The 41,245-nt window shown below is 62.4% G+C and carries 44 protein-coding genes, 1 tRNA gene and 1 pseudogene; 15 read left to right on the plus strand and 31 right to left on the minus strand.

The window, feature by feature from the left end; all coding sequences use genetic code 11:
- Positions 1-100: 100 nt before the first annotated feature.
- Together AC0L3E_RS32345 and AC0L3E_RS32350 are read right to left on the minus strand one after the other, a co-directional pair.
- Positions 101-1,207, minus strand: a complete 1,107-nt coding sequence (locus tag AC0L3E_RS32345; RefSeq protein WP_473606605.1) for an aldo/keto reductase — start codon at positions 1,205-1,207, stop codon at positions 101-103.
- Between the two features lie 27 nt (positions 1,208-1,234).
- On the minus strand, positions 1,235-1,771 hold the full coding sequence (locus AC0L3E_RS32350; RefSeq protein ID WP_127270206.1) for a nuclear transport factor 2 family protein: 537 nt from the start codon (positions 1,769-1,771) through the stop codon (positions 1,235-1,237).
- Between the two features lie 115 nt (positions 1,772-1,886).
- On the opposite strand from AC0L3E_RS32350, the gene AC0L3E_RS32355 reads away from it, so the two are divergent.
- On the plus strand, positions 1,887-2,813 hold the full coding sequence (locus AC0L3E_RS32355) for a LysR family transcriptional regulator (protein WP_473606606.1): 927 nt from the start codon (positions 1,887-1,889) through the stop codon (positions 2,811-2,813).
- 21 nt (positions 2,814-2,834) lie between these two features.
- On the opposite strand, the gene tsf is transcribed toward AC0L3E_RS32355, so the two are convergent.
- The 5 genes from tsf to AC0L3E_RS32380 all read right to left on the minus strand — a co-directional run bounded on the left by tsf (position 2,835) and on the right by AC0L3E_RS32380 (position 7,435).
- The gene (gene tsf, locus AC0L3E_RS32360; protein WP_127321483.1) at positions 2,835-3,755 is read right to left on the minus strand and encodes a translation elongation factor Ts; all 921 of its coding nucleotides are present in this window, start codon (positions 3,753-3,755) and stop codon (positions 2,835-2,837) included.
- Positions 3,756-3,864: 109 nt separating this feature from the next.
- The gene (gene rpsB / locus AC0L3E_RS32365; protein ID WP_023812937.1) at positions 3,865-4,653 is read right to left on the minus strand and encodes a 30S ribosomal protein S2; all 789 of its coding nucleotides are present in this window, start codon (positions 4,651-4,653) and stop codon (positions 3,865-3,867) included.
- A gap of 203 nt (positions 4,654-4,856) precedes the next feature.
- The gene (locus AC0L3E_RS32370; protein ID WP_127395824.1) at positions 4,857-5,135 is read right to left on the minus strand and encodes a DUF4031 domain-containing protein; all 279 of its coding nucleotides are present in this window, start codon (positions 5,133-5,135) and stop codon (positions 4,857-4,859) included.
- Positions 5,136-5,194: 59 nt separating this feature from the next.
- The gene (locus AC0L3E_RS32375; RefSeq protein ID WP_473606607.1) at positions 5,195-6,493 is read right to left on the minus strand and encodes a lysophospholipid acyltransferase family protein; all 1,299 of its coding nucleotides are present in this window, start codon (positions 6,491-6,493) and stop codon (positions 5,195-5,197) included.
- Between the two features lie 114 nt (positions 6,494-6,607).
- Entirely contained in the window at positions 6,608-7,435 is an 828-nt protein-coding gene (locus tag AC0L3E_RS32380) for a cell envelope integrity EipB family protein (RefSeq protein ID WP_127269019.1), read from the minus strand.
- Positions 7,436-7,573: 138 nt separating this feature from the next.
- Between AC0L3E_RS32380 and AC0L3E_RS32385 the strand changes: the two genes are divergently transcribed.
- The 5 genes from AC0L3E_RS32385 (at position 7,574) to AC0L3E_RS32405 (ending at position 11,901) form a co-directional block, all read left to right on the plus strand.
- Complete coding sequence (locus tag AC0L3E_RS32385; protein WP_127269018.1) at positions 7,574-8,038, plus strand: RidA family protein; 465 nt, start codon at positions 7,574-7,576, stop codon at positions 8,036-8,038.
- 14 nt (positions 8,039-8,052) lie between these two features.
- Positions 8,053-8,781, plus strand: coding sequence for a glycerophosphodiester phosphodiesterase (locus tag AC0L3E_RS32390; protein WP_023812942.1), 729 nt, complete (start codon positions 8,053-8,055; stop codon positions 8,779-8,781).
- Positions 8,782-8,831: 50 nt separating this feature from the next.
- A complete protein-coding gene (locus tag AC0L3E_RS32395) occupies positions 8,832-10,046 on the plus strand; it encodes a GNAT family N-acetyltransferase (RefSeq protein ID WP_473606609.1) in 1,215 nt (404 codons plus the stop codon).
- Positions 10,047-10,145: 99 nt separating this feature from the next.
- Positions 10,146-10,577 (plus strand): HIT family protein, encoded by a 432-nt coding sequence (locus AC0L3E_RS32400; RefSeq protein WP_127271001.1) that lies wholly within the window; start codon positions 10,146-10,148, stop codon positions 10,575-10,577.
- Positions 10,578-10,758: 181 nt separating this feature from the next.
- Entirely contained in the window at positions 10,759-11,901 is a 1,143-nt protein-coding gene (locus tag AC0L3E_RS32405) for a phosphatase PAP2 family protein (protein ID WP_473606610.1), read from the plus strand.
- 42 nt (positions 11,902-11,943) lie between these two features.
- Here the strand turns inward: AC0L3E_RS32405 and AC0L3E_RS32410 are convergent, their stop codons facing one another.
- The 4 genes from AC0L3E_RS32410 to AC0L3E_RS32425 form a co-directional block, all read right to left on the minus strand.
- A complete protein-coding gene (locus AC0L3E_RS32410) occupies positions 11,944-12,582 on the minus strand; it encodes a chloramphenicol phosphotransferase CPT family protein (protein WP_127270999.1) in 639 nt (212 codons plus the stop codon).
- A 61-nt stretch (positions 12,583-12,643) separates the two neighbouring features.
- Positions 12,644-15,112 carry an ATP-dependent Clp protease ATP-binding subunit ClpA gene (clpA, locus tag AC0L3E_RS32415; protein ID WP_127258970.1) on the minus strand — a complete coding sequence of 823 codons (2,469 nt, stop codon included), beginning with the start codon at positions 15,110-15,112 and terminating at the stop codon, positions 12,644-12,646.
- Positions 15,113-15,118: 6 nt separating this feature from the next.
- Entirely contained in the window at positions 15,119-15,448 is a 330-nt protein-coding gene (gene clpS / locus AC0L3E_RS32420; RefSeq protein WP_023812950.1) for an ATP-dependent Clp protease adapter ClpS, read from the minus strand.
- Positions 15,449-15,745: 297 nt separating this feature from the next.
- Positions 15,746-16,075, minus strand: a complete 330-nt coding sequence (locus AC0L3E_RS32425; protein WP_013531776.1) for a phasin family protein — start codon at positions 16,073-16,075, stop codon at positions 15,746-15,748.
- A gap of 285 nt (positions 16,076-16,360) precedes the next feature.
- Here AC0L3E_RS32425 and AC0L3E_RS32430 point away from each other — a divergent pair, with 285 nt between their 5' ends.
- Positions 16,361-17,770: an SPOR domain-containing protein gene (locus tag AC0L3E_RS32430; RefSeq protein ID WP_473606611.1), complete on the plus strand. Its 1,410-nt coding sequence runs from the start codon at positions 16,361-16,363 to the stop codon at positions 17,768-17,770.
- A gap of 46 nt (positions 17,771-17,816) precedes the next feature.
- Here AC0L3E_RS32430 and AC0L3E_RS32435 read toward each other — a convergent pair whose 3' ends face one another.
- The 4 genes from AC0L3E_RS32435 to AC0L3E_RS32450 all read right to left on the minus strand — a co-directional run bounded on the left by AC0L3E_RS32435 (position 17,817) and on the right by AC0L3E_RS32450 (position 21,248).
- Positions 17,817-18,515 carry a DnaJ domain-containing protein gene (locus AC0L3E_RS32435; RefSeq protein WP_473606612.1) on the minus strand — a complete coding sequence of 233 codons (699 nt, stop codon included), beginning with the start codon at positions 18,513-18,515 and terminating at the stop codon, positions 17,817-17,819.
- Entirely contained in the window at positions 18,515-19,246 is a 732-nt protein-coding gene (locus AC0L3E_RS32440; RefSeq protein WP_164749086.1) for a vWA domain-containing protein, read from the minus strand. The genes AC0L3E_RS32435 and AC0L3E_RS32440 overlap by 1 nt, the downstream gene beginning before the upstream one ends.
- A gap of 84 nt (positions 19,247-19,330) precedes the next feature.
- Positions 19,331-19,768, minus strand: a complete 438-nt coding sequence (locus AC0L3E_RS32445) for a DUF1489 family protein (RefSeq protein ID WP_473606613.1) — start codon at positions 19,766-19,768, stop codon at positions 19,331-19,333.
- A 76-nt stretch (positions 19,769-19,844) separates the two neighbouring features.
- Entirely contained in the window at positions 19,845-21,248 is a 1,404-nt protein-coding gene (locus AC0L3E_RS32450; RefSeq protein ID WP_473606614.1) for an L-serine ammonia-lyase, read from the minus strand.
- 178 nt (positions 21,249-21,426) lie between these two features.
- Here AC0L3E_RS32450 and AC0L3E_RS32455 point away from each other — a divergent pair, with 178 nt between their 5' ends.
- On the plus strand, positions 21,427-22,140 hold the full coding sequence (locus tag AC0L3E_RS32455; protein ID WP_027161543.1) for a DUF599 domain-containing protein: 714 nt from the start codon (positions 21,427-21,429) through the stop codon (positions 22,138-22,140).
- Here AC0L3E_RS32455 and AC0L3E_RS32460 read toward each other — a convergent pair.
- The 6 genes from AC0L3E_RS32460 to AC0L3E_RS32485 all read right to left on the minus strand — a co-directional run bounded on the left by AC0L3E_RS32460 (position 22,119) and on the right by AC0L3E_RS32485 (position 26,619).
- Entirely contained in the window at positions 22,119-22,910 is a 792-nt protein-coding gene (locus AC0L3E_RS32460; protein ID WP_023812955.1) for a YdcF family protein, read from the minus strand. The genes AC0L3E_RS32455 and AC0L3E_RS32460 overlap by 22 nt on opposite strands.
- 125 nt (positions 22,911-23,035) lie before the next feature.
- Positions 23,036-24,601 (minus strand): amidase, encoded by a 1,566-nt coding sequence (locus tag AC0L3E_RS32465; RefSeq protein ID WP_127321155.1) that lies wholly within the window; start codon positions 24,599-24,601, stop codon positions 23,036-23,038.
- Positions 24,601-25,056 (minus strand): GNAT family N-acetyltransferase, encoded by a 456-nt coding sequence (locus AC0L3E_RS32470; RefSeq protein WP_127271852.1) that lies wholly within the window; start codon positions 25,054-25,056, stop codon positions 24,601-24,603. The genes AC0L3E_RS32465 and AC0L3E_RS32470 overlap by 1 nt, the downstream gene beginning before the upstream one ends.
- An 8-nt stretch (positions 25,057-25,064) precedes the next feature.
- Positions 25,065-25,352, minus strand: a complete 288-nt coding sequence (gene gatC, locus AC0L3E_RS32475) for an Asp-tRNA(Asn)/Glu-tRNA(Gln) amidotransferase subunit GatC (protein ID WP_127272494.1) — start codon at positions 25,350-25,352, stop codon at positions 25,065-25,067.
- A 118-nt stretch (positions 25,353-25,470) separates the two neighbouring features.
- Complete coding sequence (locus tag AC0L3E_RS32480) at positions 25,471-25,887, minus strand: hypothetical protein (RefSeq protein WP_127321156.1); 417 nt, start codon at positions 25,885-25,887, stop codon at positions 25,471-25,473.
- A gap of 24 nt (positions 25,888-25,911) precedes the next feature.
- Complete coding sequence (locus AC0L3E_RS32485) at positions 25,912-26,619, minus strand: metal-dependent hydrolase (protein WP_127396976.1); 708 nt, start codon at positions 26,617-26,619, stop codon at positions 25,912-25,914.
- Between the two features lie 123 nt (positions 26,620-26,742).
- Between AC0L3E_RS32485 and ruvX the strand changes: the two genes are divergently transcribed.
- Positions 26,743-27,249 carry a Holliday junction resolvase RuvX gene (ruvX, locus tag AC0L3E_RS32490; RefSeq protein WP_127321158.1) on the plus strand — a complete coding sequence of 169 codons (507 nt, stop codon included), beginning with the start codon at positions 26,743-26,745 and terminating at the stop codon, positions 27,247-27,249.
- On the opposite strand, the gene AC0L3E_RS32495 is transcribed toward ruvX, so the two are convergent.
- The 3 genes from AC0L3E_RS32495 to AC0L3E_RS32505 all read right to left on the minus strand — a co-directional run bounded on the left by AC0L3E_RS32495 (position 27,167) and on the right by AC0L3E_RS32505 (position 29,900).
- Positions 27,167-27,508, minus strand: coding sequence for a DUF6105 family protein (locus AC0L3E_RS32495; RefSeq protein ID WP_127272493.1), 342 nt, complete (start codon positions 27,506-27,508; stop codon positions 27,167-27,169). The genes ruvX and AC0L3E_RS32495 overlap by 83 nt on opposite strands.
- Positions 27,508-28,077: a hypothetical protein gene (locus AC0L3E_RS32500; RefSeq protein WP_127269521.1), complete on the minus strand. Its 570-nt coding sequence runs from the start codon at positions 28,075-28,077 to the stop codon at positions 27,508-27,510. The genes AC0L3E_RS32495 and AC0L3E_RS32500 overlap by 1 nt, the downstream gene beginning before the upstream one ends.
- A gap of 194 nt (positions 28,078-28,271) precedes the next feature.
- A complete protein-coding gene (locus AC0L3E_RS32505; RefSeq protein ID WP_127327335.1) occupies positions 28,272-29,900 on the minus strand; it encodes a DNA alkylation response protein in 1,629 nt (542 codons plus the stop codon).
- Between the two features lie 193 nt (positions 29,901-30,093).
- Here AC0L3E_RS32505 and AC0L3E_RS32510 point away from each other — a divergent pair, with 193 nt between their 5' ends.
- The 5 genes from AC0L3E_RS32510 to AC0L3E_RS32530 all read left to right on the plus strand — a co-directional run bounded on the left by AC0L3E_RS32510 (position 30,094) and on the right by AC0L3E_RS32530 (position 34,861).
- Positions 30,094-31,053: an aspartate carbamoyltransferase catalytic subunit gene (locus AC0L3E_RS32510; protein WP_127327334.1), complete on the plus strand. Its 960-nt coding sequence runs from the start codon at positions 30,094-30,096 to the stop codon at positions 31,051-31,053.
- Complete coding sequence (locus AC0L3E_RS32515; RefSeq protein ID WP_473606615.1) at positions 31,050-32,336, plus strand: dihydroorotase; 1,287 nt, start codon at positions 31,050-31,052, stop codon at positions 32,334-32,336. Before AC0L3E_RS32510 ends, AC0L3E_RS32515 begins: the two co-directional genes overlap by 4 nt.
- Before the next feature lie 58 nt (positions 32,337-32,394).
- Positions 32,395-32,982, plus strand: coding sequence for a glycerol-3-phosphate 1-O-acyltransferase PlsY (gene plsY, locus AC0L3E_RS32520; protein ID WP_473606616.1), 588 nt, complete (start codon positions 32,395-32,397; stop codon positions 32,980-32,982).
- A gap of 17 nt (positions 32,983-32,999) precedes the next feature.
- Positions 33,000-34,139 carry a DNA-processing protein DprA gene (gene dprA / locus AC0L3E_RS32525; protein ID WP_473606619.1) on the plus strand — a complete coding sequence of 380 codons (1,140 nt, stop codon included), beginning with the start codon at positions 33,000-33,002 and terminating at the stop codon, positions 34,137-34,139.
- A gap of 251 nt (positions 34,140-34,390) precedes the next feature.
- Positions 34,391-34,861, plus strand: a complete 471-nt coding sequence (locus tag AC0L3E_RS32530) for a nucleoside deaminase (RefSeq protein WP_127322545.1) — start codon at positions 34,391-34,393, stop codon at positions 34,859-34,861.
- Positions 34,862-34,925: 64 nt separating this feature from the next.
- Here AC0L3E_RS32530 and AC0L3E_RS32535 read toward each other — a convergent pair.
- Positions 34,926-35,001, minus strand: a tRNA-Lys gene (locus AC0L3E_RS32535).
- A 259-nt stretch (positions 35,002-35,260) separates the two neighbouring features.
- On the opposite strand from AC0L3E_RS32535, the gene AC0L3E_RS32540 reads away from it, so the two are divergent.
- Positions 35,261-35,746 carry a BA14K family protein gene (locus AC0L3E_RS32540; RefSeq protein ID WP_292699907.1) on the plus strand — a complete coding sequence of 162 codons (486 nt, stop codon included), beginning with the start codon at positions 35,261-35,263 and terminating at the stop codon, positions 35,744-35,746.
- A gap of 96 nt (positions 35,747-35,842) precedes the next feature.
- On the opposite strand, the gene AC0L3E_RS32545 is transcribed toward AC0L3E_RS32540, so the two are convergent.
- The 6 genes and pseudogenes from AC0L3E_RS32545 to AC0L3E_RS32570 all read right to left on the minus strand — a co-directional run.
- Positions 35,843-36,322 carry a DUF6882 domain-containing protein gene (locus AC0L3E_RS32545; RefSeq protein WP_128309049.1) on the minus strand — a complete coding sequence of 160 codons (480 nt, stop codon included), beginning with the start codon at positions 36,320-36,322 and terminating at the stop codon, positions 35,843-35,845.
- 34 nt (positions 36,323-36,356) lie between these two features.
- On the minus strand, positions 36,357-37,850 hold the full coding sequence (gene glpK, locus AC0L3E_RS32550; protein WP_128309050.1) for a glycerol kinase GlpK: 1,494 nt from the start codon (positions 37,848-37,850) through the stop codon (positions 36,357-36,359).
- 97 nt (positions 37,851-37,947) lie between these two features.
- Positions 37,948-39,672 carry an ABC transporter substrate-binding protein gene (locus tag AC0L3E_RS32555; protein ID WP_473606618.1) on the minus strand — a complete coding sequence of 575 codons (1,725 nt, stop codon included), beginning with the start codon at positions 39,670-39,672 and terminating at the stop codon, positions 37,948-37,950.
- Positions 39,673-39,749: 77 nt separating this feature from the next.
- Positions 39,750-40,031: a DUF2160 domain-containing protein gene (locus AC0L3E_RS32560; RefSeq protein ID WP_127269597.1), complete on the minus strand. Its 282-nt coding sequence runs from the start codon at positions 40,029-40,031 to the stop codon at positions 39,750-39,752.
- A gap of 2 nt (positions 40,032-40,033) precedes the next feature.
- Entirely contained in the window at positions 40,034-40,957 is a 924-nt protein-coding gene (locus AC0L3E_RS32565; RefSeq protein WP_128309051.1) for a carbohydrate ABC transporter permease, read from the minus strand.
- Position 40,958: 1 nt separating this feature from the next.
- Positions 40,959-41,245 (minus strand): annotated as a pseudogene (locus AC0L3E_RS32570) (sugar ABC transporter permease); the annotation flags it as partial.

Raw genomic sequence — 41,245 nt, forward strand, 5'->3', positions numbered from 1 at the left:
CCCCCCCCCCCCCCCCCCCCCCCCCCCCCCCCCCCCCCCCCCCCCCCCCCCCCCCCCCCCCCCCCCCCCCCCCCCCGACCCGGAATTCTCTCGCCTTTTGTCAACTCACGCCGGCAAATGCACCTGCCATGAGCAGGTCAGGGAAATAGCCCGCCGGCTTGTAGCCGACGGCCTGGCCCCCGGTAAGGCCGCCCTGGATTTCCGGACCGAAGAACGAGTACGGGAACGGCGTGACCGGCAGGCTGACTGCGTCGAGCCTTGCCAGGAGCTCTTGGGGAATCTCGAAATCGAGCGCGCCGAGATTGTCCCTGAGCTGATCGAGCCTCGTCGCACCGATGATCACCGAAGCGACACCGGGCCGCGTTGCCGCCCAGTTCAAGGCGATTTGGGCCATGCCGCGGCCAAGTTTGCCGGCGACCTTTTCCAGTTCGGCAACGATTGCCCAGTTGCGGTCGGTGAATTTCTGGAAGCCGGGATTGGTCGAACCGCGCATCGCCTCCAGCCTGCCGCCGGCGTTGCTGATTGTATCTGAACGATATTTGCCGCTCAGCAAGCCGCTGGCCAGCGGGCTCCAGACCATGATGCCGGCGCCATAGCGCGTGCCGAACGGCACGAATTCATGCTCTATGTTGCGCTCGACCAACGAATATTCGAGCTGCAGCGCCGAAACCGGTTCATAGCCGCGCTGCTCGGCGATGGACTGCGCCCGGCTCGCGTACCAGGCGGGGACGTCGGAGAGACCGACATGGCGGATCTTTCCGGCGCGTACCAGATCGTCCAGCGTCCGCATCACCTCTTCCGGTGAAGTCAGCCTGTCCCAGGCATGCAGGACATAGAGGTCGATATAATCGGTGCCGAGCCGCTTCAGCGAGCCTTCGACGGCGCGGATGATGTTCTTGCGGCCGTTGCCGCCGGCATTCGGATTGCCCTGCTCCAGATTCATGCTGAACTTGGTGCTGATCACCGCTCTGTCGCGCAGACCGCGTTCGGCTATGAACTCGCCAAGCCAGGTCTCGGAGGTGCCGCCGGTATAGGCATCGGCCGTATCGAAGAAATTGCCGCCTGCCTCGACATAGGCATCGACCAGGGCGCGGGCCGTCTCCTTGTCGGCGCCCCAGCCCCATTCGGTGCCGAAGGTCATGGTTCCGAGCGCCAGCCGGGTGACACGAAGCCCGCTGCTGCCAAGGGTGTAGAAGGGCATGGTCATGATGTCGCTCCGATCCTGATCCAATCTTCAATGCCGATCCTGTCCGGGGGTCGTCTTGACCCACGGGTTGCCGCGTTCATGCGTCATGCGGAATGTGAAGCCGTCCACGCTCCAGTCGGCTCCCGAACGGGTCAGGTGGTGTTCGTAGGTGCCCCAGACTTCCCATAGCGGTTCGCCATTGCCTTCCATCCGGTTCCAGGCGTAGCCGTTGGAGGAGACAGTCGCGGCGTCGCCGTCGATGGCGACCTGATGGTTGGTGCGCAGGTGCAGGCTGGTCTTGTTGCCCCTGAGGTTGGCGGCCCAGGTCCCGATCAGGTCGTCCGACGCGATGGTGGCCGCAGGCTGCCCACTCAGGCTGCTGAAGTCGACGGTGACGCGGTCGGCGAAGTAACTACGGGCGAGCCGCCAATCCTGGGCATCGACCGCGCGGTCGATGGCATCGGCGATGCGTATGACGGCGCGCTCATCGGCGAGCGTGATTTCAGGGGACGATTCGGCTCCGCCGGCATCGACCGGCGCCAGCGCGATACCCGCCGCGAAGGTGGCATACCTCAATGCATTCATGTCTCTTCTCCTTTGCGCATCGGCCCGTCGCCGGTTTGCTGGCGACAATGTGGGCCAACAGGCCGGCATCGAAAAGATTGCATTATTCGCATGGACTATGCGATATTATGCATGAATGGATCGCGACCTGCTCAGCCACCTTCCCGTTATCGTCGCCGTGGCGCGGCGAGGCGGCTTTGCGCTTGCCGCTGCCGAACTCGGCATGAGCCCTTCGGCGGTCAGCCACGCTGTACGCCTTGTGGAGGAGCGCATCGGCCAGCCGCTCTTTGCCCGCACGACCCGCAGCGTATCGCTGAGCGAGGCCGGTCAGGCGCTTATCTCGACGGCCGAGCCCGCGCTGCAGGATATCGCCGAGCGGATGGAGCGTATCCGCGGCATCAAGGGTCGCCCGGCGGGACTGCTCAGAATCAATGTATCACATATCGCCGTCCCGATGGCGGTGACGCCGGTGGTGACGGCCATGGCCGAGCGCTATCCGGAGGTGACAGTGGAAATCTTTGCCAATGAAGGATTGGTCGATATCGTCAGCGAAGGCTTTGACGCCGGCATCAGACTTGGCGAAATGATCGCGCAGGACATGATCGCGATCCGGATGACCCCGCCATTCCAGGTGATCATCGTAGCGTCACCAGCCTATATCGGCCGGCATGGCCGCCCGCACAGCCTGGCCGATCTCGCCGCCCACAATTGCATCGGCTACCGTCTGGTGCGATCCGGCGCGGTCTATCGTTGGGATTTGACGGAGGACGGCAAGGACGTGGCCGTGGAAACGCGCGGCACCGCCATCGTCACCGATTCGCTTGCCGCGATCGACCTGGCGCTGTCGGGAATGGGACTGGCCTATGTGTTCGAGCCGCTGGTGCGCGCCGACCTGGCCGCTGGTCGGCTTGTCCAGGTGTTGCCGCAGTCGGCAATCGAGGAACCAGGCCTGTTTCTCTACTTTCCGCGCCGGGCGGCAATGGCACCGAAGCTGCGCGCCTTTGTCGACGTCACACAAGAAATCGGCCGGACACCCTCGCGAGCGCCCGGCCGAGTTGCCTGAGCCGAAAAGCTGCTTGGCAGCTTACTTCTTGACCGCTGCAGCGACTTCCGCGGCGAAATCGGTCTCTTCCTTCTCGATGCCCTCGCCCAGCGCAAAGCGCAGGTAGGCGGTGATCTTGGCCGGGGCGCCGATGTCCTTCTCGGCATCCTTCAGCGCCTTCTCGACAGTGATGTCGGGATTGAGCACGAAGGCCTGCTTCAGGAGCACGACTTCCTCGTAGAACTTGCGCAGACGGCCCTCGACCATCTTCTCGATGATCGCTTCCGGCTTGCCGGACTGGCGCGCCTGGTCGGAGAAGATCGCCTTCTCGCGTTCGACCGCGGCCGGATCGATCTGCTCTGCGGTCAGCGCCAGAGGGTTGGTGGCGGCAACATGCATGGCCACCTGGCGGCCAAAGGCGTTGGCTGCATGCTCATTGCCCGTGGTCTCGATCGCGACCAGCACACCGAGCTTGCCAAGGCCGTCGGCAACCGCGTTGTGGACGTAGGTAGCGACAGCGCCGTGCGGGACGGTGAGCTTGGCCGAGCGGCGGAAGCCCATGTTTTCGCCGATGGTGCCGACAGCGTCCTTGATGGTGTCGGCAACCGACTTGTCGGAACCTGGATACTTTGCGGCGGCCACAGCCTCCGTCGTGCCATAGGCCAGCGCAACCTTGGCAACGTTGCCGACGATTTCCTGAAACGCGGCGTTGCGGGCCACGAAGTCGGTCTCGGAATTGACTTCCACGACGGCGGCTTCGCGCACGCCATTGTCGACGCCGATCAGACCTTCAGCCGCAGTGCGGCCAGCCTTCTTGTCGGCCTTGGAGATACCCTTCTTGCGCAGCCAGTCGACGGCCTCTTCCATGTTGCCGTTGGTCTCGGTCAACGCGGCCTTGCAATCCATCATGCCCGCGCCGGTCAAGTCGCGGAGTTCTTTGACCTGTGCAGCCGAAATGCTCATTGTCGCCTCTTTGTTTTAAATGCACCGACGCACCATCGGTATTCGATGGTGCGTCTGTTTAGCGTGCCAGAATATGAGAAAGATGAAGGCCGCAACCCGCCTTCGATTATCAAGCTTCGGGAGCTTCCGACGCCGGAGCCGGAGCCGGGTCGAGCGCGGGTTCGACCGGAGCTTCGACCGAAGCGCCGATGTCGACGCCGAGCGCACCCTGCTGGCGGGCGATGCCGTCGATCGCAGCCTTGGCGATCAGATCGCAATAGAGCTGGATGGCGCGGGCCGCGTCGTCATTGCCGGGGATCGGGAAGTCGATCTTGTCCGGATCGCAGTTCGAATCGATGATGGCGACGACCGGGATGCCGAGGCGCTTGGCCTCGAGGATCGCGATCGCTTCCTTGTTGGTGTCGATCACGAACATCAGGTCGGGCGTCGAGCCCATGTCCTTGATGCCGCCCAGCGCCTTGTCGAGCTTCTCGCGCTCGCGGTCGAGGTTCAGGCGTTCCTTCTTGGTCAACCCTTGCGCCTCGCCGGCCAGCATCTCGTCGAGCTTGCGCAGGCGCTGGATCGAATTCGAGATCGTCTTCCAGTTGGTCAGCATGCCGCCGAGCCAACGCGAGTTGACATAATACTGAGCCGAACGCTGTGCAGCATCGGCGACGATGTCGGACGCCTGGCGCTTGGTGCCGACGAACAGCACGCGGCCACCCTTGGCGACGGTGTCGGAAACCTGCTTAAGCGCCTGGTGCAGCAAAGGCACCGTCTGCGACAGGTCGATGATGTGGATGTTGTTGCGGGCGCCATAGATGTAGGGCGCCATCTTCGGGTTCCAGCGGTGGGTCTGGTGGCCGAAGTGAATGCCAGCTTCCAAAAGCTGGCGCATACTGAAATCAGGCAGTGCCATTCAAAGTTCCTTTCCGGTTAGCCTCCACGGACACAGGCATTTTTGGACTTTGTCCTCGAACGCCACCGGAGGTTTCAGCCGGATTTCTCCCGGGCAGACACCAAAGTCCGTGTGTGGAATGAGCGCGCATATAGAGGGGATGCGCGATAAACGCAAGCGCCGCGGGATTTGTGATGCGGCGTGCGACGATCCGCGCCCTGCCGTCAGCGCTTTATCTTCCCGTTCGGCACTCGCACTCGCCGGAAGACCGCGACGATCTCTTCGCGGCTGCATTCGATGGCGCCGAGCCGCACCGCTCGATCGCGCTCGAAGCCGGTTATGTCATAATGCGGCGCCGACGTCTTGGGCGGCCCCTGGTAGGATGAGCGCTTGAGACCGAGCCGGGCGGCAAAGCGATGCAACTCGTCGGTGTCGTCGGCCAACAGATGGCACCAGCGATGGCCGGCCCAGTTCCAGATCGCTGCGTCGACATAGACCGCCATGAAGCTTGCTGTTTGCCTTCCATCCTCCACCACAGCGGGCCACGTGGCCCGTCAGGATGTCAGGGACGATAGAATGGATTCGGATAGAAAATGAAGCTGCCCTTGGCTGCAAGCTCGGCCACAATGTTGGTGACTGTATCCTGCATGCGACGGTGCAGCTCGGCAACCGCATCGTCGATAGAGTCCGTATGCTCATGCAAGCCCAGTGCCTCCGGCACCCGGATGTGGGCGCAACGCGGCCCGACCGGCTGCGGAACGAACCGATTCATCGTGTCGCGCAGCCCACCTCGACAATAGTCGTTGCGGATCCGCTTCAGATGTTCGGCGATATCCTCCTGCGTGATGCGCGGATTGGCGCAGGCCCAGGGTCCGACGCGTTGCAGCCTCTGAACCCTATCGGCGAGCGCGCGGACCTGCCTTTGCCGTTCCGCATCGTCGGTGTTTTCGCGCTGCCAGCGACGCGCACGCCGCAGAAGCTCTGCGGTGTCGGTTATGGCAGCGTCGCATGAGATGCTTTCGCCGAGTCGGCGGCCGAGTTCAGCAACCAACGCCTGCTGGCGCTCGGCATAGGTTGCGCCTTCGTCGGATGGCATGCCCGATGCTGCTTCATCGCGGGCCAGCAGCGCCGAATAGACATGGTGGATGCGCTGCGGCAGCGTGTCGGTCGCAAGGCGTTCTATTTTCAGGCTTTTCTCGACATAAGCGCATTCCTTCGCCAGCGCCGCTTCGACATTCCCGGTGAAGGCGAGCTTCCAGACGACTGGCGCGATCCAGACCTTGAAATCGGAATCCGTGACCCGGCCGCGCTTGAGGGCCTCCAGCCCCATCTCGATGGCACCCGGCAGCAAAGGCGCAACGACATTGGCATGCCAGCCGACGCCGCCTTCGGGATGCAGCAGCACGCCATGGCCTTTCAAGGCCCAGGCGATGGAGTGTTCCTTGGCTGCCCCGCTGTTGCCGGGAATCTGAGCGATGAGGTTGTTGGCCAGCCAGAACTTCTGCATCAGCCGGCCAAGGCCGTTGACGACACCATTGGTTGCCCATGAGGCCGTGAGCGGGCTGACCTGCGACACGATTTCCTTGTCGATCATCCAGTCGGTGAAGAACTCGGGATGATTGGGCGTGATGAAGGTCGCCTTCCCTGCCCCGCAACTGGCCTTCAGCCGCTCAAGGTCGGCGTGGGGAAAGTCGATATGGCGGACATTTGAGACGCCGCGCAGACCGGCCAGGCGATTGAACGGCAAGATATCCCGAAATCCGGGAATGCCGCGGAGCATGACGGTCCGGTTGACGGATGTCATGGCCCTGATCAGTGCCGGGTTGGGCCGCGGCGCCACGAATGTATCGATCCTGCTCAAGCTGATCCCCCTCGCGCCTGGACGCCGGGGAGAGGTTGAGAGACGATTGCGGCACGTTCAAGTCGATCGTTACGACCACGCCGTGTCGTGGTAAATCAACTGCCTAGACCGGCACTATTTGGCGGGACAGGGTTTCGTCTGGTCGAACAGCGACAGGTTGACCAGCTTGCCGGTCATCGAGAAGTCGCCATAGTCCATGACGAGATCGCGGGTGATGCCGTTCTCATGCAGCTTGAAGCTGATACGGTATTCCGGCACCTCTTCGCCCGTCTTGTTGGTGTCGTCGAAATAGGCGATGTCGACCGGCCAGTATTTGTCGGTAGCGAGCTTTGCCAGTGCCGAAGCTTCCGGGTCGGCCTTGTCGGCATCGGTTTTCTTGCCGACCACGACGGTGGTGGTCATCACCTTGTTGGCGTCTTCGGAACCGTCGAACAGGTTGGTTTCGTAAAAATTCTCGCCCTTTTCGGCCTTGCCGATCAGCTCGACCAGATGCTGGGTCGGGAATTGGGTTGTCGCCAGCTCGACGCTGTTCTTTTCAGGCTTGTCGATGTCGACCTTCAGGCCCTTGGTCTCTTTGGTGGCGATGCCCTTGACCTCCTTGTCGAGATTCTGGTCGACGAAGGATTTTGTCACGAACGAAAATGTCTTGCCTTCGGCGTCCTCGAAAGTGGTCGTCTGCTGGTCGGTCAGCCTGGTGTTGTCGGCGGTGACGATCTGGGTGACGAAGCGGAATTTCACCGTATAGCCTTCGCAGGCCGAGCCATTGAACTCATAGACCATGCGGCCGGATATGCCTGTGATGCCGGACTGATCGGACGCTTTTTTCAAGGTAAGATCGTAGACGGCGCGGTGGGCTTGCAACGCCGGCGCTGCGAAGGCAGGGCCTATCGAGAAGACCCCCGACAACAGGACGGCATGGAATGCGAGGCGCGTTGCGCGCATGAGGTACTCCGATCGTCGCGACTGATGGCAGGCCGCAGGGAAAGATGGTCCAGCTTAAAAAAAGTCGTGGCGGAAGCGAGGCAAAAATAGCAATTTCGGCCCGGCCGGCGCGGCGTCACCAAGCAATAGGGAAATACCATGAGTGAAACAATCGAAAAGCGGCTAAGCGATCTGGGTGTGACGCTTCCCGTCGCCGCCGCGCCCGCCGCCAACTACGTGCCCTATTGCCGGACCGGCAATCTGCTGTTCACCGCCGGACAATTGCCGCTCAAGGACGGCAAGCTGCAGGCGAGCGGGCTGTTAGGTCGCGATCTCGATACCGCAGGTGGCAAGGATGCGGCAAAATACTGCGCGATCAACATCCTGGCGCAGGCCAAGGCAGCACTCGGCGACCTCGAGAAGATTAGCCGTCTGGTGAAGATCACCGTTTTCGTCGCCTCGACACCTGAGTTCGCCGAGCAGCATCTGGTTGCCAACGGCGCCTCCGATTTCCTGGTGGCGGCCCTTGGCGAGCGTGGCAAGCATGCGCGCTCCGCCGTCGGCACCGCCTGCCTGCCGCTTAATGCCGCAGTGGAAATCGAAGCCGTCTTCGAAATCGAATGAGCCAGGGGACAGATATGACCGACCTATCCTGGCTGACCGCCCGGCCCGTCGCCCATCGCGGCTTCCACGACATGAACAAGACGCGCTGGGAAAACACGCTGTCAGCCTTCGCTGCGGCCGCCGAACGCGGCTATGCCATCGAATGCGACGTCCACCTGTCGTCCGACCGCGTTCCTGTCATCATCCATGACGGAGATCTCAAGCGCCTGACCGGCCAGGATGGTTTCGTCTGGCAGCGCACCGCAGCAGAACTCGCGGCGCTCAGGGTCGGTGGCACGGCGGACCATGTGCCGACGCTGCAGGAAGCGCTCGACCTGGTGAACGGCCGCGTGCCATTGGTGGTCGAGTTGAAAGGCACGCCCGGCTATGACGAAGGCCTGGTGGCAAGCGTCGGCAAGATGCTCAAGCGCTACAAGGGCAAGGCGGCGATCATGTCGTTCGACCACTGGCTGGTCCGCGATTTTCCGAAGGACGCGCCGGGTATCCCGGGGGGGCTCACCGCCTACGGCAAGGACGTCGGGTTGATCGAGGCGCATTTCGCCATGCTGGCGCATGAGATCGCCTTCACCTCCTACGCGGCCGGCGACCTGCCGAACCCATTTGTCAGCTTCGTGCGTGAAAGGCTGAAAATGCCTGTTATCACCTGGACGGTGCACGACCAGCCGGCGGTCGACCTGACCTTCAGATATGCCGACCAGATGACGTTCGAGGGGTTCGAGCCCGATCTGGTCAAAGTCGCCTGAGTGTCTGAAACGTGACTTGTACCAGGCCGGACGGAGCTTAAATAAGCCTCATGGATCAGGGCGACGAGGGTGACGGACAAACGGCCAATGCGGACTATTCGATCCGCGTCGCCGCCGGCATCGGCGCCTTCACCTGTGATGAATGGAACGGCTTTGCCGGAACTGCGCGCGGAAATTCAGAAACCAGTTACAATCCTTTGGTTTCCTTCGCTTTTCTAAGCGCACTCGAAGATTCTGGATGCGCCGTGCGGCGCACCGGCTGGCATGGCCATCACCTCAGGCTGGAGGACGGGCAAGGCAGATTGCTGGGCGCGGTGCCCTGTTATCTCAAATCGCACAGCCAGGGCGAATATGTGTTCGATCATGGCTGGTCGGATGCCTTCGAGCGCGCCGGCGGCCGTTACTATCCCAAACTGCAAAGTGCCGTGCCGTTCTCCCCGGTCACCGGCCCTCGCCTGCTGGTCAGCAAGGGCGAGGACAGCGCCAAAGTGAAGGCCGGTCTCGCGGCGGGCTTGAAGGCGGTGACGCAAAAACTCGGCGTCTCTTCCGCGCATGTCACCTTCGCGCAAGAGAGCGATGTGGAGGTGCTGGAAGCGGCAGGCTTCCTGCACCGTACCGACCAGCAATTCCATTTCTTCAACGAAAGCTTTTCGACCTATGACGACTTCCTCGCCACCCTTGCCTCGCGCAAGCGAAAGGCGATGAAGAAGGAAAGGCGTGAAGCGCTTACCCCAGGCATTTCGATCGATCGGCTGACCGGCAAGGACCTCACGGAGAAGGCCTGGGACGATTTCTTCGCCTTCTACATGGACACCGGCAGCCGCAAATGGGGTCGGCCCTATCTCAACCGTCAATTCTTCTCGCTGATCGGCGAACGCATGGCCGACGACATCCTGCTGGTGATGGCCAGGCGCAATGGCCGCTATATCGCCGGCGCCATCAATTTCATCGGTTCGGACGCACTCTATGGCCGCAACTGGGGCTGCATCGAGGACCATCCTTTCCTGCATTTCGAGGTCTGCTATCACCAGGCGATCGACTTCGCCATCGAACGCAAGCTGAAGGTTGTCGAGGCAGGCGCGCAGGGCGAGCACAAGCTGGCGCGCGGCTACCGGCCGGTGACCATGCATTCCGCGCACTACATTGCACACCCAGGCCTGCGCAATGCCGTGGCCGACTACCTCGGGCGCGAACGGCAGGAGGTGAAGCGGATGAGCGAATATCTGGAAGAGCACACCCCGTTCCGCAAGGATCTGGAGGAGTAGCAACAGGGCCGCCTTGACGAGCAGGGCCGACTTCGTCCGATCGTCTTGCCGATTTTCCACCGTTTCGCTACACGAAAGGCACAATCCGGAGCGTTCGCCATGACCGAGGCCGCCTACGATACCGACAACATCTTCGCCAAGATCCTGCGCGGCGAAATTCCCTCGCACCGCGTCTACGAGGATGACGCTGTCATCGCCTTCATGGATGTGATGCCGCAGGGGCCGGGCCACACGCTGGTGGTGCCGAAAGCGCCGTCGCGCAACCTGCTCGACGCCGACCCGTCAATTTTCGGCCATCTCTTGAGCGTCGTTCAGAAAGTGGCGCTGGCGGTGAAAAAGGCCTTTGGCGCCGACGGCGTCACCATCATGCAGTTCAATGAGCCGGCATCGGGGCAAACCGTCTATCATCTGCACGTACATGTCATTCCGCGCTTCGACGGCATCCCGCTGAAGCCGCACACGGGAGGAATGGAGAAGCCGGAGGTGCTGACCGAAAATGCCGAAAAGATCCGGACTGCACTCGAAAATTGAGAAACGCGAGGTCAGCCGATGTGGCGGACCGGGTAGCGCCGTTCAGCCGAGAAGACGATTCTAATGCCCGGGCGTGCCGGCGCCGGGACTCAACGGTTTGCAACTCTAATCGTCTGATTAGGAAATATTGAACCGTCTCACGGTAAAATGGTAACGGCGTGGCGAGCTGGGCTTCAAAACCATGGAACATTCGGTTGCGGCATCGGCCCCACTGACGGGGGCCATTGTCGGACGTGCTTTTCCTGGCATCTTGGCGGATGCCTTTTGGCGACACCGGCTGCTGCACGCTATGGCTACCGCTGCGCTGCTTCTGGCAAGCGCAGTCGGGTGGCACACTGGAAACATGCCGGATTTCGGCGTTCTGGCGGAATACGCCGAGTATCTTTTCATCGCCTTTTGGATTTGCGGCTCAGCCCTTGCACTTGGGACGCTTTTCCACCTTGCGCTGGTCCAGCGGGAAACCGAACCGCTGCACACCTTCCTCAAGTCACTGGGTAGATTCTTTGGCGATGCCGAACGCATTGCCAACAGCCTGAATGGCTTGGGTGCCGGTCTTGCCTTCATATCCGCGATCGGTGTGTTGAAGGGAGCCATTGCAATCCTCTCTCCGTTTGCATGGGACAAAGCATTGGCTCACGCCGATCGCATCCTGCATTTCGGTCGAGCCCCGCACGAATGGTTGTGGTTTGTCGTCCAGTCGCCGCTTGCATTGAAAATCATCAACATCGCGTACAATTTCTGGTTCGTCGTGCTCATCATCGCGGTTTTCACCGTGTGCATCACACGCAAGGATACGAAGCTGCGTCATCAGTTCCTGATGAGCTTCATGACGGTGTGGACACTGGGCGGCTTTTTCCTCGCGATGGGCCTGTCGTCGGCTGGCCCTTGCTTTTACGAGCGATTGGGGTTCGGCAACGACTTTCACCCCCTCATGCAAGCACTTGCCGTTGCCGATCGCGTCTATCCGATCTGGGCGCTCAGCACGCAGGATATGCTGTGGAGTGGCTATACCGGCGCAACCACCGGCAGCGTCGGCATATCCGCCTTCCCATCCCTGCACGTTGCGATGGCGGTGCTGTTCGCCCTCTATGCAACACGGCGGTCTCGGCTGGCCGGTCTTGTGATGTGGTTATTCGCCGGCGTCATTATGGTCGGTTCCGTCGTGCTTGGCTGGCACTATGCCTTGGATGGCTATGCGGGTGCATTCCTGATGATCGCGATCTGGAAGGTGTGCGGATATTTGCTGACCCGTTTCGCGCCGGACCGCATGGCCGCTGAAATCGAGAGCTCCACGATGCAATCGCCGGCCGTTTGCAGGCTGTAAATTCGCCGATCTGGACGAACCCGCCTGCGGCGGCCATGCCGGTCAAAACGGCTCAAGGGCCGCGCTGGATGGGTTGGATAGTTTCTGAAACGTTGTTGGATACGGTGCTTGCCGAAGCTGTTCTGCGATCGTATCCGCGCATTGCTTCGGGCTCAGGAGCGAGGTATCGACTTCCAGATCGTACACGCCTGGGCGGTGGACCTCCTCCTGCCACAGGCGCACGGGCAACGGCACCGGATCGTCTGATGAGCCGGTTACATATCTCTTGTCCGCCGCGCTGGCGGCACGCCTTTCCATGATGATTTCCAGCGGGCAGCGAACACCGACAAACAGCACCGGCAGACCTACAAGCCGGCGCGCGCAATCGGCCACAATGTGAAGTGGTCTCGAATAGGCGTCGTGATGGCCGATATCCGCCACGACATTCAGCCCCAGCCGGCTGTGGGCGGCGATCGATTCGTAGAGCGCGGCGTATAGTCCGGGCACGAGGGCCTCAAGGTCCGGACGCTCGCCACCGGGCCGCAATCCTATCCCGGGCCGATAGCGTGCCGGCGTAGCCTGCTCGTAAACGTCGACGCCGAGATTGATCCAGACGCCATCGAAGCGCTCCTGAACAGCTCTGGCGATGCTTGTTTTTCCCGATCGCGGCGCACCGTTCAGGATGATGATCTGGCCGCTCATGCCCCTCCTCCTTGCAAACGAAAAAAGCCCCGTTTCCGGGGCTTTTCGACTTTCCTCAAGGTCAGTTCTTTCTGGGCAGTTGCGGGACAAGACTGCGCTTGCCGCCGTCCTTGCCCTTGGCTTCGGGCTTCTGCGCCACCAGCTTCTTGGCCGCCGGCTTCTTCGCTACGGCCTTTCTTGGCTTCGGCGTTTCTTCAGGCTCTTCCTTCTTCGGCTTCACCGGCGCCTCGTCGGCCAGCGATTCGAGCTTCAGGCCGGTCTCGCCGGTTTCCTTCTTCTCGACGGTGACGCGCACCGTGCCGCCCTTCTTGAGCTTGCCGAACAGCACCTCATCGGCCAACGGCTTCTTGATGTGCTCCTGGATCACGCGGCCAAGCGGCCGCGCTCCCATGCGCTCATCATAGCCCTTGTCGGCGAGCCAGGCGATCGCATCCGCCGACAGGTCGAAGGTGACGCCACGCTCTGAGAGCTGGGCCTCCAACTGCATGACGAACTTCTGCACCACCTGATGGATGACCGGCACCGGCAGCGAGCCGAACGGGATGATCGCATCGAGCCGGTTGCGGAACTCCGGCGTGAACAACCGGTTGATCGCCTCGACATCGTCGCCTTCGCGCTTGGTCGAGCCGAAGCCGATCGCCGCGCGCTGCGCATCCGACGCGCCCGCATTGGTGGTCATGATCAGGATCACATTGCGGAAGTCGATCTGCTTGCCGTTATGGTCGGTCAGTTTGCCGTGGTCCATCACCTGCAACAGGATGTTGAACAGGTCCGGATGCGCCTTCTCGACCTCGTCGAGCAACAGCACGCAATGCGGATGCTGGTCGACGCCGTCCGTCAGAAGACCGCCCTGGTCGAAGCCGACATAGCCCGGAGGCGCGCCGATCAGCCGCGAGACGGTGTGGCGTTCCATATATTCCGACATGTCGAAGCGAATCAGCTCGACGCCGAGCGAGGCGGCCAACTGCTTGGCCACTTCGGTCTTGCCGACGCCGGTCGGGCCGGAGAACAGGTAGGAGCCGATCGGCTTCTCCGGTTCGCGCAGGCCGGCACGTGCCAGCTTGATCGCCGAGGTCAGCGCGGTGATCGCAGTGTCCTGGCCATAGACGACGCGCTTCAGCTCGATATCGAGGCCCTGCAGCACCTTCTCGTCATCGGCCGAAACCGTCTTCGGCGGGATGCGGGCCATGGTGGCGATCGTCGCCTCGATCTCCTTGATGCCGATCGTCTTCTTGCGCTTGGCTTCCGGCACCAGCATCTGCGAGGCGCCGGTCTCGTCGATCACGTCGATCGCCTTGTCCGGCAGCTTGCGGTCGTTGATGTAACGTGCCGACAGTTCCACCGAGGCCTTGATCGCCTCATTGGTGAACTTCACCTTGTGGAACTCCTCATAATAGGGCTTGAGGCCCTTCATGATCTCGATGGCGTCCTCGATGGTCGGCTCGTTGACGTCGATCTTCTGGAAGCGCCGCACCAAAGCACGGTCCTTCTCGAAGAACTGGCGGAATTCCTTGTAGGTGGTCGAGCCGATGCAGCGGATCGCACCCGATGACAGCGCCGGCTTCAACAGGTTGGACGCATCCATGGCGCCGCCTGATGTTGCCCCTGCCCCGATGACCGTGTGAATCTCGTCGATGAACAGCACGGCACCGGGATAGTCCTCGAGCTCCTTGACGACCTGCTTCAGCCGTTCCTCGAAATCGCCGCGATAGCGCGTGCCGGCGAGCAGCGTGCCCATGTCGAGCGCGAAGATGGTGGCGTTGTGCAGCACTTCGGGAACGTCGCCCTCGACGATGCGCTTGGCCAGACCCTCGGCGATCGCCGTCTTGCCGACGCCGGGGTCGCCGACATAGAGCGGGTTGTTCTTGGAGCGGCGGCACAGCACCTGGATGGTGCGGTTGATCTCGGATTCGCGGCCGATCAGCGGATCGATCTTGCCGGCCTTGGCCTTGTTGTTGAGATTGACGCAATAAGCCGTCAGCGCATCCTGCTGCTGCTTCTTCTTGCCGCCTTCCTCTTGTGGCTCGGCGCCGTTCTGGCCGCCCTGCTCGTCGTCGGCGCCGCGCGGCGAGCGTGTCTCCGACGCGCCCGGACGCTTGGCAATGCCGTGCGAGATGTAGTTGACCGCATCGTAGCGGGTCATCTGCTGTTCCTGCAGGAAATAGGCGGCATGGCTCTCGCGCTCGGCGAAAATGGCGACGAGCACGTTGGCGCCCGAAACCTCCTCGCGGCCAGACGACTGCACATGGATCACCGCGCGCTGGATGACGCGCTGGAAACCGGCGGTCGGCTTGGAGTCCTCGTCGTAACCGGTGACGAGGTTGTCCAGCTCGGTGTCGATATAGGTGAGAACCGTGTGCTTGAGCTCATCGAGATCGACATTGCAGGCGCGCATGACGGCGGCCGCCTCGGTGTCGTCGATGAGCGCGAGCAGCAGATGTTCTAGGGTTGCATATTCATGGTGCCGCTCATTGGCGAGCGTCAGCGCCTGGTGAAGCGCCTTTTCCAGGCCTTGGGAGAAAGCCGGCATGTTACCTCACTTCTTCTCCATCACGCATTGCAGCGGATGCTGATTCTGTCGGGCGAAATCCATGACCTGGGACACTTTGGTCTCGGCCACCTCGAATGTATAGACCCCGCACTCGCCCACTCCATGATTGTGAACATGAAGCATGATGCGTGTGGCGGCTTCGCGATCCTTCTGGAAAAAACGCTCCAGCACGTGAACCACGAACTCCATCGGAGTGTAGTCGTCGTTGAGGATGAGGACCCGATAAAGGCTGGGCTTCTTGGTCTTGGTTTTGGTGCGCGTGATGACGGCCGTCCCACGGCCGGCCCCATTGCCGTTACCGTCGCCGTCTTGCATTCGCACCACTCGTCTCGTGGCAGTCAAACCTGAAGTCACGTATTCCTGCCTCTTTCGATTCCCCATGCGAGTTCGACATGTAGGTGTTCGATGTACGATTTTAAGCCCTTCTGGTTAGCTGACAATATGGCTAGGTCACCAACTTGGACGATTTTCGCAATCGTGAAGGGGCGCGAGGCTCTGGAACGGAAATTGACACGAAAAAAGCCCGGCCGCGTTTCCGTGGCCGGGCTTTTTCTCGGGTTCAAAGGCTGAATCTGGGGTCACGTCAGGCGAAATCAGTTCGCCCGGGCAAAATTACTTTGCCTTGGCAACGATCGATTCGAATGGCTTGTAAGCTTCCTTGGCGAGTTCGGCATAGAGATCGCCGATCTTGGTGGCCTCGGCGACGAACGCCTCATAAGACTGCTTGGCGTAGTCCGACTGGATCTCGATCGCCTTTTCCAGCGACTTGGCTGAAAACAGCTTCTCCACAGTGGCGCTGCCGGTTTCAAAACTCTTCTTGGTGTATTCACCAGCCTCGGTGGCAATCGCCTGCGCGCCCTTGGACAGCGACGCGAAGCTCTTCAATCCGGTGTCGGCGAACTCTTTGCCGTATTTGCTGAAGTCCTCATAGGTCTGGGTCATTTCACGATTCCCTTGACGGTTGAAGCGTCCTTCTTCGGGGCGCCCTTGTGCAATGCAAGATAATATATTGTGCGCCGCACAAAAGTCAAGATTTCGCGGGCTTGCGGACCCGCCTGCGCAGCCAATGGCTAAAAATCGAATAAAGAGAACCTCAAGCCCGAAGAAAATGGTGAACGCGGCGGTTACCATAAACGGATTGGTAACGCTGCGCCGGTAGCTTGACCGGAAGCGAGGCAGGACCCTTTGCCGCCTCCAACGCAACGAAGAAATCCAAGGGAAGTACCAGTGCGTAAGGCGTTGTTGGGCATCGTTTCCAAATCCACCTCCCCTCTCAAAACGATGATGATCGTCGCCTTGGCGATGACATTCGTTTTTGGCGACGTTGCCTCGTCGCTGGCGGCCAGGCAGGCGGCCATCGTCGTGGATGCCAAGACCGGCAAGGTGCTTTACTCCGCAGATGCCAACGGCAGGCGCTACCCAGCTTCGCTGACCAAGATGATGACGCTGTATCTGACCTTCGAAGCGATGGCGAAGGGCAAGATCAGCAGGAACACGCCAGTGGTGTTTTCCGCCAAGGCCTCCGCCGAGGCGCCGACGAAACTTGGCGTGAAGCCGGGCGGTTCCGTCACGGTCGAGACCGCGATCCTGTCGATCGTCACCAAATCGGCGAACGACTCGGCCACCGCGCTCGGCGAAATGCTCGGCGGCAATGAAACCACTTTTGCCCGCATGATGACCGCCAAGGCGCGTGCGCTGGGCATGAACGGCACCGTATTTAGAAACGCCAATGGCCTGCCCGACCCCGGCCAGTTCACCACCGCGCGCGACATGGCGACGCTCGGCATCGCGCTGCGCGAGCATTTTCCGCAGTATTACGGCTATTTCTCGCAGCGCTCCTTTCTCTACGGACGCAAGCGCATCAACGGCCACAACCGCCTGCTTGGACGTATCAAGGGTGTCGACGGCATCAAGACGGGCTACACCCGCGCCTCCGGCTTCAACCTCGTCTCGTCGGTTTCCGATGGCAATCGCCGCATCGTCGGCGTGGTCATGGGCGGCACCTCGGGCGGCAGCCGTGACAATCAGATGGCCAACCTGATCAACACCTATCTGCCGAGGGCATCGACTCGCGGCGGTGGCGATCTGGTCGCCAAGGCCGGTGGCAACAACCCGATCACCGCCCTCGCCAAGGTTCTTCTGCCCAAGCATGACGCTCCGACACCGGACGACAAGCCTGTCATAGCGCAGGACGATGCCATCGTTGCCGAGGACGCCACGGTCGCCGAAGACGACACCGCGCAGGCCGAGGAAGCAGCTCCCGTCGTCAAGACCAGAAAGGTCAAGACCGTCATCGTTTCAGCCCCCCAGGTCGCGACGGCCCAGGTGGTAGCGGCCTATGCCGAGCCGACGCCGGCGGCTGTCGACCCGGTCAACACCGCGTCGGTGCCGTCGGGCTGGGCCATTCAGGTCGCCTCGTCGCCCAAGCAGTCCGAGGCCCAGGCCTTTCTCGACAAGACCACCAAGCAGGCGCCCAAGCTGCTGGCGGACGCTTCCGGCTTCACTGTCGCCTTCGACAAGGATGGCGTCACCTATTACCGCGCCCGCTTCGGTGGTTTCGGTTCGAAGACCGCCGCCTGGAAGGCCTGTACCGCTTTGAAGAAGAAGAACATCGAGTGCTACGCCGTCCAGCAGTAGGACGGCGTGCAAGCCATCTCCCGGAAAAATTCTGCGTCGAAGGAGACTAGTTGTGATTGGAGAGCAAGACGTCCTTGGCTTCGTTAATCCGCGCCGCCAGGAAAGACGTGCCGCCGACATCGGGGTGCAGGCGCTGCATCAGGCGGCGGTGCGCCTTGCGGACATCCGCCGCGGCGGCCCCCGCTTCAAGACCAAGGACCTTGTAGGCCTCCTCCTTAGTCATGGCGCCCGGACCTGGCGTAACACCCAGCCCTTCGCCACCGTTCGTCTCAGCGTTTTTGCGCCAGACGGGAAATCTGCCGTCAAGATACGTCTCTAGCAGCTGTCGGCTCTCCGGGTCGCTGGAGAGTTCGCGGTAGAGGTGTTGCAATTCCGCCAGCCCCATCGCGCCAAGCATCTTGCCTTCGTGGCGGCCAGCCAGGACCAGTCCTTCGAGGCCGCCGGTATCGTGATCGAGCTCCATTTCCAATGCCGCCGTGCGCACCGTCGAGCGTTTGCCCGGGGCAAGGCCGGCCGGCTGGCCTTTCATTCGCATGGAACCATACCAGGCAATTGCCCCGGTGAGAATCATGCCGCCGATGCCTTCACGGCCGACCACAAGCACGGCGACGCCGACAACTGCCAGAAGAGCCGGCCCGAGCGTTCGCAGCGTGCTCGCCAGTTTCGCCGGCTCGGCACGCAGAAAGATCGTCACCGCGCCGAGAAGCAGCAGAAGCAACGCTACAAAAGCGATGATTGCGCCCATTATTTTCCGCCGCCCCGCAGATGCTCGATCATCAGCCGGTCTTCCGGCCTGCCCCTGGCTTCGAGCGCCTTCAACCCGCCGGTCGCATACACGGCGACGGCCGAAAGCAGCCCTGCCAAGGTCGCGGCAGCCCGCCGATCAAATCGGAACCAAGCCCCCTTGGAAAGCCGCGCAATCTCTTTGAACGCCTTTTCCGCGCCGGAATCATGGCCTTCCTGAAACACGAAGACAGGAACGCCATGAAGGCCGAGGCTGCCGGCCTTTTCGGCCAGATCGTCGATATTCTCTTCCATCGCGTCGCCGATGTAGACCAGCGCATTGACCTTGGCGGCCGCCGTCTGTTTCAGCGCATGCGTCAGGACCTTTCCGATCTGGGTGTGGCCGCTGCGGCATTCGATCCGCGTCATCAGCTGCTTCAAGGCATTGGTGTCGCTCACGAAAGCCGACGAACGGCACTCGCCGAGGCCGCGAAAATAAACCAGTTGCACGCTGAGGGTTCCGGCCTTGCCGACTGCGTCGAACATCTGGCCCTGCAGCGTGCAGGCCAGATCCCAGGTCGGCTGGCGGCTCATCGTCGCGTCGAGGGCAAGGATCAGCCTGCCCGAACCGGTCGCCGACGCGGCAAGTGTCCTCGCCTGACGAATGAAGGCGTCGATCTCGCCGGCGTTGGATTGAGGCTTGACCGGCGCAGGACTGGTCCTCGCTGGCACAGGCTGCTTCTTATCACTCATGAAAAACAAGATGTGGCGTTGCCACATCGCTTGCAAGCCCCACATCGGGCGGTGCAAAGGGCCAGGCGGTGATGCCACCTGGGGTCAGAGCAGACCGAGATCGGCCAGCTCGCGCCTGAGTTTCGGCGGCATCTCGATCAATCCGGCCTTGCCCTTGCCCAGATCGAGCGGCGCGTCCGCCGATTTCAGGTAGCGCCAGCCCTGAAAAGCCCGGCGCGGCTGCCAGTCGGTGCGTACAATCTCGGGGTCGAGTATCAGATGGCAACGGCCTATGCCTTCACTGTCGGTGAACGGCCGGATTTCGGTGATCAACTGGCGGCACTGCACATTGCCTTTGATCACCCAATAGAGCGAACCGCCATCGGTAACCTCGGCGCCGCGCGTCGGCATCATGCGGGTGGTGTGATACTGCTCGACCGGCTCACCGGCGCGCCGCCGCTCGTCGAGGCGGAAGGCGATCCACTCTTCGAGATCCTCGACGCTGTCGCAGCCGACACAGAGTTTTATGAGATTGAGAGACATCGCTTAAGGTTAGTCCCGCACGCGAACGCGTCAACGACCGGATCGACTTCTCCACAGTGGCGGTTTAGGCCAGCCTTCAGCACTCCACGACGTTGACTGCAAGCCCGCCAAGGCTGGTTTCCTTGTACTTCTCGTTCATGTCGAGGCCGGTCTGGCGCATGGTCTCGATCGCCGCATCGAGCGGTACGAAATGGATGCCGTCGCCCTTGATGGCCAGTGACGCTGCGGTCACCGCCTTGACCGCGCCCAGCGCATTGCGTTCTATGCACGGCACCTGCACCAGCCCGCCGACCGGATCGCAGGTCATGCCGAGATGATGTTCGAGCGCGATCTCGGCGGCATTCTCGACCTGCTCGGGCGTGCCGCCCATGACGGCGCACAGGCCGGCCGCCGCCATCGCCGATGCCGACCCGACCTCACCCTGGCAGCCGACCTCGGCGCCCGAGATCGATGCGTTGGTCTTGATGATGCCGCCAACGGCGGCAGCCGTCAGCAGGAAATCACGAATGCTCGGCTGGTCCGCCTCGGGATGGAAATGCAGCCAGTAGCGCAGCACCGCCGGCAGCGTGCCGGCAGCGCCATTGGTCGGCGCGGTGACCACGCGGCCGCCGGCGGCATTTTCCTCGTTCACGGCCATGGCGTAGATCGACAGCCAGTCATTGGCGAGCAAAGGATTGGGCTTGTTCTGCTGCCACTGCTCCTGCAGCTTATCGTGCAGCATGCGGGCACGGCGGCGCACCTTCAGCCCACCCGGCATGATGCCATCCTGCGACAGGCCACGGTCGATGCAGCCCTTCATGGCGCTCCAGATTCCGTCGAGGCCGGCGTCGAGCTCCTCGCGCGTCATCTGCGTCTCCTCGTTAACGCGTTTCATGTCGGCGATGGAAAGACCGCTTTTGCCGGCCATGGCCAGCATCTCGACCGCATGCTTGAACGGATAAGGCACTTTCTTGCCTTCGGTTGTCACCGAACCCTTGGCTTTCATCCGCTGCAGTTCTTCTTCGGAAACCACGAAGCCGCCGCCGATCGAATAATAGATGCGTTTGAGCAGCAGGCGGCCGCCGGCGTCATAGGCGTAGAACGCCATGCCGTTGGCGTGGCCGGTGAGCGGCGTCTTGCGGTCCAGCACCAGATCGGTGGCCGGATCGAAGCGATACGAGGGATGGCCGGGAGGCGAAATGCGCTTTTCGGTGGCGATGCGGCTGGCAATGCCATCGGCCTGGTCGGGATCGACCGTCTGCGGCGTCAGACCGGCAAGGCCGAGCATGACGGCGCGATCACTGCCGTGGCCAATACCGGTGTAGGCGAGTGACCCGTGCAGGCTTGCGCCAAGCCGGTCAACCTTGACGCCCGCCGGACGCGGCCAGTCATTTCCCGCGACCTCGTCGAGAAACCGCGCAGCGGCGGTCATCGGCCCCATCGTGTGCGAACTCGACGGTCCTATGCCGATCTTGAACAGGTCGAAAACCGAAAGGAACACGCGGCGTTGTCTCCTGGAGTCAGGTCGAGGACTACATATAGGAATTCCCACGATGTTTCCGCTCTTTTGGAAATCGCGGCGCTGCACCCGCCGACCTTGTTTGCTCCGGCAGCGACATTGGTACGATCGCTGTATGCGGACATCGAAGCGATTGCGCTGAATGTGATAAATTCAGTCCATGGGCGATTCCCTCGATCTTTCGACAGCCGATCTCGCGGCGCTGGCCTTCTTCCTCGTCGCGTGGCTGCTGCACACGTTCGCCTCCGACGGCAAGCTGGTCAGCCGCATGTCGCTGACGACGGCGATGAATGCACAGCGGCAAGCCTGGATGCGGACCATGGCCGAGCGCGAGATCCGCATCGTCGACACCGCCATTATGAGCGGGCTGCAGCAAGGCACCGCCTTCTTCGCCTCCAGCTCGCTGATCGCGATCGGCGGCTGCTTTGCCTTGCTCGGCGCGTCCGACCGGGTTCTTGAAGTGCTCAGCGACCTGCCCTTGGGTGGCGCGCCGTCGCGCGCGGCTTTTCAGATAAAGGTGTTCGGACTGGTGCTGATCCTGGCGTTTTCGTTCTTCAAATTCGGCTGGGCGTACCGGCTGTTCAACTATTGCACGATCCTGATCGGCGCCGTGCCGATCCCGCATGGCGAAGCCTCACGCAATCCGGTCACCGAAACGGCGGTGTGGCGTGCGGCGCAAATGAACATGCTGGCCGGAAAGCACTTCAACTCCGGCCTGCGCGGGGTGTTCTTCTCGATCGGTTATCTCGGCTGGTTCGTCGACCCCATGGTGTTCGTGTTGTCGACGCTGTTGCTGCTGGCCGTTCTGGTGCGGCGCCAGTTCTTCTCGGCCGCCAGGCAGGCGGTGATCGGTCAGCCGCCTGGAAAAGGCTGATCGATCCGGCCAGACAGCCAATAGGCAAAAAGCCCGATCCATTCGCGGATGGCCATGGTGGTGGCCTGCAGTGAGTCGGCCGGATTATCGCGGAACAGCCCGATGCCTTCTTTGCCCGAGGTGCGATAGTCGACCGGCCAGGGAACGGTGGCGAAGCCAGCCTTGTCGAACAGCGCCTTGGCGCGCGGCATATGGAAGGCTGAGGTCACGAGCAGCCAGGTCTCGCCGGGCTTCGGCGTGACCAACTCCTTGGTGAAGACCGCGTTCTCATAGGTGTTGCGGGATTTGTTCTCCAGGATCAGACGATCGGCGGCCACGCCAAGCGCGGTGAGCAGGCGCGGCGCGGTTGCGGCATCGCCCTCGCCATCGAGAAACAACGCGCCGGTGCCGCCGGAGACGACCACCTTGGCGGTGGGAAAGCGCCGGGCCAGAACTGCGGTCTCGACCATCCGATCGCCGCTGCTGTTCAACTCATAGCCGCCGCGCGCCAGATTGATGGCGCCCTCAAAGCCGCCGCCGAGCACGACGATGCCGTCGACCTTTGCCGGCAGCGGCGGGCGCGCGAAGCGCTCTTCCAGCGGATTGAGCATCATGGCGCCGAGCGACGTCCACGCCGACAACGCAAGGACCAGAAATGCCAGCACGCTGCCGGTGGCCGCCAGCCGCCGGCGCCCTATCATGGCCGCGAGCAATCCCGCCAGCAGCAGGAAGATCGCCAGGTTCAGCGGCTGGATGAAGAACCAGAATATCTTGGACAGGTAGAAGAACATCGCTCACCCCATTGCAGCGCCGCGCGGGCGTGGGCGCTCAAAGGACGCTAACACTTTGATTTTGCGCAGCATCCTTCCGAAAATCGATTCCGACTTTCAGGGCATCCGCTAGACGAGCGACGTCCCTACCACCACTTCTCCGGCTGGAACGTGCCTGCGGCCTGCTCGATGACGGCGGCGGTCTGGAACAGGGTTTCCTCGTCGAACGGCCGACCGATCAGCTGCAGCCCGAGCGGCAGGCCCTTGGCGTCGAGCCCGGCGGGCACGGCGATGCCCGGCAGGCCGGCCATGTTCACCGTGACGGTGAAGATGTCGTTGAGGTACATCTTGACCGGATCGGCAGCCATGTCCTCATCGGCGACGCCGAAGGCGGCGGACGGCGTTGCCGGGGTCAGGATGACATCGACGCCGGCGGCGAAGACCGTCTCGAAATCCCGCTTGATCAGATTGCGCACCTTCTGCGCCTGCAGATAGTAGGCGTCGTAGTAGCCGGCCGACAGCACATAGGTGCCGATCATGATGCGGCGCTTGACCTCGCGGCCGAAACCGGCGGCGCGGGTCTTCTCATACATGTCGACGATATCCTTGCCCGGCACGCGCAAGCCGTAGCGGACGCCATCATAGCGGGCGAGGTTGGACGAAGCCTCGGCGGGCGCCACGATGTAATAGGCGGGCAGCGCGTATTTGGTGTGCGGGAGGGAAATGTCGACAATCTCGGCGCCGGCGTCCTTCAGCCAGGCAATGCCCTTCTGCCACAGCGCCTCGATCTCTTCGGGCATGCCGTCGACGCGGTATTCCCTGGGAATGCCGACCTTCATGCCCTTGATCGGCTTGCCGATCGCGGCCTCATAGTCCGGCACCGGCCGGTCGACCGACGTCGTGTCCTTCGGATCGACCGAGGCCATCGACTGCAACAGGATCGCGGCATCGCGTACGTCGCGCGCGATCGGGCCGGCCTGATCGAGCGACGAGGCGAACGCGACGATACCCCAGCGCGAGCAGCGGCCATAGGTCGGCTTGATGCCGACCGTCCCGGTGAAGGCGGCCGGCTGGCGGATCGAGCCGCCAGTATCCGTCGCGGTCGCGCCGGCGCACAGGAAGGCGGAGACTGCCGTGGCCGACCCGCCAGAAGAGCCACCCGGCACCAACTGCGCATTGTCCAGGCTGCGCACGGTCCTCGTGCCGCCGGCCGAGACGAAGCCGCCGTCGCCCTGATGCGTCGTCGGCATCACCGCAGTATCGAGGCGCGAGCGCCGCCACGGATTGATGACCGGACCATAGTAGGACGTCTCGTTGGACGAACCCATGGCGAACTCGTCCATGTTGAGCTTGCCGAGCATAACGGCGCCGTCGGCCCACAGATTTGACGTAACGGTCGACTCGTAGCGCGGCTTGAACCCGTCGAGCACATGGCTGCAAGCCTGCGTGTGGACGCCTTCGGTGCCGAACAGGTCCTTGATCCCCAACGGAATGCCTTCCAGCGCACCGCCCTCGCCCTTGACCAGCCTGGCGTCGGACGCCTTGGCCATGTCGCGCGCCTTGTCGCCGGTCACGGCGACATAGGCATTGAGCGCCGGATTGGCGCGCTCGATAGCGCCGAGATAGGCCTCGGTGATCTCGGTCGCGGTGATTTCCTTGCCGCGCAGCTTGGCGCGGGCCTGTGAAATCGTCAGCTGGGTCAGGTCGCTCATCAAAGGCTCTTTTCGTAAAACACCGACCACTCAGAATCGGGATAATCCAGCACCGGGCCGCAACGCGAAAACCCGGCGCGTTCGTAGACTGTCCACGCCGCGGGATGACGATCGCCCGTCTCCAGCACCAGTCGCTTCAGTCCCTCGTTGCGCGCCAGCGCCTCGACCCGCTCGACGATTTTCGCGCCGATCTTCTGGCCGCGATGCGACGGCCTGATATACATGCGCTTGACCTCGCCAATGGCGCCGTCATGACGCTTCAGCGCGCCGCAGCCAATGGCCAGGCCTTTATCTCGGGCGATGAAAACCGTCGTGTCCTGACCGGCCATCTGCTCAACCGTCAAATGGTAGCAATGCTCCGGCGGCGTCAGTTCGAGCAAGGTCTCGTTGAGTTCGGTGACCAGCCCGCGCAGGTCGTCCTGGAGCGGCGTCTCAATGGCGATCTCGATTGCCATCGGCGGACTTACTCCACGACCTTCGGCACGAGGAAGAAATTCTCTTCGGTCGCCGGCGCGTTGACGACGATGTCGGCCGCCTTGCCGCCGTCGGTGACGACATCGCTGCGCTTCTTCATGTCCATCGGCGTCACCGAGGTCATTGGCTCGACACCGGAAACATCGACCTCGTTCAGCTGCTCGACGAAGCCCAAAATGGCATTCAGCTCGCCGGTCATCCGTTCGGCATCTTCTTCGCTCACCGCAATGCGGGCGAGATGCGCGACGCGCTTCACTGTCTGAAGATCTACGGACATGTTTTTGCCTCGGGGAAAACCAGTTCGGGCTATAGCGGCGCCGCGCGCGCTGCGCAACATCCATCGTGCGAGAGACCAGGCTGTGCCGACGGCCCGCTCATCGGCTCTCAGAATACGTCTATGGCAGGGCAACGCCTTCGCACAGATAGTAGCTGCCGCTGTTGCCGCTTGCTTCGCTTTCGTCGTCGACGGGCCGAACCGACACGAGATCGATCTGCTTCGCGTTCATTTGCGTCACCGAGAGAACGTCGGGAAAGACATAACCCGGTTCCTGGCAGATGGCCGTCACCGCCCAGCTCGGCGAAGCCGTCGCCTTGCTGATCTGCAGAAACTCGCAATTGTACTCGACGCTTTGCAGGCCGTATGCCGAAAGCACGATGTTGCCGGCGTCGATCAGCGTTTGCAGCGTGTCCTTCTTGGCCTGTTTGCAAAGCTCCTCGGACTGAAGGTAGACGCCTTCGATGAAATCATCCGCGGCGAGCGCGGGCGACGCCGCGACCAGTATGGAAACGCAAAAAGATTGCCTCAAAGCCATGGTTTTATTCCATTTTGGCTGCTTCTAAATCGTAATCGTCTCGCCAATCTTGGGCAAAGCCACCTTGATGCCGGATCCTTCCAGGCCGGCCTCGAACTTGTCGGCGGTCGGGTCGATCATCGGAAAGGTGCCGAAGTGACAGGGAACCACGGTGTCGAACTTGAAGAAGCGCCGGCAGGCAAGTGCGGCCACCGCGCCGCCCATGGTGAAGCGGTCGCCGATCGGCACCAGGCCGATCTTCGGCTCGTGCAGCTCGTTGATCAGCGCCATGTCGGAAAAGATGTCGGTGTCGCCCATGTGGTAGAGCGTCTTGTCTTCCGGGAAATGCAGGACGAGGCCGCCGGGATTGCCGAGATAGGTGTTCTGGCCACCTTCGCCGGGGAACGAGGATGAATGCAGCGCCTGGACGAAAGTGGTGGTGAAGCCGCCGCAATCGACGGTGCCGCCGATGTTGCCCGGGTTGATCTTCTTGTCGCTGGCGCCCTTGCCGACCAGGTACATGCAGATCTCGAAATTGGCGACTAGCTGGGCGCCGCTTTTGCCAAGCACTTCCAGCGCGCCGCTGATGTGGTCGCTGTGGCCATGCGTCAGCAGTACATGCGTGATTCCCTCCGCCGGTCCCTCCCAGCCGCCCGTCCAGGACGGATTGCCGATCAGATAGGGATCGATGAGGATCTTGGCATCAGCGGTCTCGATGCGAAAGGCCGAGTGGCCGTACCAGGTCAGTTTCATGAATGCATTCCTCGATTTTTATCTTGCCAAAGGATAGAACGCCGACGGCCCCGAGATCAAAGGGTTACTGTGTCCACCACGCGTTTGACAAAACACGTGGTGGTGAAATGCGAAGGACGGCCGGTGGGCATTATCACGATCGAGGAATTGCCGGCGCGGCTGACCGGCGGCAAGACGCTGGCGGGACTTGACCTCGGCGACAAGACGATCGGCGTCGCGGTCTCGGACCAGAGATTTTCCTTCGCCCATCCGCGCCCGGTCATCATGCGAAGGAAATTCTCGCTCGATGCGGCGGTGCTGCTCGCCTTGCTGCATAAGGAGAATGCCGGCGCGGTGGTGATTGGGCTGCCGATCAACATGGACGGTTCGGAAGGTCCGCGTGCGCAGAAATCGCGCGCCTTCGTTCGCAACATGGCCCAGATGAGCGACCTGCCCTTCGTGCTCTGGGATGAGAGACTATCGACGGTCGCGGCCGAAAGGACGCTGATCGAGATGGATTTCTCGCGCCGCAAGCGCGCCGGCAAGATCGATTCGGCGGCAGCCGCGTTTATTCTGCAGGGAGTTTTGGACCGGCTTCAGTCGCTCCACGCATCCGCTCGAACGGAACCGGACCCGCCCACCGCTGTTTGACCCAGCCGGCGATTTCGCGGCGACGGCGGAAAGCCCAAAGCGCCATCAGCAGCAACCCGTCGAAGACGCACGTCTTCGCCACCATGCCGGGAATGATCGCCGGATCGATGCCGAGCATCTGACCATAGAGCTGGAAGAAGAAGTCGTGCATCTGTCGGCTGAGCATCGTGTAGCCGAAATTGATGTCATTGGCCGACAGATAGAACCAGCCCCAGAAAATCGCCATCGGCGCCGCCCAGAACCCGAAGATGTAACGCATCAGCGGCCTCCCCTGTGATTGGAGCCGGTCTTGGAGACCGTTCGGCCTGATATGAGTGAGAGCAGCGAATTGTGAGCCGCGGCTTTTGCCATGTCATGCGCGACGGCATGGATCTCGCTTTCGCCGGAAGCCGCTGCCGCAACCACGGACCGCCGCTCGGCAAGCATGGCGACGTAGGACGCCAGAAGTGCCGTCAGCTGCACGGCAACTGCCATGAACAGCCCGTTGATGCCTTGCGCGGCACCTCCGATGACGATCAGCGACAACATGCCGGACGCGCTGATGAAGGCGATGCGGGCGACGCTGTCGGCGCCGGGACTGGTCGCGTCGTTGACCAGGGCTTCGACAAAGGCCCAGAAAAACAGAACCGCGACGACAAGCAATGCGGTGGCGAGCGGCGCCACGACAACGAAATTGTCGAGGTCGACGAAGCGGGTACCCTCGATTGTGGTGCCCAGCACGCCGAGTGCCGCCGCCACACCGCGGTTTCCGTCGATGCAGATGAGCGCAAGCAGGGCGAAAACAATCGCCCAGTGCAAGGCCAGAAAAGAGGTCAGTACCTGTCGCATCGGTGTTCCTGCTTCGCAAAGCAAGAGACGGCCAATCTGAACCATTCCCTGCTCGCGCCGGGACAGTGGGCCTTGCCGTCCGCCATCGCAACGGAAACCATTTGTTAAGGTTAACGGTGATCAGCCATACGCGTGAGGATGCCCGCCAACGCGTCAAAACTGTGGATGGCGCCGGTTTTTGCGATGCTCGCCGCTCAGTTCACCGGCGGATAGAGCGTGTCGATGATCATGCGTGCATCGTGGCGCGAGTCGACCATGCCATAGGTGTTGCGCCATTGGCCGGCCAAACGCGTCTCGACGAAAGCGTCGGCGATCCGCCCGGCCCCCAAACGGCGCAATTCCGCCGCCGCAGCCGACAGTGCCAGCTGCTCGGTCAGCAGCCGGGCCGAACCTTCGTCGGTTGAAGCAACCTGCATCGCCGCCTTCAGAACGCCGATCGTGCCGCGTCCGCCGGCGCCGAGATCACGGTCGATGCCGGCCAGCACATCCTCGAACAGGCCGGGCGCACGGCCGAGCACGCGCAGCACATCAAGCGCCATGACATTGCCCGAGCCTTCCCAGATCGCGTTGACCGGGGCCTCGCGATAGTAGCGGGCGAGTGGCGCCTCCTCGACGTAGCCGTTGCCGCCTAGGCACTCCATCGCCTCATAGAGCAGCGGGGGCGCGATCTTGCAGACCCAGTATTTGACGACCGGCGTCATGGCCCGGGCAAACGCCGCCTCGCCGCGATCGCTGGCCGCCTCGTCGAAGGAGCGCGCCAACCGGAACGACAGCGCGGTGGCGGCGGCGACGTCGAGCGCCATGTCGGCCAGAACGCGCTGCATCAACGGCTGCTCGATCAGGGTCGAACCGAACACCTGGCGATGGCGGGCGTGGTGAACGGCCTCGGCGAGGCCCGCGCGCATGATCGCCGACGAGGCGATGGCACAATCGAGCCGGGTCAGGGTGACCATGTCCATGATCGTCTTCACACCGGCACCGGGTTCGCCGACCATCTCGCCGATGGCATTGACGAATTCGACTTCGGAGGAGGCGTTGGAACGGTTGCCGAGCTTGTCCTTCAGTCGCTGAAAGCGGAAGCCGTTGCCCGAACCATCACCGAGAACCCGCGGCACGAGGAAGCACGACAGCCCCTCCGGCGCCTGCGCCAGCACCAGGAACGCATCCGACATCGGCGCCGACATGAACCATTTGTGCCCCGTCAGACGATAAAAACCGCTGCCGGCGCGTTCCGCCCTCGTCACATTGGCGCGCACATCGGTGCCGCCCTGCTTCTCGGTCATGCCCATGCCGAGCGTCAGCCCGGTCTTCTCGACCGGCGGTTTCTGGCTCTGGTCGTATTTGCGCGTCGTCACGCGCGGCGCCCATTCGCGAAACAGTTTCGGGCTGGCCATCAAGGCCGCCAGCGAAGCGTTGGTCATGGTGATGGGGCACAGATGCCCGGTCTCCAGCTCCGCCGTCAGATAAAACCGGGCGGCACGGACTTGATGGCGGCGGCCGATCTCGGTGTCGCCGTTCTCCCACACCGAGGAATGCAGCCCGTTGGCCACAGAGCGGCGCATCAAGGCGTGATAGGCGGGATGGAACTCGACCACGTCGATGCGCCGTCCCTGGCGATCATGCGTCCTGAGCTTCGGCGTCTCGACATTGGCGAGGCGCGCCAGTTCCTGCGCCTCCTGCGTCAGCACGAAGCGGCCGAGACCGTCGAGATCTTTGCGCACCGGATCGGAAAAACGCTCCGCGAGCTGGATCAGCAACGGATCGCCCCGCCAGGCGTTGCCGCCCGTCAGCGGCGGCGGCTGGTTCGTCACGTCGTCGGTCACGCCCAATCCTTCTATCGTCAGAAAGCCACGAATCCGAGGCTGTCGGCTAGATATAGCCAAGCCATGCAGCGCGCGCGATGAAAATACCGGCCGATACAATCGGCCATCTATACGAAAAAATTGAGGAGAACGGCTGCAATGCAAAGCTGGCGCTTGCAGCCGCAAAGTCTCCACCCTATAGCAGCGCCTTGAGATGACCGACGCTTCGTCCCCCTATCCTCATCGCCATCTTCTGGGCATCCGCGACCTTTCCCCCGCCGATATCGAGCTGTTGCTCGACAGGGCGGACCGAGCGGTCGCGATCTCGCGGCAGTCCGAGAAGAAAACCTCGACGCTGCGCGGCCGCACACAGATCAACCTCTTTTATGAAGCCTCGACGCGCACGCAGTCGTCGTTCGAGTTGGCCGGAAAGCGGCTCGGCGCCGATGTGATGAACATGTCGGTTGCGAGTTCTTCGGTGAAGAAGGGCGAAACGCTCATCGATACGGCGATGACGCTGAATGCGATGCGGCCCGACATATTGATCATCCGTCACCAATCGGCCGGTGCGGCCGCGCTTCTGGCGCAGAAGGTCGGCTGCTCCGTCGTCAATGCCGGCGACGGCGCGCATGAACACCCGACACAGGCGCTGCTCGATGCGCTGACCATTCGTCGCGCCAAGGGCCCGCTGTCGAAGCTCATCGTGGCAATCTGCGGCGACATCCTGCATTCGCGCGTGGCACGTTCCAACATCATGCTGCTCAACGCGCTCGGCGCGCAGGTGCGCGTCGTCGCACCGTCGACGCTTCTGCCCACCGGCATCGAGAAGATGGGCGTCATCGTCACCCGCTCGATGGCCGAGGGCCTCAAGGACGCCGATGTGGTGATGATGCTGCGCCTGCAGCGCGAGCGCATGGAAGGCGCGTTCGTGCCTTCGGTGCGCGAGTATTTCCGCTATTTCGGCCTCGATGCGGAAAAACTGAAGGCGGCCAAGGGCGATGCGCTGGTGATGCACCCCGGGCCGATGAACCGCGGCGTCGAGATCGCCTCGGAAATCGCCGACGGTCCGCAGAGCGTCATCCAGGAACAGGTCGAAATGGGCGTCGCCGTGCGCATGGCCGTCATGGAAGCGCTGCTCGATCCGCGCCGCAATCATGAAGGCCGCGGCGCATGAGCATAACGGTCTTCGAGCGCGTCCGCATTATCGACCCGTCGCGCGGCATCGACGAAGTCGGCGCCGTCGTCGTCGACGGCCGCAAGATCGTTGCCGCCGGCAAGGCGGCGCTAAACCAGGGCGCGCCCGAGGGCGCCACCGTTGCCGACTGCGCCGGCAAGGCGATCATTCCAGGCCTGATCGACGGCCGCGTCTTCATCGGCGAACCGGGCGGCGAGCATCGCGAAACCATCGCGTCGGCAAGTGTCGCGGCGGCGGCCGGCGGCGTCACCTCCATCGTCATGATGCCCGACACCGACCCGGTGATCGACAATGTGGCGCTGGTCGAGTTCGTGCTGCGCACCGCCAAGGACACGGCCATCGTCAACGTCTTTCCTGCTGCGGCGATCACCAAGGGCCTCGACGGGCGCGAAATGACCGAGTTCGGCCTGCTGCGGGAAGCCGGCGCGGTCGCCTTTACCGATGGCCGCCACACCATATCGAGCGCGCTGGTGATGCGCCGCGCGCTGACCTATGCGCGCGACTTCGGCGCCACCATCGTGCACGAGACGCAGGATGCGGACCTCGGTTCATCCGGCGTGATGAACGAGGGCCTCTACGCCAGCTGGCTGGGCCTCTCCGGCATTCCGCGCGAAGCCGAATCCATCCCGCTGGAGCGCGATCTGGCCCTGGCGCGGCTGACGCGTGGTTCGTACCATGCAGCAAAGATCTCGACGGCGATGGCAGCAAACGCCGTCACACGTGCGAAAGCCGACGGGGCGACGGTGACGTCAGGCGTGGCGATCCACAATCTGTCGCTCAATGAAAACGATGTCGGCGAATACCGCACCTTCTTCCGTCTGACCCCACCTTTGCGCGCCGAGGAAGACCGGTTGGCGATGATCGAGGCGGTCAGGGACGGCACGATCGACATCATCGTCTCCTCGCACGATCCGCAGGATGTCGACACCAAGCGCCTGCCCTTCGCCGATGCGGCGGCCGGCGCCATAGGGTTGGAGACGCTGCTGGGCGCCGCACTGCGGCTCTACCACAATGGCGATGTGCCGTTGCTGCGGCTGATCGAGACCCTGTCCACCGCTCCCGCAAAACTGTTCGGCCTGCCCGGCGGCACGCTGAAGCCGGGCGCTGTCGCCGATCTTGCGCTTGTCGACCTCGACGAACCCTGGATCGTCAGCGAAAGCGGCATTCGTTCGCGCTCGAAAAACACCTGTTTCGAAGGCGCGCGGCTACAAGGCAAGGTCTTGCAAACGCTGGTTGCGGGCCGCACAGTGTTCTCCGTCTGAGCCGGCCACCGCGCACCGCGCGTGATCCGGCTCGTCAGGGGGAAATGCGGGGGAAACAATGACTTACAGCCTCATCCCAGCGCTGGTGCTCGGCTATCTGCTTGGCTCGATCCCGTTCGGGCTCCTGCTGACGCGCGCGGCTGGCCTTGGCGATGTGCGCAAGATCGGCTCCGGCAATATCGGCGCCACCAATGTTCTGCGCACTGGCAACAAGGGCCTTGCCGCCGCGACGCTGCTGCTCGACGCGCTGAAGGGCACGGTCGCCGTGCTGATAGCAGGCCATTTCGCGCCTGACCTGGCGATCTGGGCCGGTCTTGGCGCCTTTCTCGGTCATCTCTTCCCGGTCTGGCTCGGGTTCAAGGGCGGCAAGGGCGTCGCCACCTATCTCGGCGTGCTGATCGGCCTTGCCTGGCAGGTGGCCCTGATCTTCGCCGTAGCCTGGCTGGTGATGGCATTCCTGTTCCGTTATTCCTCGCTGGCGGCGCTGACAGCGGCGGTCATCGTGCCGATCGCCCTCTATGTCCTGAGCACACCGCAGAATGCGGCCTTGTTCGTGTTGATGAGCATCATCGTTTTCATCAAGCACCGGGAAAACATTTCGCGCCTGCTCGCCGGCACCGAGGGCAAGATCGGAGCCAGGGGGTGAGCGAGCCTGCCGCCGTGGTGAGTGGGCCGGCCGCCGGGCCGCGTCTCAGCGACCGGCAGCGGCTGAGCTGGCTGCGGCTGATCCGCACCCAGAATGTCGGCCCCGCATCCTTTCGCGACCTCATCAACCGTTTCGGTTCGGCCGAGGTGGCGCTGGAAATATTGCCGGAACTGATGATTTCAGGCGGCGCCATCCGGATCGCTCGCATCCCTTCCATTGCCGAAGCCGAGGCCGAACTGGAATTAGCCGGAAAGGCCGGCGCCCGCTTTGTCGGGATCGGTGAAACAGACTACCCACCCCTATTGCGCAACATGGACCATCCGCCGCCGTTGCTGGCGGTAAAGGGCAACGCAGCTGTTTTCCGGCTGCCGGGTGTCGCCATCGTTGGGGCACGCAACGCGTCGCTGGCCGGCATCAAGATGGCACGCATGCTGGCGGCCGACCTCGGCCGCGACGGCTACGCAATCGTCTCCGGCCTTGCGCGCGGCATCGACACGGCGGCGCATCAGGGCAGCCTGGCCACCGGCACGATCGGCGTCCTGGCTGGCGGTCTCGACCTGCCTTACCCGCCTGAAAATGCCCGCCTGTGCGACGAGATTGCCGAGCGCGGCGCTATCGTTTCGGAGATGCCTTTCGGCTGGCAGCCGCGCGCCCAGGATTTCCCGCGCCGCAACCGCCTTGTCGCGGGTGCGGTCCTTGGGCTGGTGGTGGTCGAGGCAGCGCAACGCTCGGGCTCCCTGATCAGCGCCAGGCTTGCCGGCGAAATGGGCCGACTGGTCTTCGCCGTGCCGGGCTCACCGCTCGATCCACGCGCCGCCGGTACCAACGGCCTACTCAAGGATGGCGCCACCCTGGTCACCGACGCAGCGGACGTTTCGCGGGCAATCGCTCCGCTGACCGGCATGCGGGCGCCCGACGTGCCGCCGTTCGAAGAGCCGCCCGACTTCTCGGCCACACCACCGCCCGGCGAAAGCGACCGCGCCCGCGTCGTCGAGGCGCTCGGCCCGACGCCAGTGGCGGTCGACGAGATCATCCGCCACACCCGCCTGCACCCGGCCCAGGTGTTCATGGTGCTGCTGGAACTCGACCTCGCCGGCCGCCTCGAGCGCCATGCCGGAGGGAATGTTTCGCTGGTGTTCGGGGAGCCTTCCGTCTGACGCTGTTCGCATTTTCGCGCCGCCGAACTCCTTCGAGAAGCTCGGCGAGGATGGCCTTTTCAGCCGGCTTTCCGCTTTGCCGCGCCTGTGCTCATCTGTTCGACGCCAAGACCGGCCGGCGATTGTAGGGCAAACGTCTGATATCCCGAGGCAAAGGTCTCAAGCAAAAGTTGGCTCTTGCCACTCGCGTCCGTTGGCACCAATCTCGCTCAGCCGCTCATCGGTGGATGTCGGCATGACAGGATCTTGCCATGACCCGCGATCAGATGCTCGCCCACCTGCGGTCCGCCGATGCCGTCGCGCGCGACACGGCGGCGCATGGGCACCATCCGTTCGGTTGCGTGCTGGTCGGGCCGGACGATCGCGTGCTGATGCGGCAGGGCAATCTCGACACGGTGCGCCATGCCGAGACGGAGCTCGCCCGGCGCGCGGCGGCGGCCTATGAGCCGGAGTTCCTGTGGCAATGCACGCTGGTCTCAACCTTCGAGCCGTGCGCCATGTGCGCCGGCACGATGTATTGGGCCAATATCGGGCGGCTGGTTTACGGGGTCGAGGAGACCGAGCTGCTGGCGCTCACCGGAGATCACGCGGAGAATCCGACGATGAGCCTCTCTTCGCGCACAGTCCTCGACTCCGGCCAGAAAAAGATCGAGGTCTTTGGCCCCTTCCCCGAAATCGCCGACGAGTTGCTCGCACCGCACCGCGATTTCTGGAAGCGTTGACGGCTTCCCCACCGGTTGTGGTGTGCCCTTCCCGAGAGATGGGTGACAGTTTATCGCGTGGATTTGGTGAGCGCGATGGGATTCGAACCCATGACCTACTGATTAAAAGTCAGTTGCTCTACCGGCTGAGCTACGCGCTCCCGCGGGCGAAAGGCGGCCCTCGAAATTGCGCGGAACATAGGGAGAGTGCCTCGACCGGTCAACCGGAAAAAGAGAGCTCGCAAACACGGGTGGCTTCGGCCTGTCGCGACACTTGCCAGCCGCGCCACCGGTGGGAGAACAGCCAAGGGAACACTGGCATTTCTGCCCGACAGCGGCATCCAGTCTGGGGAACAATTGTATGCGCCGCTCGTTTTCCCGGCACAGGGACGTCCGCCAAAACCATCGAGGAGAAAACCAATGAACAGAATCACAACGAGCCTTCTGGCGGCCACTCTCTCCGCCACATTCGTTGCGGCGGAGGCCGTGTCGGTTAACGCCCAACCGAACTATGTGCCGCAATCCCAGGTCGCGGTGCCGGATGTGCAGACAGTCCAGTACCGGGAATGGCGCAAGGACCGCTACAATCGCAATTTTTCGCGTGACCGCAGTTTTTCGCGCGACCGTAATTTTTCCCGCAATCGCGGCGCGTATTGGAACGGCCATCGCGGCTATCGCGAATATCGCCCCGGCTACCGTCGTCACGGCGATTATTGGTTCCCGCTCGCGGCGTTCGCGACTGGCGCGCTGATCACCGGTGCCATCATCAACAACGAGAACAACCGCGTCTACGGAGGCAACGCCCACGTCCAGTGGTGCTACGACCGCTATCGCAGCTACCGTGCTTCGGACAACACGTTCCAGCCGAATTACGGCCCTCGCAAGGAGTGCCGTTCGCCTTACTGATCAAGGCGCGTTTAAGTAGCTGAGATACGTTGAGTGGAGCTCGCGCCGGCAACGGCGCGGGCTTTTGATCGATTGGCCGGACGAGAACAGTTGCCGTCAACTTGCCCAGTTGATGCTCTTGAGCATCAGATAAAAGCCACCGCCGTCCTCTCTGTTGGGACAACGATAGATACCCAACCCATTGCAGATACGGGCCATCACCGCACTGAGTTCCCAACCAACCACTTCCAGCGCATTGTCCGCATCCGTCGCATAGGCTTGGGCCAGTTCGTCAATGCCATTCTGCTCTCCGAAGGATCGAACCAGCTTTGCATCGCTGAGGAGCTCGCTGGGCAGGCTTGAATTTGCCCAAGCCCACAGCCAGTTGCCGGCCTCGGTGCTCGTTGAGCCGACAATCTGGATCTCGGTGACCACCTTGGCGACCCGGTCTTGCGAGAACAGAAGCGTTCCGGCCGTCAGGTCGTAGTCATAGCGCGAGCAATCGCCGAGGCGAAACTCCTTGTTCGCGCGTGCATTTTTGGCCTTCAGCTGTTCGATAGCCTCGTCGCGCCAAGCAGGATACCAATCTGGCTGCATTCCTCGCGCCCCATCACCCACCACTGATGGCTCTTTATGACACGCTCAACGTCCGTCGCACAGCATCGCGCCAACCCGCGAGCTTGGCTACGCGCACGGAGCCATCCATGTCCGGCTGGAAGCGTCGTTCCAGCGCCCAGCTCTTCGCGAACTTCCTGGCATCCGGCCAAACGCCAGCTTTCGAGCCGGCCAGCCAGGCTGCACCGAGCGCGGTCGTCTCGAGAATGGTCGGGCGGTCGACCGGTGCATCGAGGATGTCGGCCAGACGCTGCATGGTCCAGTCCGACGCCACCATGCCGCCGTCGACCCGCAGCACGGTCTTGGCCGAAGCCCCCTTCCAGTCCTTGCGCATGGCGTCGAGCAGGTCGCGTGTCTGGTAGGCCACAGATTCAAGCGCGGCGCGGGCAAACTCCGCCGGGCCGGAATTGCGCGTCAGTCCGAAAATGGCGCCGCGTGCCTCGGCGTCCCAATGCGGCGCGCCGAGCCCGACGAAGGCCGGCACCAGGTAGATGTTTTGGGTTGGATCGGCTTCATCAGCCAGTTTGCCGCTTTGTTCGGCCTTGCCGATCACCTTGATGCCATCGCGCAGCCATTGGACCGCGGCGCCGGCAATGAAGATCGAACCCTCAAGCGCGTAGGTCGTCTTGCCGTTCAGCCGGTAGGCAATAGTGGTCAAGAGCCGGTTTTTCGAACGCACCAGGTCGCTGCCTGTGTTGAGGAGCGCAAAACAGCCGGTGCCGTAGGTCGATTTCATCATGCCTGGCTCGAAGCAGGCTTGGCCGATGGTTGCCGCATGCTGGTCGCCGGCGACACCGAGGATTCTTATCTCGGCGCCAAAGAGATTTTTCTCCGTGATTCCATAGTCATCGGCGCAGTCCTTCACCTCTGGAAGCATTTCTACCGGGATGTTGAGGATCGACAGCAGCTCGTCGTCCCAGGCATTCTCAGCGATGTTGTAGACCAGCGTGCGCGAGGCGTTGGTGGCGTCCGTGGCGTGGACCTTGCCGCCGGTCAGCCGCCAGATCAAAAAGCTGTCGATGGTGCCGGCGAGCAATTCGCCCTTCTCGGCGCGTTTTCTCGCGCCTTTCACCTTGTCCAACATCCAGGCGATCTTGGTGCCGGAAAAATAGGGATCGAGCAGCAGGCCGGTCTTGCGGGTGAACTTTTTCTCCAACCCCTGCTTCCTGAGTTTCTGGCACAGCGGCGCGGTGCGCCGGTCCTGCCAGACGATCGCATTGTGGATCGGCTTGCCGGTCGCCCGGTCCCAGATGACGACGGTCTCGCGCTGATTGGTGATGCCGATCGCGGCCACGTCGGAAGCATTCCGGCCGGCCTTCTTCAGCGCCGCCTTCACGGTCGACACCACACTCGCCCAGATATCTTCCGGATCGTGCTCGACCCAGCCGGAGGCCGGATAGTGCTGGGCGAATTCCTTTTGCCCACTGCCGGCGACCTTCATCTCGCCGTCGAACAAGATCGCCCGGGTCGAAGTCGTGCCCTGGTCGATGGCAAGGATATATCCGGTCATTATGCCTCCCCGCTTAGTCTTTTACACAAACAGGGGAGACGGCAAGATGCCGCCTCCCCCAATGTCATACGGGCGCAGACGCCCGCTTAGAACAATCTTACTTCTGCCAGCTCTTCACCAGCTCGTCGTAATTGATGGTGACCGGCTTTTCCTTCTCGTTCTCGATCTTCAGCTGAGGAGCGAGATTGCCCTTCTTGACCGCGTCGGCGTTCCAGTAGGCGAGGTCATGCTCTTCGGCCATCTTCGGACCGATGTCGCCCTGGATGCCGGCCTTTTCCAGGCGTTCCATGACCTTTTCCTGCTCAGAGCAAAGCGAGTCCATCGCCTCCTGCGCCGTCTTGGCGCCCGACGACGCATCGCCGATCGCCTGCCACCAGAGCTGTGCCAGCTTCGGATAGTCCGGAACGTTCGTTCCGGTCGGCGACCACTGAACACGGGCCGGCGAGCGGTAGAATTCGATCAGGCCGCCGAGCTTCGGAGCGCGTTCCGTGAAGCTCTTGTCCTGGATCGTCGACTCGCGGATGAGCGTCAGGCCGACATGGCTCTTCTTCACGTCGACCGTCTTCGACACCACGAACTGCGCATAGAGCCAGGCGGCCTTGGCGCGATCGTCAGGCGTGGACTTGAGAAGCGTCCATGAACCCACGTCCTGGTAGCCGAGCTTCATGCCGTCCTTCCAGTAGACGCCATGCGGCGAGGGAGCAAAGCGCCATTTCGGCGTGCCGTCCGCGTTCACGACCGGCAGCCCGTCCTTGACGAAGGAGGCGGTGAAGGCGGTGTAAGTGAACATCTGCTGCGCGACCGTGCCCTGCGACGGGACGGGGCCGGATTCGCCGAACGTCATGCCCTGGGCTTCCGGCGGGGCATAAGCCTTCAGCCAATCCAGGTACTTCTGGATCGAATACACGGAAGCCGGGCCATTGGTGTCGCCGCCGCGCGCGACGCACGAGCCGACAGGCTGCGACTTCTCGTTGACCTTGATGCCCCATTCGTCGACCGGAAGACCGTTCGGCAGGCCCTTGTCGCCATTGCCGGCCATGGACAGCCACGCATCGGTGAACCGCCAGCCGAGCGACGGATCCTTCTTGCCGTAGTCCATGTGGCCATAGACCTTCTTGCCGTCGATCTCGCGGCCGGTGAAGAACTCGGCGATGTCCTCATAGGCCGACCAGTTGACCGGAACGCCGAGGTCGTAGCCGTACTTGGCCTTGAAATCGGCCTTGTTCTTCTCGTCGTTGAACCAGTCATAGCGGAACCAGTAGAGGTTCGCGAACTGCTGGTCGGGCAGCTGGTAGAGGTCGCCGTCCGGAGCGGTCGTGAACTTGGTGCCGATGAAGTCGGCGAGGTCGAGGTTGGGATTGGTGACGTCCTTGCCCTCGTTCGCCATCCACTTGGTCAGGCTGCGCGCCTGCTGGTAGCGCCAGTGCGTGCCGATCAGGTCGGAGTCGTTGACGTAGGCGTCATAGATATTCTCGCCCGACTGCATCTGCGTCTGCAGCTTTTCGACGACATCGCCTTCGCCGATCAGGTCGTGGGTGATCTTGATGCCGGTGATCGCGGTGAAAGCGGGCGCCAGAACCTTGGACTCATAGCTATGCGTATCGATGGTCTCGGAGACCACCTTGATGTCCATCCCGGCGAAAGGCTTCGCCGCATCGATGAACCATTGCATCTCGGCTTCCTGGCCGGCGCGATCGAGCGTCGACAAATCCTTGATTTCGGTATCGAGGAAGGTCTTGGCTTCGTCCATTCCGGCATAGGCCTGGCCTGCTCCCCAGAGCAGGACAAGCGCAGTCGTTGATGTTAAAAATTGCCTTCGCATTTCGTTTCCTCCACTTTTCAGTTTCAAGTGCATCTGGAGCGGTCGTCGGCACGCGGTCGCTCCAACAGTTTCCCCCTCTATACGTAGCGGAACACGCCGACGGCGTAGACTACGGAGAGAGCGAGAGCCCACCACAGGTTGGGTCCGACAAGACCCAGCCAAGCGAGATGGATAAAGGCGCTGCCGAGCAGCGAAACAAAGAGGCGGTCGCCGCGCGTCGTCTCAAAGCGCAGGACGCCGACCCGGGGATTGCCGCCAGGCGAGGCGTATTCCCAGACCGCCATGCCACAGAGCAGCACCAGGATCGTGATGAAAAAGATCGCCGTTGGCAGCGTCCATGCCATCCAGGTGAGGTTCATGGTCATACCCTCCCCAGGGCGAAGCCCTTGGCGATGTAATTACGGACGAACCAGATCACGAGCGCGCCTGGAAGGATGGTGAGCACGCCGGCGGCGGCGAGCACGCCCCAGTCGAGCCCGGAGGCCGAGACCGTGCGCGTCATGATCGCCGCGATCGGCTTGGCGGCGGTCGTGGTCAAGGTGCGCGCGATCAGCAGCTCGACCCATGAGAACATGAAGCAGAAGAAGCAGGCCACGCCGACGCCGCTGGCGATCAGCGGCATGAAGATTTTCAGGAAGAAGCGCGGGAAGGAGTAGCCATCGATATAGGCGGTCTCATCGATCTCCTTCGGCACGCCGGACATGAAACCCTCGAGGATCCACACCGCCAGCGGCACGTTGAACAGGCAGTGTGCCAGCGCCACCGCGATATGCGTGTCGATCAGGCCGAAGGCCGAATAGAGCTGGAAGAAGGGCAGCGCGAACACTGCCGGCGGCGCCATGCGGTTTGTCAACAGCCAGAAGAAGAGGTGCTTGTCGCCGAGGAACCGGTAGCGCGAAAAGGCATAGGCCGCCGGCAGCGCCACCGAAACCGAGATCACCATGTTCATGACGACATAGATGATCGAATTGATGTAGCCCTTGTACCAGGACGGGTCGGTGAAGATCACGATGTAGTTGGCCAGGGTCGGGCTCTTCGGCCAAAGCGAAAACGCGCCCAGGATCTCCTGATTGGTCTTGAAGCTCATATTGACCAGCCAGTAGATCGGCAGCATCAGAAAGATGATGTAGATCGTCGGCACCAACCACCAGAACCGGGATTCTTCGCCGCGCCGGCGCATCAGCCGCGCAAGCTGGTCCTGCGACAAGGTGCTGGCGAGCCCGTCCGAACCCGCCGTCTCACGCACTCGGTCCTGCCTCGTCGTTCCTTCGTTGGCGCCGCTCATCTCAGCGCTCCGCATCGACATTGGTCATGACGGTGTAGAACACCCAAGACAGCAGAAGGATGATCAGGAAGTAGATGATCGACATGGCGGCCGCCGGCCCGAGATCGAACTGACCGATGGCAATCTTGACCAGGTCTATCGACAGGAACGTCGTCGAATTGCCGGGACCTCCGCCGGTGACGACGAACGGCTCGGTGTAGATCATGAATGAATCCATGAAGCGCAGCAGCACCGCGATCAGAAGCACGCGGTTCATCTTCGGCAGCTGGATGTAGCGGAACACTGCCC

The organism is Mesorhizobium sp. WSM4822, from assembly GCF_055811155.1.

Excerpts from the sequence above, each read along its gene's own strand:
- rpsB (WP_023812937.1), bottom strand. The coding sequence starts at position 4,653 with ATGGCACTGCCTGATTTCAGTATGCGCCAGCTTTTGGAAGCTGGCATT.
- AC0L3E_RS32495 (WP_127272493.1), bottom strand. The coding sequence starts at position 27,508 with ATGCGTTACATCTTCGGGTTCTGGGCGGCGCCGATGGCGATTTTCTGG.
- AC0L3E_RS32555 (WP_473606618.1), bottom strand. The coding sequence starts at position 39,672 with ATGCGAAGGCAATTTTTAACATCAACGACTGCGCTTGTCCTGCTCTGG.
- AC0L3E_RS32565 (WP_128309051.1), bottom strand. The coding sequence starts at position 40,957 with ATGAGCGGCGCCAACGAAGGAACGACGAGGCAGGACCGAGTGCGTGAG.
- AC0L3E_RS32540 (WP_292699907.1), top strand. The coding sequence starts at position 35,261 with ATGAACAGAATCACAACGAGCCTTCTGGCGGCCACTCTCTCCGCCACA.
- AC0L3E_RS32530 (WP_127322545.1), top strand. The coding sequence starts at position 34,391 with ATGACCCGCGATCAGATGCTCGCCCACCTGCGGTCCGCCGATGCCGTC.
- AC0L3E_RS32405 (WP_473606610.1), top strand. The coding sequence starts at position 10,759 with ATGGAACATTCGGTTGCGGCATCGGCCCCACTGACGGGGGCCATTGTC.
- AC0L3E_RS32350 (WP_127270206.1), bottom strand. The coding sequence starts at position 1,771 with ATGAATGCATTGAGGTATGCCACCTTCGCGGCGGGTATCGCGCTGGCG.
- AC0L3E_RS32465 (WP_127321155.1), bottom strand. The coding sequence starts at position 24,601 with ATGAGCGACCTGACCCAGCTGACGATTTCACAGGCCCGCGCCAAGCTG.
- AC0L3E_RS32510 (WP_127327334.1), top strand. The coding sequence starts at position 30,094 with ATGACCGACGCTTCGTCCCCCTATCCTCATCGCCATCTTCTGGGCATC.
- AC0L3E_RS32355 (WP_473606606.1), top strand. The coding sequence starts at position 1,887 with ATGGATCGCGACCTGCTCAGCCACCTTCCCGTTATCGTCGCCGTGGCG.
- AC0L3E_RS32370 (WP_127395824.1), bottom strand. The coding sequence starts at position 5,135 with ATGGCGGTCTATGTCGACGCAGCGATCTGGAACTGGGCCGGCCATCGC.
- AC0L3E_RS32440 (WP_164749086.1), bottom strand. The coding sequence starts at position 19,246 with ATGAGTGATAAGAAGCAGCCTGTGCCAGCGAGGACCAGTCCTGCGCCG.
- AC0L3E_RS32455 (WP_027161543.1), top strand. The coding sequence starts at position 21,427 with ATGGGCGATTCCCTCGATCTTTCGACAGCCGATCTCGCGGCGCTGGCC.
- AC0L3E_RS32380 (WP_127269019.1), bottom strand. The coding sequence starts at position 7,435 with ATGCGCGCAACGCGCCTCGCATTCCATGCCGTCCTGTTGTCGGGGGTC.
- AC0L3E_RS32435 (WP_473606612.1), bottom strand. The coding sequence starts at position 18,515 with ATGGGCGCAATCATCGCTTTTGTAGCGTTGCTTCTGCTGCTTCTCGGC.
- AC0L3E_RS32385 (WP_127269018.1), top strand. The coding sequence starts at position 7,574 with ATGAGTGAAACAATCGAAAAGCGGCTAAGCGATCTGGGTGTGACGCTT.
- clpS (WP_023812950.1), bottom strand. The coding sequence starts at position 15,448 with ATGCAAGACGGCGACGGTAACGGCAATGGGGCCGGCCGTGGGACGGCC.
- AC0L3E_RS32500 (WP_127269521.1), bottom strand. The coding sequence starts at position 28,077 with ATGCGACAGGTACTGACCTCTTTTCTGGCCTTGCACTGGGCGATTGTT.
- AC0L3E_RS32560 (WP_127269597.1), bottom strand. The coding sequence starts at position 40,031 with ATGAACCTCACCTGGATGGCATGGACGCTGCCAACGGCGATCTTTTTC.
- clpA (WP_127258970.1), bottom strand. The coding sequence starts at position 15,112 with ATGCCGGCTTTCTCCCAAGGCCTGGAAAAGGCGCTTCACCAGGCGCTG.
- AC0L3E_RS32460 (WP_023812955.1), bottom strand. The coding sequence starts at position 22,910 with ATGTTCTTCTACCTGTCCAAGATATTCTGGTTCTTCATCCAGCCGCTG.
- AC0L3E_RS32390 (WP_023812942.1), top strand. The coding sequence starts at position 8,053 with ATGACCGACCTATCCTGGCTGACCGCCCGGCCCGTCGCCCATCGCGGC.
- AC0L3E_RS32400 (WP_127271001.1), top strand. The coding sequence starts at position 10,146 with ATGACCGAGGCCGCCTACGATACCGACAACATCTTCGCCAAGATCCTG.
- AC0L3E_RS32395 (WP_473606609.1), top strand. The coding sequence starts at position 8,832 with ATGGATCAGGGCGACGAGGGTGACGGACAAACGGCCAATGCGGACTAT.
- AC0L3E_RS32445 (WP_473606613.1), bottom strand. The coding sequence starts at position 19,768 with ATGTCTCTCAATCTCATAAAACTCTGTGTCGGCTGCGACAGCGTCGAG.
- AC0L3E_RS32470 (WP_127271852.1), bottom strand. The coding sequence starts at position 25,056 with ATGGCAATCGAGATCGCCATTGAGACGCCGCTCCAGGACGACCTGCGC.
- AC0L3E_RS32480 (WP_127321156.1), bottom strand. The coding sequence starts at position 25,887 with ATGGCTTTGAGGCAATCTTTTTGCGTTTCCATACTGGTCGCGGCGTCG.
- glpK (WP_128309050.1), bottom strand. The coding sequence starts at position 37,850 with ATGACCGGATATATCCTTGCCATCGACCAGGGCACGACTTCGACCCGG.
- gatC (WP_127272494.1), bottom strand. The coding sequence starts at position 25,352 with ATGTCCGTAGATCTTCAGACAGTGAAGCGCGTCGCGCATCTCGCCCGC.
- AC0L3E_RS32425 (WP_013531776.1), bottom strand. The coding sequence starts at position 16,075 with ATGACCCAGACCTATGAGGACTTCAGCAAATACGGCAAAGAGTTCGCC.
- AC0L3E_RS32485 (WP_127396976.1), bottom strand. The coding sequence starts at position 26,619 with ATGAAACTGACCTGGTACGGCCACTCGGCCTTTCGCATCGAGACCGCT.
- plsY (WP_473606616.1), top strand. The coding sequence starts at position 32,395 with ATGACTTACAGCCTCATCCCAGCGCTGGTGCTCGGCTATCTGCTTGGC.
- AC0L3E_RS32345 (WP_473606605.1), bottom strand. The coding sequence starts at position 1,207 with ATGACCATGCCCTTCTACACCCTTGGCAGCAGCGGGCTTCGTGTCACC.
- AC0L3E_RS32545 (WP_128309049.1), bottom strand. The coding sequence starts at position 36,322 with ATGCAGCCAGATTGGTATCCTGCTTGGCGCGACGAGGCTATCGAACAG.
- AC0L3E_RS32515 (WP_473606615.1), top strand. The coding sequence starts at position 31,050 with ATGAGCATAACGGTCTTCGAGCGCGTCCGCATTATCGACCCGTCGCGC.
- AC0L3E_RS32410 (WP_127270999.1), bottom strand. The coding sequence starts at position 12,582 with ATGAGCGGCCAGATCATCATCCTGAACGGTGCGCCGCGATCGGGAAAA.
- tsf (WP_127321483.1), bottom strand. The coding sequence starts at position 3,755 with ATGAGCATTTCGGCTGCACAGGTCAAAGAACTCCGCGACTTGACCGGC.